This is a genomic window from Mesorhizobium sp. USDA 3734 (assembly GCF_056279665.1).
The window spans coordinates 4,684,772-4,741,464 of record NZ_JBWCCW010000001.1; the positions used below are offsets into that span (position 1 = coordinate 4,684,772).

Here is a 56,693-nt window from a genome sequence, read left to right on the forward strand (position 1 = left end):
ACGCGGGACGTATTGTTGAAGACGGGCGATCCTCGTCGCTGCTTGCAAGTCCCAAGCATCCCTATACCCGAGCTCTTTTGGCGGCTCTCCCGCGGATGGACGAAAGAGTTCTCCCTGAGGTCATAGAGGGGCAGGCGCCTAGCACGAACGAGAGGATCTCTGGTTGCGCATTCGCAGAGCGCTGTGTGAGGGTAACCGCCGAGTGTCGCAACGCCGAGCCGGCACAAGCGACGTTCCTCGAAGGGTCGCTTCTTTGCCATCACCCTTGGGGGCGGCACCTTCAGAAACCGAAATCCGCGGCGCGAGCAGGGCAGAGAGTTGAGATCCCATGCTCTCCGCTCCTGACGATCTCACAGGTCTGCGTCGACATTCGGTCTGGCCGGCCAATTGGCGATCGCGCTTATCGAGCGAGCAAGCGAGGATCTAAGCGGCTGCTGGATTCGGTCGATCTGTCGGTCAATCGCGGCGAGACCTTGGGCATTGTTGGAGAGTCGGGTTCAGGAAAATCCACGCTCCTCAAAGTTATGGCCGGTGTGATTGCGCCTTCGGTAGGCGAACTTCGGATCGATGACAGGCTTTGCCCTGACCGCGCACTCGAACTCCGCCGCCGGGTGCAGCTCGTGTGGCAGAACGCGGCAGCAGCATTGAACCCCCGCCAGACTGTGCTGCAGGCGATCAGCGCGCCGCTGAGACTATACTTTCGAATGAATGGCGAGCAGTGCCGGCGAAAGTCCATCGAACTTCTCGAGCTCGTTCGTTTGCCGTCGGATTATCTAGATCGGCTGCCGCTACATCTATCCGGCGGCGAAGCCCAACGAGTCGCCATTGCGCGAGCATGCGCTGCAGGCCCCGACCTACTACTTTGCGACGAAATCACGTCCGCGCTCGATGTCTCAGTTCAAGCAGCTGTCCTCAAGCTAATTGATGATGTCCGCTCTGAAACCGGTTGTGCCATCGTCTTCGTGTCGCACGATATGGCCGTTATACGCTCGATTGCGGATCGGGTTGCCGTCATCAAAGATGGTGTTATTTGCGAGATCGGTCGTTCGGAAGATTTGTTCGAGCGACCGCAGCATCCATACAGCAGAACGCTCATCCCAGTCGCCCGTCTGATGCCGTGGTCCGAAACCACCGACAATGGACGTGAGCGGTTATCTGCATCGTGAAAGAAGTCTTATGGCGAAAAAGAATAAAGTCATATTTGTACTTATCGATGCCCTCGGCGCGAACTATTTTTTGGAACATAGAGAACGCATGCCCTATCTGGCGGCTCTTGCGGATAGCAATCTTTTTGCGGAGCGGGTTCAGCCCGCCACCCCCGGGACGTCCAGGCCAGGAAGAGCGACGATTCTTACCGGGGTGGATACTTCCATCCATGGAGTTTATGGCAACTCTATTCTGGATGGTGACGTTTTTCGTCCAGCAACCGAAAACGATGTTCAGGCTACGACCGTCGCTCAAGCGGCGCTCGAAGCCGGCCTTGATGTTGTGGGCCTCGGCTTCGGTCTGCTGAGACCTGAGGATACCACTGTACAGATCGACCCTTGGTGGGAACATCTGCAATACAAGGGGCTGTCGAACATCAAAATCCCGTCCCGCCGCGAAAATGCAAATGTGGCACCGGTGCGCCGAGACCCAAAACGGCGGCTTTCCCCATTCCTGAATGCTCCGCTCACCGCTGGGTCGAGCCAATCGGCGGATGTCAGGCTACATCCTCACATGATCGGCCTAGCGAGCGATCAGTTGATGCTTCGGCTCGCCGGCGACTTGGCCTGCGGTGATCAACCGCCAGATCTCATCCTAACCGAATTCTCAATCACAGACGTAATCCAACATCATCACGGCTTCGATTCTGCTGCGACAAACTGGGCATATCAGACCGCTGACATGGCGGTGGGACTCTTAATACACCGCTTGTCGAAGGCTGGTCGATTGAATGACTACGTCGTGATTATTGCGAGCGATCACGGGCAGACTCCGATTCACACGGCGATTTATCCCGAGCTTGTCGTGCCACACGATAGTTGGACGAGCGAGGGCGCTTCTCTCAATGTTGTTGTGAAAGATGTCAACGAGGCGCTGATCATAGCCGATCGGCTGTCTCGCCTGGGTGTGGCTCCTCTCGATGGGATGCATTTGCCCGCCGCCGTCCGCGCCAAGGGGCTTATAACGTTCGTAGCCCCCACGGGCTACGCGTTCGAACGGCGTCCCGACAAATCGGCGATGACGGAGACGACCGGTTCGCCTTCGATTGTCTCCACACATGGTCTCAGTCCCGGACATCCGGGTGATGATGCAATCGCAATCGTGGCCGGCGCCGGAGCTCGCGGATGCATCGCCTCGGGAGACCTGACGCAGGTTGCTCCGACTATCGCACAGGCCCTCGGCCTCGATTTGCCCAGCGCGCACGGCCTGGCCTGGATATAAAAACAGAGAAAAGGTGATGTTTCCCATGCGTATGGAGAGGGTGCAACCAGCAGCAAGTCAGTCGAACCATTTGTACAATGCCCGAATCGTCACGAACGGAGAAGTACTTACTGGATCGTGCTATGTCGAAAATGGTATTATTGCCGCAGTAACAAACGACAATCAATCGTCTATCGGCGGTGTCGATCTTGGCGGCGATTACTTGCTGCCCGGATTCGTCGACCTTCATACGGACAATCTCGAGAATCATTTCTATCCACGGCCCAATGTACGATGGCCATCTGCGGTCGGAGCTGCGATGGCGCATGATTGGCAAATGATCGGCGCCGGGGTTACAACGGTCCTCGACGCGCTTTCTCTTGGTGACTATGACAGCGGTGGCTCGCGCAGCTCCATGCTGCGGTCGGCGATCGAAGCTTTGTCTGAAGCCAAGCAACGCGGGATATTGCGGGCCGACCATTTCTTCCATTTTCGGTGTGAAGTCTCAGACCGGACGTTGATGGAGATCGTGGAGCCTTATCTCGGTCATGAGAGTCTAAAGCTACTCAGCGTAATGGATCACACGCCCGGCCAGAGACAATGGCGCGATCTCGCTATTTATCGAGACTTCCGCCGGAAGAAGAAGGGGCTGGTCTGGACGGACGCCGAGTTCGAACTCCACATTTCTGAGAGCCGCCAGGCGCAGGTGACATATGTTCCGTCGTTCCGCAGGCAGATCGCATCTGTCAGCGGCGAGCGGAAGATCCCGCTGGCGAGCCACGACGATACGACCACCGCGGATGTCGACGAGTCGTATGCTGAAGGGGTCACACTCTGTGAGTTCCCGACGACCGTCGCGGCGGCGCGACGAGCGCGCGGCCTCGGGATGCAGATCGTGATGGGATCTCCGAATATTGTGCTCGGCGGATCCCATTCCGGCAACGTCAGCGCGAAAGCCCTGCTCGCCGAAGGTTTGCTCGATATTCTAACTTCGGACTACGTACCCTCGAGCCTACTCCAATCGGTTTTCGCGCTGGCCGATCAAGGAGTGGCTTTATCGGACGCGGTTGCGATGGTCACGAACAACCCCGCTCGGGCGATCGGTCTAACCGATCGAGGACGCATCGAGCCGGGTCTACGTGCAGACCTCCTTCAAGTCGCGATTTTTGATGGAACAGCGGCAATCCGGGGCATTTGGGTCGAAGGGATTCGGGTTCTATGAATACTGATCGAGCTTTTCCTGAGCGGAAAGAGCACATAGTCGAAACGTCTTCGCGGGAGCGCCAACGCTGGATGGGAATCCTCGCATGCGCTTCGCGTGAGGCTCTTGAAGAGGCCGCCGAAAATATTGGCAATCGTCCGCCCATCGAATGGCTCCGAAGGCCGCACATAGGTCTTGTACTGGTCCGGGGGCGGTTAGGCGGCACTGGAAATCCGTTTAATCTGGGCGAAATGACTGTGACCCGGTGTGCACTTCGGCTTGCATGCGGCACAGTAGGACTCGCCTACGTGCAAGGCCGTGACCGCCGGCACGCCGAGCTGGCCGCGATCATGGATGCGCTGCTCCAAAAGCCAGAAAAGTACGACGCGGTTATGTTGAGCGTTATTCAGCCGCTGCTGGCGAAGCAAATCGAGCGGCGCACGCTGGCTAGCCGCAAAGCGGCTTCCACCAGAGTGGACTTTTTCACCATGGTTCGCGGGGAGAATCCGGCATGATTATCACTCCAACGATGGTCGCCTTGCAACCCGGTTTTGATGATCCTGTCTTCGATAGTCAGGGAGTGTTTCGCAGTGTCATGTTTGCGACTGCCTACCCCGGGCGGATCCAAACCTTGGAGTCCCCATCCACAGCGCCAACGCCGCTTTCTCGCGCGGCGGCCGCACTGTGCTTGACCCTGGCGGATATCGACACACCGCTGTGGCTCGATGAGGCGACGGCCTCGAGTGAGGTGATCGCATACCTCCACTTCCATTGTGGCGCACGCATTCTTCGAGAACCGGGAGTTGCGGTCCGCTTCGCCGTTCTTTCGGATCTTGGAGCCATGCCTCCCCTATCCTTCTTTCATCCTGGTGACGACGCATATCCGGATCGCTCGACCACGTTGGTGGTCGAGGTGCAATCGCTCACCGAAGGACCGAAACGTCGCTGGACGGGGCCGGGAATTAGGGGAACGCTTGAAATAGGAATAGCCGGGATGCCGGAGAGCTTTTGGTCCGATTGGGATCTCAATCGAGAACTCTACCCCCGTGGTGTCGACGTCGTTTTCACATGTGACCGTTCGGTTCTCGGTCTCCCGCGCACGATCAAGGTGGAGAGCTGAATGACATATGTCGCTGTGAAAGGTGGCGAATCTGCCATCGTCAATTCGCACAAACTGATTGCCGAGGCGCGGCGCGGCGATCTGAAATTTGGCGAGCTCAGCCTGGGCCAAATTCGGGAGCAATTTGGCCTGGCAGTCGACCGAGTAATGGTGGAGGGATCCGTCTACGATCCTGACCTTGCGTCACTGGCGTTGAAGCAAGCCCAAGGCGACGCGCTTGAAGCAATTTTCCTTCTTCGAGCGTATCGCACGACATTGCCACGTATTGCGATCTCCGAGCCCTTGGAGACGGCAAATATCAGCTTGAGGCGACGGATTTCAGCAGCTTTCAAGGACCTCCCTGGCGGCCAAGTGCTAGGACCGACTTATGACTATACGCATCGCCTGCTGGACTTCAGACTTGCGGCCGATGGGGATGTCGAACGGCAACAAGCGGAGGTCGCAGACGTACCACTGGATACGGCAATGCCGCGGGTCCTCGATATTCTCGGCGACGAGGGTTTGATTGAGCCTGAATTGGCGAATCGCAATCCGACCGAGCCGGTGTTCGACCTCACCCGAGAGCCGACCGTCTTCCCGGCAGGACGTGATCAGCGCATGCAGAACCTCGCACGCGGCGACGAGGGTTTCCTTTTAGGCCTCGCGTACTCCACGACGCGAGGATACGGCGGCGCCCATCCGTTTGTGGGCGAGATCCGGATGGGTGAGGTCGCAGTTGAGATTGTTCCAGATGAGTTGGGCTTCGCGATTGAGATCGGAGAAATTACCGTTACGGAGTGCCAAATGATCAATCAGTTTCGGGGGTCCGAAACAGCGCCTCCGCAGTTTACACGTGGATACGGCGTTTCCTTTGGGGAATGCGAACGCAAGACCTTGGCGATGGCGCTCGTTGACCGCGCCTTGCGCAGCAGGGAGCTAGGCGAACCGGTCCTATATCCGGCCCAGGACGAGGAGTTCGTCCTTTCGCATTCTGATAGTATCGAAGCTGTTGGGCTCGTCTCTCACTACAAGTTGCCGCACTACGTCGATTTTCAAGCCGAACTTCAACTTGTGCGGCAGCTGCGCGCTGAATACGAGGCCAGCCAACCAAATGAGGCGGCGGAATGACCGATCGTATCGAGTTATATCCGGATGAGAACGCCTACAACTTCGCGTATCTCGATGAGCAGACAAAACGCATGATCCGGCGCAGCCTACTCAAGGCTCTTTCGATCCCGGGGTATCAAGTGCCCTTCGGTGGACGCGAGATGCCACTTGCCTATGGGTGGGGAACTGGGGGAATTCAAGTTACCGCAAGCGTCATCGGGCCCGACGACCAGCTTAAGGTGATCGATCAAGGTGCGGACGACACCACCAATGCCGTCTCGATAAGGCGATTCTTCGAGATCGTTGGCGACATCCGAACGACGGAACGAACTGCAGATGCCACAGTGATTCAAACTCGCCATCGGATTCCCGAGGCGCCCCTCAAAGAGGGCCAAGTTCTTGTTTATCAGGTTCCGCAACCGGAGCCATTAAGAAACCTGGAACCCCGCGAGACCGAGACGCGAAAGATGCATGCATATGCCGAATACGGTCCCACGCAGGTAACACTCTACGAAGACATAGCGCGCTTCGGCCACATTGCGAAGACCTATGACTACCCCGTCATCGTTAATGGTCGACACCTAATGTCACCCAGCCCGATCCCGAAATTTGACAACCCGAAGATGCAGGACTGCCCGGCAATCCAACTTTTTGGAGCTGGTCGAGAGAAGCGCATATACGCAATCCCACCTTATACCTCGGTGCGCAGCCTGGATTTCGATGATCATCCGTTCGAAGTGCAGACCTGGAAAGGTTGCTGCGCGCTCTGCGGCTCAACCGCTAGCTATCTGGACGAGGTGATCACTGACGACAAGGGTAGCCGCATGTTCGTCTGCTCGGACACCGACTTCTGCAAAACCCGCCAGGCATCTGACCCCAGGGCTCCGGGCAACGGCGATAGGGAATGACGATGGGCGCGATCAGCAAGCTTCTCCCGAAACCGCCTCTGCTGCAGGTCTGCGGTCTTTCGAAATCCTATGGCGGTCAAGTCGGCTGCCTCGACATCTCCTTCGCGATCCGACCCGGCGAGGTGCTCGGCATCGTCGGTGAAAGCGGCTCAGGCAAATCGACGTTGCTGGCGTGTTTGTCGGGAAGGCTGGAACCGGATGCGGGCGCTATAGTCTACGACGTGCACAACCGCGGACCGATGGACATTCTTGCGTTCTCTGAGCCGGAGCGGCGCCGGCTCGCGCGCACGGATTGGGGCATTGTCCACCAGAACCCACGCGACGGCTTGCGAATGGACGTTAGCGCAGGTGGTAACGTAGGCGAGCGGCCGATGGCTATCGGAGCGCGGCACTACGGCAATATTCGAGCCGAAGCACAGGACTGGCTGAGGAAAGTTGAGATCGACATCGAGCGAACCGACGGTACGCCTAATACCTTCTCCGGTGGCATGCAGCAGCGCCTACAGATCGCTCGCAACCTTGTCACCAAGCCCCGCCTCGTCTTCATGGATGAACCGACCGGCGGGCTCGACGTTTCTGTGCAGGCCCGACTGCTCGATCTCCTGCGCGGCCTCGTACGTGAACTTGGCGTGGCCGTCATCATCGTCACCCACGACCTTGCCGTAGTGCGGCTCCTCGCCGACCGGTTGATGGTCATGCAGCGCGGCCGCGTCATCGAGGAAGGCCTGACCGACCAGGTCCTCGACGATCCCCATCATCCCTATACTCAACTGCTAGTCTCCTCCGTCCTGCAGGTTTGAGGCGGCAAGGATATCATCATGACCATTCGCCTGCATGCAAAGGGTCTTACCAAGACCTTCACACTCCACACCCAGGGAGGCATTGTCCTCCCGGTCTTCAAAGACATCGACCTCGCGGTGAAAGCCCGCGAATGCGTGTGCCTGCACGGCCCGTCCGGCGCCGGCAAGTCGACGCTTCTGCGCTCGCTCTATGCCAATTACAAACCAGATGCCGGACAAATTCTCGTCGAACATCTCGGTGAGACAGTCAATCTGCTTTCTGCGGAACCCTGGGAAGTCGTGGAAATCCGCCGCCGCACGGTCGGTTACGTTAGTCAGTTCCTGCGTGTTATCCCTCGCGTAACCGCCCTCAATGTCGTTGCGGAGCCCGCGATCGCCAACGGTATGCCGGCAGACGAGGCCAAAGCGCTCGCAATGACCCTGCTCACTCGCCTGCGCATCCCCGAACGGCTGTGGTCGCTCGCACCTGCCACCTTCTCCGGCGGCGAACAGCAGCGCGTCAACATCGCCCGCGGTTTCATCGTCGACTACCCAATCCTGCTCCTAGATGAGCCGACTGCGTCGCTCGATGCCGCCAATCGCGCAACCGTGGTAGACCTCATCAACGAAGCCAAGGCTCGCGGCGCCGCCATCGTCGGCATCTTCCACGACGGAGAGGTTCGAGATTTCGTCGCGGACCGCCTGTTTGAGGTCCGTGCGATAACGGCCGCGCGAAAGACTATCTCGAACATTGAGGGAGAGCCGGTCGGTCTCAGCATGCGTTCGCCAGAGTCTATTCCGGTACAATGACATCTGGTGTTTTCTAGGCAAGGTGCTGTCCGCCGTCCAGGGCTATCATCTGACCCGTCATTGACGGTGTTTCCAGCAGCCACGGCGGGTGCGGTCTGTGTTAAGCTGCAGCGATGGAGATCGACACCGACAAGATCGATGATGCGGTCCTGGCACTGCTTTGGCTGACCCTGCACAATGAACGGTGCGCCTGGAAGAGCTTTGACTGGGACGTGACGGATCGACTTCACCGGAAGGGATTGATCGCCGACCCGGACAACAAGGCAAAATCCTTGGTGTTGCCGGACGAGGGTCTTCGGCGCTGGGAGGAACTGTTCCGCGCGCTGTTTACGCGGCCGACGCCATGACCGCCCGAGCGGGCTGCCAGTTCCATGGCAGCAGGTCCTCGAGCCGTGTGATCGACGTGTCGGCGACGCGGGCGAGGACATCGGCCAGCCAGGCCTGCGGATCGACGTCGTTGAGCTTGGCGGTGTTGATCAGCGGGTTCTGTCGCAAACGGAATGGCAACCCATATCTGGCACGAAGGCCTTTCTTTTTTCGGGGAGCTCGCTTGCTATGTTCAAAGGCCGTCATTTCGACCGATCAGTGATCTTGCTGTGCGTGCGCTTGGTATCTGGCCTACAATCTCAGCCTGCGCGATCTGGAAGAGATGATGGCCGAACGCGGCCTGAACGTCGACCATTCGACTGTGCACCGCTGGGTCGTTCACTTCTCGCCCCAACTTCTGGAGGCAAGCGCGCCGTCACCGGCAAGTGGCACATGGATGAGGCATACATCAAGATACGCGGCCAATGGATGTATCTCTATCGTGCCGTCGACGGCGTCGGCGACACGATCGAGTTCTTCTTCAGCGAACACCGCGACCTGCCGGCAGCCAGCGCTTCTTCCGGAAGGCCCTGGAGCGCCACGGCAGACCGGATCGCATCGTCATCGACGGCAGCCCGACCAATATGAGGCGATCATTTCCTGCGACGCCGAACACCGTCTGCGGAATCGATCGCGACGAGCGCTGAAGCCGATCCGCATCTGCAAGAGCAAGTACCTCAACAATTGGATCGAGCAGGACCATCGGCGCATCAAGCGCCGCACTCGGTCAATGCTCGGCTTCAAGTCGATGGCCAGTGCCGATGCCGTCCTTTCCGGCATCGAGATGGTTCACATGATGCGCAAACGGCAGGAGAGGTTCGCCTATAATCCACGTCCCTCGATCGCCGAGCAGTTCGAAATCCTTGCAGCATGATCATCGGCGCGAAAGCGTGCCGTTGTAACAAAGCACGATTTGCGACAGAACCCTCCGCCACGGGCATACGAAAAGTCACCGAGGACGCCCTGCGATCGGCAGGCTTGATGCACTAACGTCGCCGAAACAACACAACTTTCAGGACCACCTTATGGTCAGCAAAAATTCGATATCGGGCCATTCCTGTAGGTCTGGCATGGATTTCGTCCCGGTTCGGCAGGTGCCAGCAAGACATTTGTTGCCTTTTCCAGAATGTCTCGCCACGGATTCGGGCAGGCCAGGCTTGGTCGGACCATCCGGACGATTTCTTTCAAGACCGTTGGTGAACTGAGGGAAGCTCTTGGCGGGCGATTTGGACACGAAGCGTTGGAAGAGCTATGTCCGTGTGGAGCTGGGCGGGCGCGTTCCCTTCGACCCGAGCGGCGGCCGAGTGTCTTCTCCGCAGCTGGCCGACGGAATGGGGTCCGCGCCACAAGCGGGCCCGCGAGGCGTGTTCTGAAGGGCGAGCAGCCGCCCGAATTTGCGCGACAGGCTTTCGTCGAGGCGCCCGCGAGGCCGGAATACTGGCCGGCTGATGCGTCTAAGGAAGCGTTCGCGAGGCAAACCGCCCGTCGATAGCGAGGGCCAAACGTCTCGGAACGCGCGCAAGGGTAGTGGCTGAGCTTGAAATATGCGAACTCGGTATAGGCGTTGCCGCATATCGGCCCGAGCTCCTATGGCTCGAAGAGCAGCATTGAAGGCCTCGACGCTATCTGCGGACGAATTTCGTGACCGAGATGTGAGGCGCTCGCCGCGCCGGGCTGCATTTTGCGGACGATGGCGACGACCAATGGCTGCACGCCTTTCAGGCATAGTGCGATGCCGCCATTGGCCCCTTGAACGGTCAAGTCGGACACGCGTACCATCGCGCCATCTGAATTGAGTCTGCTTCATTGGTCCGGGCTAATGTCCGGAGTGGTCTGGATATTTTCCTTGCGTACGGATGCAACCAGCGGCGCGGCGAAGCGCGGTAAATCGTTTGTCCATGTGGCGGAAGCCTCCTGGGGCAAAGGCCTCAGCACCCTGCTGCGTATCGTGCGAATGACGCTGCGCCATCCCTGGCAAGTCGCCATCACCATCGTTTCGACCTTCATTGCCGCGACGCTGCAGCTTTTCATTCCACGCTTGCTGGGACGCGCCATCGACCAGGCGCAGGGCGTCATGACTGCTGGTGCTGGTCCTGCGGCAGAGCACGCGCTATGGAACACGGCGCTCACGCTGCTCGTCGTCAGCATCCTGCGCGGCCTCTTCACTATGGCGCAGAACTACTATGGCGAGGCCGTCGGCCACCGGACCGGCTATGAACTGCGGCTGGCCTTCTATGAGAAGATCCAGCGCCTGAGCTTCTCCTTCCACGACCGGGTCCATACCGGCGATCTCATCACGCTCGGCATGCTCGATCTCGACGGCGTGCGCATGTTCTTCTCCACCGGCATCGTGCGCGTCGTGCTGCTCGGCGTGCTGATCGGCGTCGGCGCTTATCTGCTGATCAGCACCGATCTCGTGCTCGGGCTGCTCAGCCTGAGCTTTGTGCCGTTCGTCGCCTGGCGATCCTCGGTCACGCAGCTGGCGCTGCGCAGCACTTGGCTGACGTTGCAAGAGCGGCTGTCGGTGCTGAGCCGGGTGATGGATGAGAACCTCGGTGGCATCCGTGTCGTGCGTGCTTTTGCGGCGCAGCGGCATGAGCTGGAAAAGTTCGACCGCGCCAAGCAGGATGCGCTGGACCTCGCCAACCAGCGCGTCGGCATCCGCGTTAGCAACACCAGCGCCATGAACTTCTCGTTCCTCGCCGCCATGGGCTTGGTGCTCTGGTTCGGCGGCCAGAAGGTGATTGCGGGCCAGATCAGCGTCGGCACGCTGGCCCAGTTCCTCACCTTCATGACCATCTTGCAGATGCCAGTGCGCCAGCTCGGCCTGATGGTCAATTCATTCGCCCGCGCTTCGACCTGCGGCACGCGACTGTTCGAACTGCTGGACACCGAACTCGATATCGAGGACGCACCCGACGCCAGGGACCTTGTCGTCACTGACGGTGTGCTGCGCTTCGACAATGTCGGCTTCCGCTACGCGGGCGCTGGTCGCCCGACGCTATCCGGGATCTCCTTCGAGGCAAGGTCGGGCCAAACCATCGGCATTGTCGGTCCGCCCGGCAGCGGCAAGTCGACCATCGCGCACCTGATCCCGCGCTTCTACGATGTGACGTCAGGTGCCATCACCATCGATGGCCAGGACATCAGCAAAGTCACGCTGGAATCGCTGCGCAAGGCGGTCGGCGTGGTGCAGCAGGACGCATTCCTGTTCACCACCTCGATCGAGAACAACATCGCCTACGGCAATCCATGGGCGCGCGAGACCCGCATCGGGCAAGCCGCCGAGTTTGCCCAATTGCACAACTACATCATCGGGCTTCCGGCGGGCTACACCACAGTCGTTGGCGAACGCGGCGCGTCACTTTCCGGCGGTCAGCGCCAGCGCCTGACCATCGCCCGCAGCCTGATGCTGCGGCCATCGGTGCTGGTCTTCGACGATTCCACCGCGGCCATCGACGCCGGCACCGAGCAGCGGATCCGGGCAGCGATGAAACGCTTCGCAAAGGATCGCGTCACGCTCATCATCTCGCACCGGCTGAGTTCACTGATGCATGCCGACCAGATCCTGTTCGTGGAGGGCGGCCGGGTCATCGAGCGCGGCACGCATGAGGAACTGCTGGCGCTCGGCGGCCGGTACCGCGCCCTCTACGACCTGCAGCTGCGGCCGGACGACGACCGACCCGTTGAAACGGGAGCCGGGTGATGTCGACGCATAGCGACGACGAGCAGGAAGACACCAGCGGGCGGCCGACAAAGGCGGTCGTCGGCTCGCACCGCGACGAGGAAGAAGTCTTCGGCAAGGCCTATGATCCGCGCATCGTGCGGCGCATCTGGAGCTTCGTGAAACCGTATCGGGGCCGGATTTTCATCTCGGTCGCCGCGGTCCTGGTGTTCACGCTGACGCAGCTGGCGATCCCGCTGGTCATCCGCTACGCCATCGACCAAGGCATGGCGGCGGGCACGCTCGACCGGTCGGTGATGATCTGGGCGACGGGCGCCTTCGCGACGATCATCCTCATCAACTACGGCGCCAGCTATATGCAGGAGAGCGTCGTCGGCAAGGTGGCCGAAAACGTGCTCTCCGACCTGCGTCGCGCCATGTTCAGCCACCTGCAGCGGGTCTCGCTGAGCTTCATGGACAAGACCGAGGCCGGCCGGCTGATGTCGCGCCTGCAGGGCGACGTGAATTCGATGCAGGAATTCCTTGAAACGTCGGTGATGTCGGTGGGCGACATCGTGCTGTTGTTCGGCATCGTCAGCGTCCTGCTCTGGCTCGATTTCCGGCTCGGGCTGCTGACGCTGTCGACCATGCCGGTGCTGTTCATCGTGCGCCTTTTCTGGCTGCCGCGCGCCAAGGTCGCCTTCATGGCGGCGCATGAAACCAACTCGATCGCCAACGGTGCGCTGGCCGAAGGCATCCATGGCGTGCGCACGGTACAGAGCCTGGAACGCCAGCATGTCAATTTCGATCTTTATGACGAGAAGGTGCTGGCCAATCTCAATGCTCATCTGAGGTCGGCCAAGTATGCGCAGGTGATGGTGCCGATCGTCGACACGCTGACCGGGTTCGCCATGGCGACAGTCATCGTCGTGGGCGGCTCGATGGTGCTGTCGCACAGCCTCGACGTCGGCGTCATGGTGGCATTCCTGTTCTACATCCAGCGCTTCTTCGACCCGATCCGCTCGCTCACCATGCAGTACAGCGTGATGCAGCGCGCCATGGCTTCGGGCCAGCGCATCTCCGAAGTGCTCGACGTGCCGGTGGACGTCAGCGATAAGGACAATGCTGTTAAGCTGTCGCGCGACATGGACGGCTCGGTCGAGTTCAGGAACGTCACCTTCGGCTACCGGCAGAACCTGCCGGTGCTGAAGAACGTCTCCTTCCGCGTCAATCCGGGCGAGACCGTAGCACTTGTCGGCCCGACCGGATCGGGCAAGTCCAGTTCGATGGCGCTGGTGCATCGTTTCTACGATGTCTGGTCGGGTCAGGTCCTGGTCGGCGGGCACGATGTGCGCGACCTGACACAGGATTCGCTCGGAGAGCAGGTGGCAATGGTGCTGCAGGAGCCGTTCCTGTTCTCAGGAACGGTGCTGGAGAACATCCGCTATCATAAAACCGGCGCCAGCCGCGAGGAGGTGGTCCGCGCCGCACTGGCCGTCGGCGCGCACGAGTTCATCGAGAACTTGACCGATGGCTACGACACCGAACTCGAGCAGCGTGGCGGCAACCTCTCGCTCGGCCAGCGTCAGCTGATCAGCTTCGCGCGGGCGCTGGTGGCCGACGCCAAGATCCTTGTGCTCGACGAAGCCACGGCCAGCATCGATTCCTACACAGAGATGCTGATCCAGAAGGCGCTGATAAAACTGCTGGAAGGCCGTACAGGGCTGGTTATTGCCCATCGCCTGGCCACCATCCGCGGCGCCGACCGAATCATCGTGCTGCAGAACGGCGAGATCGTCGAAAGCGGCAACCACGAACAGCTGATGGCAAAAAAAGGCCACTACGCCCGTCTCTACAACATGAACTACGTTTCGTTCGACGACATTTCCGAGGAAGAGATGGGAATGGACGCGGCCGTCGGCAAAGCGACGTGAGCAGGACTCGCGGAGCCGGACAGATAGCCTCTGCCGCCTTCTGCTAAGTGGAAATAACGGCCGTGCACAGAGATTCTGACTGTCTAGCGTTGGCTTTGGGAGGCGACGTATTGGTGATAGAAACCCCACCGCCGTAAATCGCCGTCCTGCACTTCGCCAGCATGAGCGGCGACGCCGAGCAGGATGCTCCGGACTTCCAAGCCTTTTTTGCCCTGCCCGCATTCGACAAACACTTTCTGGCCCTCCACCAGCACACTGAGTCCTGAGCGGTTCAACGCGGTAGCATGAACGAAAACGTCCTTCTCACCGTTATCGGGTGCAATGAAGCCGAAGCCTTTTTCGGGATTGTACCATTTGATCGTGCCCTGGCTCTTCAGCTGCGCACCCGTATCAGCGGTGGACTCTCCAGCGCGGCGCGTATCTGCCGGCGTTTTCGCGATCTGATCGCTGATCTCCAGCACTTGCACCACCTGATGACCTCTTGGACTTTCTTCAACCGCGACGTTGAGAGAACAGCCTTCCTATCAGCTTGATGAACATCGTAACAGCATCGTCGGTGAGCCCTAGCTGAGTTAGATGACCTGCGCCACGATCAGAGCGTGTCGACGACTGGCATTGAAGTCGTTGGCCAGCCAGGCCGGCGTAGCATTGCCTTCACGGATCATCTGGTCCCAGCGACCCGATGATATGCGGACCTGCAGTTTCGGATCGACTTCAGCGTCCGCAGATAGGCGATACGGTCGGCAAGCCCGACCCAGTTCGATGCACCAGGTGCTTCTGGCGATGATCGCAGCCAATGAAAGCGCGTCTGCCCGATGGTTTGGTCAACCTCCAGAAGACGGTCGAGGGCTTGCAGCCTATCAGACGAAAGGCCTTCGATCAGCGTCTTTTCCGCACGCAGACGAGCGATAGCGCGACCCGCGATCCCCATCCGCTCGATAATGTTGGCCGCAGGGAGCAGCGAATTTCGATTGTGGAACTCCGCCACAATGGCGCCAGCTATCGAAGCACCGGCGTCTGTTGTTGAGCCCATCTCGATAGCCGTCAGCAATGCCGCACGCCGATCTTCGGCAGTTGCGTTTCGCTTCCGTGGATAACCTGGGAGATGAGCAATGTGATTGCTGCGGGTCTCCTCACGACGGGCATACAACCTGAATGCGGTCGAGCTTGCACCTACTTGCCCGCAACATAGTCAAGCATAGCTTTCGGCGGAACCCTCGTTGGCGAACAGTGGCCGGCCGGGATAGCGCATCAAGCAGAGTTGGATCGCGAAGCCGAGCTGATTGTGTTCGCGCCGCCGTAGCTGGATTTCCAGCAAATCGGCCGGCGCAAGAGAATAGTGCCGGATCAGACTGTCTTCGTCGATCGGAATGGCGAGTAGCGTCTTTCGTTCGTGTTCTTTGAGAAGCGCACGTCGGGCCACTTTCCACTCCACTCTAGAACGGTAGTGGCCAAGCCTCTGTCCAAAGCAGCCTAGCGGTACAGGAGGCACCACAGCGAACATCCGGGTGTTCACTTTTCGTCCGGCCTTAGCGCAAGACTCTGAACAGCTCTTGTTCCGGCCCCATTCCGTCGGACCTGATCGCGGCCGCACGGGTGATCCTCGATCGACCAGAGTAAATCGGCATCGGGGGATCAGCGCCGATCTGCAATCGGCGCCGCTTCGACTTGGAACATTGCGATCTGGATTGGCAGGTCAAGGCCAGCCTTGACGATCGATGGCACAGCGCCGAGATTGTCCGAAGCACCACTACCCCGAACGATCCCGTTGTAAAGGCAGATGGCGTCGCCGACGAGAATGGCTGGACAATCGTTGTGATGTCTCCTCGCCGAGCTACGAGCGCATTCCGGGTCTGGCGATGCAGGCTACACAGCCATTGCGCGCGAGGCGCTCCGCGGGATTCGCCAACCTCCCCATTTTTTCATGCAGTCGGGCGTCGGCGGCGTGGCCGCTGCCTGGGCGGCCGCCTACGGCCCCTTTGCGCGACGGTCGCGAATATCGAGGCGACCTATGCCTGGCTGGAGATTTCGTTGGATAGCGAGGAGCCGTTCCACGTCGGTCACATCGCTTTGGCGACGGCTCTCTTGGATAGAGTTTCGCCGCTCCCAGCGGGTCCTAGTGGCTTGAGTGGCTGTCCTCGCTGCGCTATATGATGCGTGATGATTGATGCGCACCGGGAGGTCGATATGAGAACGACACTAGCGATAGATGACGACGTCCTGCTCGCGGCCAAGGCCATGGCCCGGCAGCAGGATCGCAGCGTCGGTGAGATCATCACCGATCTCGCCCGGCGCTCACTGCGCCGCCCGCAGGCCGGCGGCGAGCGCAACGGGATTCCTCTGCTGTCGCCTCGGTCGGATACACCTCCTGTCACGCTTGAGACGGTCAATGCCTTGCGTGACGAGCTGCCGTGACCTTCCTGCTCGACGTCAATGTACTGATCGCGCTGATCGATCCTGGCCATGTCGCCCATGACGACGCGCATGGCTGGTTCGAAGCGATCGGTCACGCCGCATGGGCCACTTGTCCCATCACCGAAAACGGCGTCATCCGCATCATCGGCAATCCGAAATATCCCAATTCTCCCGGTTCGCCTGCTGTCGTCGCGCAGATCGTTACTAAGTTACGCGCCCTGCCCGGCCACAGCTTCTGGCCCGACGATGTGAGCCTCGTCGGCTCAGGCGACATTGATGCGGCAAAAGTCCTGACTTCAGCACAGGTTACCGACATCTATCTTCTTGCGCTCGCTAAGGCGCATAGTGGCCATCTGGCGAGCTTCGACCGCAAGCTGTCGACGGCGGCCGTGAGAGGCGGGAAATCCGCACTGCATCTGATCCCCGCAAGATAGATCGCCGGAGTGTCCTTACAAACTGGGCCCAAGGCAAGATGTCACCGAGTTGCGCCTCCGCCGTCTCCGGAGGGCATTGCCGCGATGTCCAACGTCGCAGCGTCATTTACGACGCCACAGCCCAGCAGACGGCGGCTCCACGACAGCAGGCGCCGGCCGGCGGCTCGGTCGCCCTATTGATCAAGGAAGCCATCAGGGTTCATGCCTTCGAACACGCCTATGCGAAGGCCAACCTCGATCATCGAGCGACCAAGCCAAAGCACCCATGGACATCTCGTCTAGTCCTCCAGCAGATAACCCTTTCGATGCGGCAGAGGCTTGTTACCCGCGACCTTTGGCAATGATCTGCTTGGCGGCCGGAGGCGATGGAGTCCGGCGATCGAAGGGCGCCGATCAGTCGCGGCTTTCGCGGCTGCCGAGCGCGACAGCTAGCAATCGACCTGAATCTATTCAAAGCCTTGCGTCCTCCCCGCCAACGCAAAAAGCAGTTCACGGCGATGGCCATTTATCTGCTGGAGGCGGAAGGCAAACCGAGCCTGGACGACCACCCTGGTGCTCTTCTTCTGTCCGGCGCAGACGGCGCCGATCACTTTGCGCGCCATGTTGCGGACATCCCGGCCGACGGCGGCGACGTCGCCAGCAACGCGGCGGCCGTGCGTCGCCTTCTTGGGGATTCGGCTCTTGCGGAGGCCTGGCGCCAGGGCAGATTGTCCCATCAACGAGCGCCTCCTGCTTTGCTCGAGCAGGCGCAGGCCAGGGCGACGACGGCGCTGCTGCACAATCCACTGCGACCGGAGGGCGCGGACCGGCTCCGAGTCCTCGCGCTGGTCGGCAGGGAGATCGGGCCTAGCTGACATTGGGCGTGAAGATATTGGCCAAGCATAAAGGACAACTATCCAAAGCATCTCCGTACCGCTGGGATTGAGATCGGCCGCGATGGCAGGCAAGGCAAGATGAACAATTTTCAGATCGATGGAGACTACGAACGTCGGCAACGCCAGCACGGCGAGAGCCAACTCCACCATGTAGAACCACGCTTCTCAATGCCAGGGGTCAAAGTCACAGGACTAGGCGACCATGGTGTAGGTGAAGTAGCCAAAGCCCACGGCGACCACCACGTTTGCTAAAGGTCGCATTCATTCCGACATTGCCTTGCCATGTAAGAGACGCAACATCCGTGGGCCCATCAGAGGCCAGGCTTTGAAGCGTTGCGTCAACGAGCACTGAGCCGATCCCTCTGCTTCGGTGATCCGCAGACACCAGCACAAGGTCGATACTGGAGCTGTCTTCCGTTTCCCCTCGCTGCGTGGTGTGGATGAGCCCGATAGGATCCCCGCTCTGGTCGATATAGAAGAAAGAGGCCCCCAACAGAGTGTCTATATCCTGTAGCTCTCCCAGAATAAACTCAGATGGAATCTCGCCGACTTTGAAAGCGTTAGGCACATCCGCATAGGAACGGCGGTACAGGCGCCTGCCATGGGTGCTCCGCCATAACCGAGCTGCGCGGTAGGTCAACTGCGCCAGGATTGAACCACGGGTGCCCAGAGCGGCCACAATATCCCGAGCGGTAGCTGAGCCCCTCCGGTGTGTGCTCAAAAGCACCCAGCACCGCCGCAGGTACCCCGGCGGGGCCCTCAAATATGGGCCAACCCGTCCAGCCGAAGATTCGCAGGCCCAGTTCCCGCACAAAGCAGGCGAGACTAGACGCCCCTCCTGTTACCCCAGAGCATAACGTGCAACTGCGGCAGCACGCGCGCTTCGAACCACTTGTCGCGTGTCACCTTTTCAACGAGCCACTCCATGCGTTTCATTATTCCTTCCAGATCGACAGGCGCGCCTTCATCGCCAGGGCGCGGTGGCGTGTGATTGCCGGGTTGCAGATAGACCGGAAGGCGTGGAAATCGCGCGGCGGTGCCTTTGGCGTAGTCGTAGTCACGCTCGTCGAAAACAACGAGCTTGAGCACGACCTGCGGCTTCTCCTGCGCCGCTTCTATGCACGCCTCGAATGCAGCCCAATCGGTGCTCATTTCGCTTGATGGCGGCTTTGGGCTGAGGACCAGCACGTCAAGATCCGCAAACCAGTCCCTGACCACCGAACCTTGGGTTTCCAGCGCAAATCGGTAACCTTCACCATGGCCCCGCTCGATGAGCGCATCGAGCGGCTGAATGGCCGGATTGCCGCCTGACAGCGACACCATCACTGGCCGGCCACCGGAAAGCGCAACGACGCTTTGCCACACCGCATCGATTGTCATCATCTTCCATTGGTAGCGGAATTGATTGTCCACCGCATGGAGGCTGTCGCACCAGGAACAGCGGTAGTCACACCCGCCGGTCCTTATGAAGACTGTAGGCAAACCGATTAGCACTCCCTCGCCCTGGACGGTGGGCCCAAATATCTCGCTCACACGGATTGCGGGGTGCATGTCCGTCACGGCCGGTATTCCGCCCAGGTTTTCGGGGTTTCGCTCACCCGCACGGCCGCGGTTTCCGGCAGACGTGCCTTGCACCATTCATAAAGATGTCTGGCCAGGTATTCCGCCGTGACTTGCTCATGTCCCAGCACGTCGTTGAGGTGCTGATGGTCGAGGCTCTCATCGATATAGCGTTTGAGCGGCGCCAAATCGTGATAGTCGCGCACGAAGCCGTGTGCGTCCAGTTCTTTGGCCGAAAGCTCCACTTCGACAATGTAGTTATGCCCGTGCAGGCGCGCACACTGATGGTCCGAAGGCAAAGAGGTGAGCTGATGCGAGGCCGAGAAGTGGAATTCCTTGGTGATGCGGAACATCAGGCGCTCCTCCTCCGCAGCGCCTCGAGCCAGAAGTCGGCGTCTTCGTAGTAGGTTGGATCAGCGTGCCCCGCGAGATGAAACGCCTCGCGCCGCTCGACGCAGGTCCCACACCGTCCGCAGTGACGCTCGCCGCCCTTGTAACATGACCAGGTCTCCGCAAATGGCGTTCCGTGTCTTGCTCCATCCCCGACGATGTCCGCCTTCGTGAGGTTCACGAAAGGCGTATAAAGGCGAATCTCTGCGTAGCCGTCCAGCGCGCGGTCTTGCATCATCTGGAAAGCTTCGATGAAGGCCGGACGGCAATCTGGATAGATGAAATGGTCGCCGCCATGTACGGCCATCGCCACCGCTTCGGCCTTGTGTGCGGCGGCGAGACCGAAGGCGATTGCCAACATGATGGCGTTCCGGTTCGGCACCACCGTGATCTTCATAGTGTCTTCGGCATAGTGGCCGTCCGGCACGTCAACATTATCGGTCAGGGCTGAGCCGAAAAGGCCGCGGCCGACCTCGGAGATGTCGATGATCTGGTGCATAGTGTTCAGTCGCTCCGCGCAGAGAGCCGCGAAGCCCAATTCTTTCCTGTGCCGTTGGCCGTAATCGAAAGACAGGAGGCCGGCGAGCTCGTGCTCCGCTGCCACTCTGTGAGCAAGGGAAACGGAGTCCAATCCGCCGGAGCAGATGACGAGAGTCTTCATCGTGGTATCCTTGTTTTGACCGGGTAAGGCTGCGACCGGAGATTTCTCTGCGCTCCCCCTACCCCAGCGAGTCAACTTTGTGAACCCCGTGGAGTCTGCTGCGCTGACGTGCCGTGGTGCAGCAGGTCCCGACAGCGGGGCTAAGCCTCTTCAGTGGACGTTAGACTCAAGCGTATGCTCAGCAGGACAAATGCGAAGCGACCTCACGACATGGCGACGAAATCTGCGTTCGAGTAGCGGATGCTCGCAGAGGCCAAGGTAGATTGGCGAAGCGAGGAAGGAATGGCGTCCACGGTCGTAGCGCAGAAGGCCAAGTTCAAGGACAGTGCGCGCGCCTCGCTTCAGGATCAGTCCTAACCGGAACTCGCAATCCATCGGTGGCCGAGCGGCAGCCCAACAAGGGATTGGTCGTGCGCCGACATCTGTGAACAAGCCGTGTGCGGCGTTGCAATCACCACTGTATTGCGCGCAATTGCCTAAATGGCGTTGGATGAACTGGATTTGGCGATTTTCCAAATGGCGGTCGAAAGCGTCCGCTCACTCTCCCTAAGCTTCAACCAAAAAGCCGCGGAGATCGCCGCGAGGAGCCACGGTATCCTGGTTTTCGACGTGCGGGTCGACGGTGACTCGGAGGTCCAGAGGGTCGCAGCCATCCGATATCGAGGCGACCAGACTGGCGTGGTCGCGTTGGACAGACAGGGCCTTGTTATCCGCTATTGCATGGTCAATGGTACCTTCTCACATTTCATTGCGCCGTTGGAGAACTGGACTAGCATGCCCCTGTCAATGCAGGCCAAGATCGATGTCACCGTCGATGCCGGTCTCTTCCTAAGCGCCTTGCGAAAGGCCGGTCATATGCTTGGCAGCTAGCATATGACCGGAATGCATCTGTGGATTTTTGCATCCTGGGCATTCGAGCGGCTGCCCACCGTGGTTCTGTAGCGCGCGGATGTGTCAGGGCCCGGGGAGAGCGCGACGATCTGTTGCTCGCGTTCGGGACATCCTCACGACATGAGCATTGCCTTCTCCTTCACGTTACAGGATAAATACCGCCGGTGCTCCCTGTTCGCCGTCAGGTCGCGCTTCTATAGTTCATCGAGCAGGAAAAGCGCGCGATCGGCGCTTGCCCGAACGCTGCACCGAGACACGCCTCGCTAGTGTGCCGACGCGTTGAAGCGCCGCGTTGATTATGGGTCTTAGAGATCGAGCGCTCGGGCTGCTTCTCGAGATCACACCGCCACCCCTTTCTGTGACTTTGCGCTGGAGCTGATTCGGGTACAGAAGCGCGACATATGTGGAACGGCTCCGTTGGCTGGCGGAAAACAGCGTGACTGCGGACGACGCATGGTTCCAAGTTGGACCGCGGCAGCCGGTCTGACGCAATTCGGCCGGGCGCTCTATGAGCTCAACATTGACATCATCTGCGCCAACTCCCCCAGGCGAAGGGACGCGTTGAGCGCGCCAACCAGACGCTGCAGGGTAAGACCGTATGTCCGCCTCTGCCGATGAGGTGGCTCGCCCTACACTGCGCGTCCGAGGGTTTCTCGGACGGGCCGAGCCGATCCTCACCACAGGAGGACGAGCCGTGGCGGATCGTCTCCGAACGGCTCGATGTCACCCCGGCGAAGTTCCGGGTGATCGTCACGCGTCGACCCAAATATGCCTACAAGGGCTGGGACGGCGTTATCCAGGCAGCCGCTCCAGCCCGCATCATCGAAAGCGGCATTCCGACCGAAGCGCTGCTGGCGCAGATCGCCGTGTCGAAATACGCCGATGGCCTGCCGCTTTACCGCCAGGAAGCGATCTATGCCCGCGATCAGGTCGAGATCGACCGGTCACAGATGGCGCAGTGGATGGGCAAGGTCGGCTTCGAGCTCGAGCCGCTCGCCGATTACGCACTGACCCGCATCAAGCAGGGTGAGCGGGTCTTTGCCGATGAGACCACCCTCCCAACGCTGGCCCCAGGATCGGGCAAGGCCAAGACGGCCTACCTCTGGACCTATCTCCGCGATGATCGGCCGTTCGGTGGCAGCGGACCGCCCATCGTCGCCTACCGCTTCGAAGACAGCCGTGCCGGCGAATGCGTCGCCCGCCATCTGGACGGCTATCGCGGCATCCTGCAGGTCGACGGATACGCCGCCTATAACCGGCTGGCCCGATCGGATCGGGGCAATGACGGCGTGACGCCCGGCGCCACGGATAGCCGTGACGGCTCCTCCCCCGCAAAGTTATCTTGTGCGTTCAGGGAGCCACGGCGCCTGGGTTGGTTGATGAACACCGTCCGTTCGCGCAGGTGGGGTCGAACTAGTTCGTGGCGAAGAGGAGGCAAACTCCTCACCCAGCAGTTGCCGGAGTTCCCCTGGCTCGAATGCCATCATTGGTGGGGAGGCAGGTTCATCGTCCAACAGCTGCCGGGGCTCCTGCTCGTGCGGCAAGCGCCGCCTCAGCCGCTCTTGCAGCGCCTGCCGGTCGGCGATGAGGTCGTCGAGGGGCAGCGGTCCGTGGTCCGGCCGCTGCCCGGCCATCAATTGTCCAACCAGCGCCCACGTGCCGTCCAACACAAACACGCCGCAGTCGTAATCATTCGGCTGTCGGGTCATGGGGGCTGGCTCCCAGGTGGCGTTCAGCACCCTGGCGAGCTGTGTTGCAGGCTCGTCGTTGTAGCCCCGTCGCTGGAGGGAGTCGTAATGATAGGCGACCCGCATTTCCGGGTTGCGGCGATCAACCAGCAGCAGCGACCAATGAGTGCCCGGGTTAGTCGGAGTGCCATTGTTCACTGGCACGAACAGGAAGTCGGCTGGGGCGACATTTTGATTATAGATGGCCTGCAATGTCGCTTGCGCGTCTTGCGGCGTCGCGTGACGCAGCAGATGGGATACCGACGGATCCACCAGCCGCGTCCGGGCGGCGAGCGTTGGATCGATCCCCCGCAGCTCCTCCGCCAGCAAATCGTAATCCCTCTGGATATGGGCGTCGCTCAGCCACTCGGTGGCGCCGAGCACCGATCCGTTGGGGACATTGGACAGGGCTCTCGGACCCGACGGCCCGATCTGAGCATCGGAGGAGGTGGGCGTGGACGCAGTCAAATCAACCACTGGAAGACCGCGGTACGTGTCTGGCGCCCTGGCGGTTACTGGCGAGGCAGGTTCGGAAGCCTTTGTCGGTTGTGCTGGCGCAGCTTCAGTCATCGGCGGAAGTCGACGGCGATTGACGAGATGAAAGTCACCGGGCCCTCCCGCCCCCGGGACGGCGGCGGACCCTGGCTCTTGCATCATGGGCTGCCACTCCGTCTCGCGGAGCATCCGCCGCACCAACTCCTCGCTTAGCCACGCCAAAGCCTCATCGTCCGATGACGCCGGCACGGGAGAAAGCTCCTGCAGCGAGCCGGGCTGTCGAACGCCCTGGTGATGAGCCGGTACTGGCCCGGTAAACAGCGGCTGAAAGTCAGGCGCTGCAACCCAAGCATTGAGCTCGAATGGTGTGGGCGGATTCTCATGGACCATTGCTTCCACCCCGCCGTCCTGCCGGCTCGGCAGGACGTTGCTCCCGGGCAACTCGTCCGCGGCCGACTGGTGGTCGTGGCGCCAGTTCAAAGGATGAACGGCTCCCGCGGAATCCGGCGGCTGATGATGGCTCGCGCTCGACCCGAGCGATGGCAGTGGGCCGGCCTTATCCACCTCCCCCCAAAGTAGATCCTGATCGTAATCTTCTATAGCAACGACGGATGGCAAAGCGATAGCTTCATGCGGGGCACTTTGCTGCGCAGTGGCGCCTCCGACGCCGCTAGTCTCCGCTTGCAGTGCGCCCATCTGGTAGGTGGAGGGCTGCATCGGGATGCGACCGCCTGAATTGCCGCTCTCGCCCAGTTGCTGCTGAATAGCGACGGTTGGCGGGGTATTCAGGGTCCTCTGCCGCTTCGCTGGCCTCAACAGCGTTGTGGAATGTTCTTTGTTGATGATGACCCACTCGGGCGAAACGGCGGGAATATGGCGCTCGCGCTCCATCGCTTTAACGCCGGCGTGGGATTTTCGGAGACTAGCCAGTGCGTAACCGATGGCCTGATAACCATCGGCGTTCTTCTTATAGCCCGTGACATCTCCATCCAACGCCTTACCGGAAAGCCGATCAGCAATGCCCTTCTTGTTGTTTTGACGCAGGTAGTCACTGAAGCTCCTAAGAACAGTTGCATTTCTGCTGCCGGTTTTTGTCGGTGCTTCCTTTCTGTAGCGTTCGATGAGAACCGCGTCCTGGGGACAAGGCTTCAACTCAGCGCGGCCCGCGATCGGCACGATTCCGCCCGTCGACTGCGAGGTCCGGAGATGGCCTATTGCCGCAAGCAGCCTCGAGGGATCACCCTCTCCGATGAACTCGCGCGCATCCTCGTTCAGCGACCCGTGGTCGAGCCGATCCTTGATGGGATCTTTGTTGTTTGCGAGGAGCCAGCGGCCAAAGCTGAGAAGAGTACTCAGGTGGTGCTTGGCGGTGCTCTCAGTGGCCCCGCCTTTGATGAGGGCGCCCTTAAGCCCCAAAATCAGCGGAGCATCCTCGCGATAAAGAGGCTGGTTCCGAAGCCGAACTGACTGACCCGGCCGCTGCGGCGAAGACGAAGGGCCGGCTTCGTCCATCAGCTCCAAACGTACATCCTGATCGTGGGCTGCCGCAGAAAGCTCCTTTGGCCAGCTGCCAGGTTCCTGCGACGGGCTGTGCTGCGCGATTGCCTCGCCGACCCGCCCCGGCTCCATCAGTGCTGCGCCTGCGGGATCACGAACGGGAGGAATATTTCGCTCGCGCTCCATCGCTTTAACGCCGGCGTGCGATTTTCGGAGATGAGCCAGTGCAGCACCGATGTTCCGCTGACCACCGGCGTCATTCTTATAGGCCTTGACATCTTCAGCCAACGCCTTCTCGGAAAGCCGACCAGCAATGCCCTTCTTGTTGTTTTGGCGCAGGTAGTCACTGAAGCTCCTAAGAGCAACTGCATTCGTACTGCCGGTATCTGTCGTTGCTTCCTTTCTGTACTCTTTGATCAGTGCCGCGTCCTCCGGATGCGGAGTCAACTCAGCGCGGCCCGCGATCAGCACGACGCCGCCCGTCGATTGCTCGGTCCGGAAATGACCTATTGCCGTAATCAGTCTCGTGGGATTGCCCTTTCCGACGAACTCGCGCGCATCCTCGATCAGTGACTCGGAGTCGAGCCGATTACTAATGGGATCTTTGTTGTTTGCGAGGAGCCAGCGGCCAAAGCGGCGAAGAATACGGACGTTATTCTTGACGGTGTCCTCGGCGGCATTACCCTTGTTGAGAGCCTTCTCAAGGCCTAAAATAAGGGAAGCATCCTGGGGATAGGAAAGCTGCTGGTTTCGAGGCTGCTGCTTCCTGCGAAACGGAGCTGACTGAGCCGGCCGCGGCGCCGAAGACGACGGGCCGGGTTCGTCCATCAGCTCCAAACGATCAGGAACGGGAGGAATATGGCGCTCGAGCTCCACCACTTTAAGGCCGGCTTGCGATTTTCGGAGACAAGCCAATGCGTGACCGATGTTCCGATGACCACCGGCGTCCTTATAGCCCTTGACATCTCCATCCAACGCCTTACCGGAAAGCCGATCAGCAATGCCCTTCTTGTTGCTTTGACGCAGGTAGTCACTGAAGCTCCTAAGAACAGTTGCATTCGTACTGCCGGTATTTGTCGCTGCTTCGTTTCTATACTCATCGATTAGAGTCGCGTCCTGAAGATACGGAGTCAACTTAGAGCGGCCTGCGATCGGCACGATTCCGCCCGTCGACCGCGAGGTCCGGAGATGACCTATTGCCGCAAACAGCCTCGAGGGATCACCGTTTCCGATAAACTTGCGCGCATCATCGGTCAGCGACTGCTTGTCGAGCCGACCCTCCATGGGATCCTTGTTGTTTGCAAAGAGCCAATGGCCAAAGTTCAGAAGAGTACTTACATTGTTCTCGGCGGTGGACTCCGCGGCGTTGCCCTTGACGAGGGCCTCCTCAAGGCTGAGGATAAAGTCTTCATCCCTGAAATGAACAGGGTGCTTGCTGAGCCTTCTCAAAAATTTAGTTGCCCGAGCCGGCTGCAGCGCCGAGCCGGCCGGCATTGCTCCACCACCTCCACCTGAATTGGCGAGCTCGCTCAGTTGCCGCTCAAACGCCGCCGCACCTGCGGACGGAGCCGCACGTGAGCTATTTTGCAGGCCGGCCCTGTTCGATTGTCCGCACACCCGCTTGGTCGACGTGAAATCCATCCGTTCTCCCTTTCAGCAATATAAGCCCGCTTGAAGCTGGGCTTGGATCTGACATAGGCAAGCTGTCGATAACCTGACACGACAACGTGTGGCGGACGGCCCATTCGGTGAACCGAAGCTGTTCAGCGCCGCATCGCCGTCCAGCCCATGCAGTGCCAGCACGACAGCCCCGCCTCCAGCGCCCACAGTAAATGGGTCGAAACCGAGGTCTTGCCGATGTTCAGTGGCTCTGCCACCTCGCGCGGGAGTGCACCCCTGGAAAGAGACGGAGAAAATGAGCAGCTTCGGCCCCCAGACGTGCCAAACAAAAATCTCGCAGATCATTGACGCCGAATGGGTCGGGTGAAAGACCGTGGCCGTCGGTAACAGAGACCTGCATAGCCTTGGCGTGACCTGCACCTTGCCAGCCACTCACGCGCTCCGCGACAGTCGGTTGTCCTGTAAAATAACACAGCAGGGCGGCATCAGTCCTACGGGGCACCGCCTCCAAAGCTGAAATGCTCACGGGATCCACATCACCAGCCGCAACCCGGCTATCCGCTGGAACCGCGATCTGCTCAGGGCGGTGTTAGCGCTCGCGCCAGCTGCGGCCGAACCCTTGAAACGGCGTCAGCTCCCTGAAATCCTCATCGTCCATGACGAGGAAGTACTAGATCCGCGACAGGCCTCCATTGCAACCAAACACGGTGGCATTTTCTCGACAACCGCAGCACCTCAGCACGCCGGAGATTTTTGTTGAAGATCGGATTCCTTTCAGCCCACCAGGCGGCCCGTCCGACCAGCCGCCGAGCGTGCCACGGTCGAGATGGATGCCATACCCGAGAAGATCTGCAACTGACGATAGAGAGGAAGATGCCAGGCGAACTTGGAGACGACCACATGCGCCACCAGCGCCGTCGTTGCCATGCCCCCGTCCATCACTCGCGCTCGCGCCGACGCCTGGACGACATGGGCCTCGCAGGCCCGGCAGGCGTATTTGGGCCGGATCGTGCGGATCACGCGAAGCAGTGCCGGAACGATATCGAGGGCCTCACTGACATCCTCGCCGATGAGATGGAGGCAGTCCGCAACAGGAGCAGACTGTGCTCTCCGGCTCGATCATTTCCTCCCAGCGCGGCAGATGCTTCGGCAGGGCACCCATCGTGCGCGATGCCGACCGGTGCTTGCGCCGCGGACGATCCTTGTCTTCGGCGGCATCGTCATTGGTCGCGACCGGCACCTCGCAGAGGTCGCCGAGATCGAGCGCGATCTGCGTCGGATCGAGGCGGCCAGCTTCTCGGATTTTGCCCCGAAGATCATCTGCCGAAGCAGATCGGCACAGATGCGCAGCTCCGCGTTCTCGGCTTCAAGAGCCAGAGCGATTCTCTGCAGCTCGGCAGGATCCGATGGCCGGGCCTTGGTGAACAGCCTGCGTCGAAACTTCCGCTTCGGCAACCAGAATGGACGTGCATGGCCACTAAGTGGCCAACAAGGACTTGCAGAACGCAGGGGTGAGCTTGCCGCGGTGGATTACGACGTTGTCGTAACCCTCCCTAGCCCGGGCGTCCTGCCACTGCCGATTATGGCCGCGCTGTTCACCGGATTTGACGTGGCAAGCGGCGAACTCGGTGGTGTCCAGCGTTGCCAACTGCTGCGCATATACCGGTCGTGTAGTATGGATGTGCACCCACATTGGACTCGGCATCGTACGGTTGCGCAGCGCGTTGGGCTGCAGCCTGATCTCGAACAGATTGCTCGGATCTCCTGGCAACGCGCGCGGCTGACCCAGTGCTGTCAACTCCCCGGCCGCCCGCAACTGCTCAAGGTAGTTCTGCGAGGGAAATGAATAGCTCTTCATGCAATCTATAGTCATAGCTGGCTTTTGTTCGTCCCAAGCTTTTGCCAATCCCCGCACTTCGGACAACCTGACCTTGAGCTGAACTGTTTGTCGGTGCACTTCGGCCGTTTTTCCCTCGTGCAGCTTGGAGCGAAGAGAGGCCTCCAACGCTGAGAGGCAGGCCTCCATCCCTTCAGCCTGCGTTTGCAGGCGCTGGACCGCGGCGCCGACGGTGTATTCGGCGTCCTCGGGTTTCATGTGGTGCGCCCGCGAGACCAAACTTTGCTGAGCAGGCAGATCGAACTTCAAAAGTTCCTTCGACCGTGCGATTAGTGACTTGGTGTCCTCCCCCGTCGTTATTTGCAAGACCGCCAAGCGTGCTGCCGCGGACGACGCACTGTTCTGCGCCTCTTCTGCGCTCACGAGCTTCTTCGTGCCTAGCTCCGAGCGCACGAGAACCTTGCCTTTTGGCGCAGGGTCGCTGACGGCCGCAGCGACTTGCGGTTCCGGCCGCCGCACGCCCGAACTACTGGCGCCAGCGGCGCGCTTGCCTTTTGCTTTTCCCTTTTTTCTGGGCGCTGTAGTGCTTTCGGGCACTGTAGTCTTGCCGGCATTTTCGGCTGGTATCGCAGCGCCAGCGACGGCCGGCAGTGCAGTGGCTGGCGGCTTCGGCTGCAGTCCCAGGAAGTCCATGACCTCGTGCGCAATGATCCACGCGTCGTCCACGATCTCGCTCAACAGTTCCAATGGGAGGTCGGCACCTTTTTGGTTATCGTTTAGCTTGGTGTGGATGACCTGCAACGCCGACGCAAATTCCGAAAGCCGCTCCAAGACACCTTGCAAAACAGCGCAGTGATCTGTGTCGAGTGGGCGCCCAGCGCTGCGCAGAACAGCGTCGCCCGTCGAGAGGAATGCCGGAAAAACGTCGCCGATAAACTTACCCATCAGACGCGTTTGCCCGTTCTCACCGAAGAGGATTTCCCTGATGGGTGCTTCGAACGTGCTCGCCTGCGGCTCAATCATAACCCCCGCGAGATGGATCCGAGATTGCAGCTGCAAGAGCTTGGTATTCAGTATCCAGCCGGTGGACAGCCGCAGTGCGGACTCTTCTTCCTGCCGCAACTCGGCCGTTGCACTTGGTAAGCCGGAAGTGGCGACCCAGGCGGATCGCTCCCGTTCGTGGTGCTCTACCTTCTTTCCCCACCAGTCCACGAAGGCCACATGCGCGTTCACCACACCAGGATTCGATCGGCTCGCCTGATCCGGGGTAAGGTTTTTCATAAGTCCTATTAGTCGAAACAATTTTTCGCCAGTCGGTGCGGCGAGACTGCTATATCGCTTCACCATTTCAGACACGATGGAGCGGCAGGTACGCACGTGGTCGTCGTCCACAATGGTCCGCGCTACAGACCGGGGCAGGCTCGCGTAGCATTCCAGAGCTCTTGCGCCCGCATTGACGACCCGATCGACCAGCTCTTGAGCCTCGTCCTGCATGGCCGCATTATAGTAATTGGTCATTTCGGTAAGCAGACTGCCCATTTCTCGCGTTCTTGAGTTGATTTCTTCGCGTGACAAGGAAATGGGGACTGCCACATCCGAAGTTGGCGGCTGGCTGGCGACTGGCGCCAGGGTTTCACCCTCATACATTGAGGGAACACTGCGCCGCCGCGGAGCAATTGCTCGTGGCGCGCTGGCTGCATGCCACGCAGTGTCCAGGGTCCGGTCCAGGCCAACGGAGGGGCCGGACGGCCTCTCGCGCAGGGCATCATCGGCACCGCGTTGCCTTGGAGCGGCAGGAGTGCTTCTGTCTATCGCCGTAGAGCGCATGTTCCACGACGGCATGGAACGAATCGCCGCCTGCCCCCAGGCGCAAGACTTGATTGCGAGCGCGAACTGCTCGCCTCCCCTGCCCTTCCGGCTCTCTTTTCAGTCTGCGATCGTCCAGATCGGCCAATGCCCGTCATATAGCGTCTCCCGTATTTGGCGAGAATGTGTGGTCTATGCTGTTGGGGGCTGATGTCGCTGGGCGTTATCAAGGCTTCGATGAGCGCAGCCGCCCAGATCGCACGTGGCATGACGTCTCAGGACCCAAAGCTTCCTTTCGTCAACCGTCGCGGTCAGCTGGGAGCCACGACGGCCAAAGCGCCTCACTAGCGGCCCAAGATCAGCAGCTTCGTACGCGATCGCAACGCATGGTGGTTGTTTGGCACGCTCGCGTTTTGCCGGCACTGCTCTTCGTCCACTTGCGCCGAACATCGGCTGCCGCCTTGAAACCCCTTCGGCGAGGTTCATCGGGAACGCCCCACAATCTTGGCTTCCTGATTTTTTGCCGCTGCCTCCAACTGATTTGCCTCGCCAGCTTCGCCATGGGCATGTAGTCAGCATCGGACGCGCCAATTCGCTATGCTAGAATTTGTACTGCTATCTTTCCGTTGGCTTCAGGTCGGCTAGCACGACAGGTGTAGATATACCGCTCGGCTGACGACTAGCTGACGGAAGGTTTCGTCCGACACACGACATCCGACATGGCTAAACATTTAACCATTGCTCAAAGCAGGGTTAGGCCTACACCGCCCAGGAAGGCGCGGGTCAAGTCGTCTGGCTTGCGGAGGCGCTGTCACTTCATTCAGGATTACCCGAAGTGACAAAACGCGTGATGCTCGTTTCCATCTTGAGACGGCGCGAGGTGAGGCGACGTATGTGGCATGCAGAGCTTTGGCGCGGACAGACGTCGCCCGTGCTGAGAGGGCTGCCTCTGCTGCCCTCCAAGCTCTGATCAGTTGAATTCACGCGCAATCCGCCAGCGGAACGGCGCCCTTGGATCGCGCCGGATTCGGCGGCGAGGCCGAGTTCTTATGTGGGACGAGAAGGAGGAGCGCCGCCTTGAGCCGACAGGTCGTTCCCGTTCGTCGTCGGAAAAGCGCGAATTTGGTAGTGTGACCTGGGGTGCGGTGATGCGCTCCCGCGTCCAGCTGCTAATGCAAAGTCACCGAGTGGTGTATGCTGACCAGATCATCACTGGCTTCAGCAGCATTTGCGTAAGCGCCAAGCTGACCCCATCTGGCGCGGTTTGAGGTGATGAGCGAGAGATAGTGACACTGAAGGAGCTGAGGAGCTTGCAGTGTCAATTTCTATGTCTGCGCCTATGCCTGATGATAGGAGCTTCCATGTCCTTGAGGCGGTTGCGAACCGGCTGGACGCAAGTCGCAGCGTCCGCGGCGGCGCTGGTCGGCGGAAACGAAGGCACGGCTGGTTGAAGAGTCTCTGAAGCCAGGGGCGAACGTGTCGGCGATCGCGCGCCAGGCTGGACTGGCGAGCTCGCAGCTGTTCGGCTGGCGGCGCAAGGCGATCAAGAGCGGTGCGGTCAGGCGGCAGCGAGATGCGGCTCGGCTTTGTCGAGGTCACGCCGACAGCGTCTGCGTCGGTGGAGATCGAGCTGGGTGGCGTGGTCATTCGCGCCGGTGCCGATATCAATGAGGAGCAGCTGGTGCGGATCATCCGGGCGGTTCGCCAGGCATGATCCCGGCCGGCGTGAAGGTGTTGGTCGCCAGTCATCCCGTCGATTTTAGAAAAGGTCCCGACGGCCTTCTGGCACTGGTGCGCGATGCCGGCTCGGATCCGTTCTTATGCGTCGGGCGAGATTATGTGGCGGAGCCGCCCTGACCCCTTTCGGGCCGGCCAAACCCAGCTTGCCTCCGCCACATAACATCAGATGGAGTTCAGCAGTTGCAGAACGGAGTCATTTGGCCGGAAACGCACGCCGTGATCGCCGGTGACGCCCGCCTTCTCGAGTCCATTGCGCATCATCTCGACATCCGCTGCGGCATAGCGGTGGGTCGTGGCGACCTGTGCGTGCCCGAGCCAGGCTTGGATCGTCAAAAGATCCACGCCGGACTGGAGAAGCTTCATGGCGAGGGAGTGCCTCCTATGTCTTGATCGATATAGGAGACACTATCTACCCCGCCCGACTATGTCGAGTAGCTTTGACCGCAACAGTAAGTGTCTGAAGAATAGAGATATTTCCTGCAGAAACGCACGGGCCACCCGACATAGTCAGCTCAATCTACAGGCTGTTCAAGAAGCCCAACAAATTGTCGCCGGGCCGGAAGCGGGATGATTTGCCGGAATATTGGGACGTCTTTGCCAACGCCGCCTCCTTCATCGCCAACGTCGCCTCGAGATAGATCTGTGTGGTCGCGACCGATTCATGGCCGAGCCACAGAGCGATGACGGCGCGATCGACGCCCGCCTGCAGGAGGTCCATGGCCATCGTGTGCCTCAAACGATGAACAGTGACGCGCTTTCGATTCAGCGACGCGCAAATGGCAGAAGCGGTCTGGCGGTGTTTGTTCAGCATATACTGAACGCCATGAACGCTCAGCCGCTCACCTCTGGCGCTGGGAAACAAGATACTCTCTTCTCCGCGCTGAGGCTCTTTCAGCCAGCTTCTCAAGACTGCGGTCGTAGACTTGGCGAACGGGGTGCAGCGTTCCTTGCGCCCTTTGCCAATGACGCGCAGGTGGGCGCCCGTGCCGAAGAACAGATCGTCGCGCTTGAGGCCCGTGATCTCCGATAGCCGCAATCCGGTCTGCACGGCGACCAGCAGGAACGCATGATCGCGTCGCCCGGACCAGGTCGATCGATCCGGTGCGGCCAGCAAGGCATCGACCTCAGGGCGGGTCAGGAAATTAACGAGGGTTCGAGTGAAGCGCTTACTGGGGATTGCAAGCACGCGTTGGATTTGGGCGGAATGCTCCGGTACCTCGAATGCCGCGTAGCGAAAGAAAGAATGAATTGCCGTGAGGCGCAAGTTGCGGCTGCGGATGCTGATACCCTGATGGTTCTCCAGGTCATCAAGGAAGGCAACGATCAACGGCGCATCGACTTCCGCGAAGTTCAGGCGAGACGGCGGCTTATGCAATGTTCGTTCCGCGAACTTCAGCAACTGCCGAAATGTATCACGATAGGAACTGATCGTATGAGGGCTTGCCTGCCGCTGTTGCATCAGGCGTTGGGTGAAAAAGCGCTCCAAAAGCGGCGCCAGGCTGGCATGCTTGATCATGTCCGATCCTCCCAGCGGCACTCAAGGTGGCGCATTGCCTCTTTCATCAGCTCGGGCGAACCGGTGAGGTACCATTGGGTGTCGGCCACGTGGACATGACCGAGATAGGTGGACAAAATGGGCAGCAGCCGCTCGGGATCCTGCTCGGCTTCGTACCAACGCACCAGCGTGTTCGTCGCGAACACATGCCGCATGTCATGCAGGCGCGGGCCGTAGCTGTCGATTGCGCCTCGCAGGCCGATCTGGCGAGACAGAGCATAGAATGTTCGATGAATGTCTCCCACATCAAGGCGGTTGCCCAACTGGGACGTGAACAAATAAGGAGACGCCGCCTGGGCTGCACAATGCTGTCGGCGGCGTTTGAGATAATCCTGGAGCACTGTGCTGGTTGATGCGTGCATCGGCACAAGACGGGATTTGCCGAACTTCGTGCCGCGGATCGTCAGCACCTCGGCATCGAAATCGATGTCCGAGAGCTTGAGGTTGCGGGCTTCGCCGAGGCGCAGGCCGGAAACGCTCAGCAATCCGAACAGGCAATAGTATGTCCATGGCCTGAGCTTACAGCGGGTATATCGGCACGGCATCTCAAGCGCCGCGGACAGGAGGCGCTGGATATCTTCCTTGGAGTAGAGATACGGCCGTGCCCGCTTCGGGCGAAAGGGCAGCAAACCATCCGGAGGAACCTGGGTCCGCGGATCAGCGGCAGCCCGATGACGGGCAAATACGCGGACGTACCCCAGCCGTGTCGCCCAATGCGAAGGCTGCGCATGGGATGGTCGCTGAGCCCAGGCAAGGGCCAGTTCCGTCGTGACATATGGCGTGGCATTAGCCTCCAGGAAGGTGACGAAATCGATCAATCCCCTTTCGGTCTCTCGCAGCTTGAACCCCAGCCCTCGCCGCATCTCGATGTAGTCCTGAACAGCCTGTCGGAGTGTGCTCATTGGGCTTCTCCCGGCCACGGCAACGCCAATGTTCGCAACGCGCTAAGGTTGACCTTGGCGTAAATCGCCGTTGTCTGAACATGACGGTGGCCCAGAACTTCACCGATCTCACCGAGCGAGGCGCCGCCACGCAACATCTCTGAGGCAAGCCCATGTCGGAACTGGTGCGTTCCCTTTGTGGGAGCGTCGATCCCGGCCCTTTTGAGTGAGCGTCGGATGACGGAACCGAGTCCACACTGGCCGGTGAAACCCCGGATCGGGGCCTTGTCGCGCAAAAAGACGCGACGACTGGCATTGCGTGAACGCGACTTCTGCAAGTAGTCGGCAATCGCCTCGCCAACATCCGCCGGCAACGGAAGATCGTTGCGCTGCCCGTTCTTGCCAACCACATGGATCTCTCCGGCTACCCAATCGATATCATCGAGTTCGAGCGTCACCACCTCGCTCGACCGCAATCCCAACCGCGCCAATGCGAGGATCATCGCATAATCGCGGCATCCGATAGGCGTTTGCCGATCGATGCTGGCGAGCAAATGGGTGACCTCATCGCGGCCAATCGCACGAGGAATGGACGACAGTGACCAATTGGCCACGATCGGAACCGCTGCTGCCAAGTCTGACGTGATGTCCCCACGATAACGCACATAGGAGAGAAACGACCGCAGTGCGGTGGTCATGATCTTCGCGCGTCGCATGTTGAGGCGCGAAACCTTCTTTCGTACGAAATCGGTCACGTCGACGGCACGCAATTGTGCGAGCGAGACCTCGCCATCACTGAAGCGGAAGTTGAGAAAATCCCGGACAACTGGCCGGTAATTTATGATCGTTTGACGAGACAGCGCCCGCGCGTGATGCAAATACCGCTCATATGCCTGCACATGTTGTTCTACCGGCGATGGGTTGTGGTCGGCCTTAATCTCTTCGGCGATTGCGTTCTGGCTTCGCAGAAAAGCCAGTAGATGTCGAAGAGCGGCGGTATCTCCAAGCTTTGGCCGCTGCGCTCGATCCAGCAAATAACGCCCAGGATGGTCTCCACTTATGTCGCTTAGCTCAATCCCCTTTTGCCCGAGCCACTTGCTGAAGCCTGCGGCCAGCAGCACCTGGTTCCTCATGGAAACAAGACCGTAGCCTCGATCACCGAGCCATTCGGCAAACGGAACGATATAACTCGCCACCGGGCCCTCTGGCGACCGCGACAACGCAAAATCATCATTGATGAAATACTTCATTGTTTGCTCCCTCTCCAGGCTGGATTGCTGGAAGGGCTACAAACTATCTCTACATGCTATCCTATAAACCCTTGGAATCGTGGGGCATCATCCTGCCTACTCGACATAGTCGGGCGGGGTAGATAGTGCCGGAAGATGTGCGGCGATATGGGCTTGTCGGCCAAGGCCGGCCTGGTAGGCACGGCCTCAGTGGCACGCCGCACGATATGGGTCGCTCCGAAACGAGTCAGGCGCTCGTTGCGGGCGCCGACGAATATCGGTCGCGGCTCGTGATGGGCGATCCCGCGCTCGCTCAACAAGGATGTCAGCGCCCGCGCTAGGTCCTTAGCAATAGGGACGACGCGGTCTCTACGCCCTTTTCCGCGCAGCAGCACTTGTGGGTGCGGCCGCTCCAACTGAAGGTCGTTTGCGTTGACGCCGGTGGCTTCGGAGACCCGGGCGCCGGTCTGTGCCAGGAAGAGCAGAAAAGCTCGGTCGCGCCGACCACGGGGCGTCTTCGGATCGGGCGCCGCAATGAGGGTGTCCACTTCGGCCTTGGTGAGGTGGTGCGTTACCTCGATGTGCGCCCGTTTAATGGGAATCGACAGCACACGTTGGGCCACACCGAAGGACGCCGGGTCGGAGGCAGCGACGTGGTGGAAAAAAGATCGGATCGCGGCCAAGCGGGCGTTGCGCGTGGCGACGCAGTTGTTCCGCTTCTCCTCGAGTTCATCGAGAAAAGCGAGGACGAGGTCTCGATCGAGATCTTCGAGCGCCAACGCCGCCGGCTTCTTCCGCAATCGGGCAGCGGCAAAGAGGATCAGCATGCGCAAGGCGTCCCGATAGCTGGCCACGGTCGCGGGAGTCGCGTTCCGCTGCTTGGTCAGGCGCCGGCGGAAATAGGACTCCAGGAGCGGCGCAAGGAGCAGGTGTTCGCTCATGCTGCGCCTCCATCGAGGGCGGCACGCTCAGCCGCGATGGCCAGGAGCTCCGCCGAGCCCGTGAGGTAGTAGGCCGTGTCGGTGTAACTGGCGTGGCCGAGATATGTGGCCAGCAAAGGCAATAGCGCCTGAACGTCTGCGCGCTGTTGGTGCCAGAGGCTGAGGCGGGTCACGGCAAACCGGTGCCTGAGATCGTGCGGCCTTAACGGCTTACCGCGATTAAAGCCGGCGAGTTTACGGACCTCGGCAAAGCCGTTTTGCAGGCCGGTCGCCGAGAGGCGGTTGCCCCGGGAACTGAGGAAGAAGCCCTGATCCTTGGGTATGGGGAAAGCGGCGTCGCGCTCACGGGCATAGCAACCAAGGGCAGCCTGGGTTGTCGTGTGAACTGGAACGAGACGATCCTTGCGGAACTTTGTCTTCCGAACGAGGAGAACCCCGTTGGTGAGATCAACGTCGGAACGATCAAGCCCGACTACTTCGCCCGATCGCAGCCCTGAACTTGCCAACAATCCGATCAGCGTCGCCATCATCCGCCCTCGCAGAGGGATGCTAGGCGAAATGCGGGCGCATGCGTCAATGAGTGACGTCAACTCAGCCTCGTTGAGAATACGCGGAGGCGGAATCGCTCTGGATCTGGGGAAGGCTCTGCGCTCCAAGCGCTCGGTCCGGGCGTCGTAGACGGCGAGATACTCGTAAAACCGGCGGAGCACGCCATGGCGAATGGCGCGGCTGTTGGCGGCGCCGCTGAACGACAGGACGAAGTCCAGCGCCATCGTCCGGGTTGCGGGCGCATCGAGCTGAGCGCGCCCAACGTACCTCACGAAAGCCCGCAACGTGCCGGCTTGCTTGCTGAAGGCATAGCCGAGGGAGTGGCGTAGCTCGATGTAACACTCGGCCTTCTCGCCGAGGAATCGGGCAAAGGCGGTCATGCCACGCCTCCCGGAAAGGGGAGTGCGACCTCGGCAAGTTGCGAGGTCGCGACCTTTACGTACAGCGCCGTTGTGTTGATGCTGCGGTGTCCTAGGAGATCGGCGACCTCGTTGATCGGCCTTCGCTGCTTGACGAGCTGGGTGGCAAGGCTGTGGCGCAGGAGATGCGCGCCTGCTACCCGCCCGAGCTCAACCCCGCTATGTCGCAACCGCTTCCGCACGATCCTCGAAACAGGCGACGCGCATTTGAACGGTGCCACGGGCGGCGTGAAGGACAGGAACAGATACGGACTATCCACCTTCGGTCGAGCGCGCAGGACGTAGTCGGCGAGTGCGGCGCCAGTCTCCTCGAGCAGCGGCGCCACCCGATCCCGCTTGCCCTTGGTGCGCCGGACAGAAACCTCGCCAGCACGCCAGTCGATATCCTGCAGCTGAATGGCGCGTAGCTCACCGTTGCGAATGCCCGTGGTGGCCAGTAGCAGCAGGACGGCTCGATCGGGGATGTCGACCGGCGTCGTTGCGCCGATCGCATCGATCGCACGCCGAACGTCATCCCATGCAAGGCGCGGCGGCAAATGCGCCAAACGCCAATGAGGCGTCCTTGGGACGACGCGGTCGAGATCCTGGTCATGGTGGCCAGCCCAACATAAAAACTGAAGAAATGTTCGGATGTGAGAAGTCGCTGCCGTGCGGGTGCCGGTGGTCGCCGATAGCGACAGCCGATGCTCGACAGCAGCGAGGACGTGCTCAGCCGTCAACGCCTCCAGGTTTTGACCGGGATGGTGGTGGCGGAACCAATCCAGAAAGCGGCGGCCGCCCAGTAGAACGCCTTCGCGGGTCTTCGGCTCAAGTCCTCGCACCTTGCGCAAATAGTCGGAAAATGAGGTCAGAAGCGGAGCATCCGGATCATCATCTACCCTGGGAGCGGAAGCAATGAAGCGCTCCGGAGCCACTCGCCGTGCATGTCCCAGCGCCGATGCGGCGCCAATGCGCGGAGAATCCGTAGTAAACGTGCATAAATAGCTGTCGACGACATCTTGATGGATCGGCATCCGACCACAGCGCGTTGCGGCAAACTGGCTAAAGCGCGCGATCCGGCTCAGGTAAATCTTGGCGGACGCTCGCTGGTAACCAAGGGCGAAAAAATGCTCCGCGAGGCGATCCATCTCGCCACCGAGTGCACCGCTACGCAGGCGCTTGAGCACCCCACAATAGGAAAAATAGAACTCTAGCATTCTGCCCCTCCGGCGTTGTGGCACCAGGGAAATCCCGCGCCATGAGAGAGGCATGAAATATTATGTGGCGGAGGCAAGCTGGGTTTGGCCGGCCCGAAAGGGGTCAGGGCGGCTCCGCCACATAATCTCGCCCGACGCATAAGAACGGATCGGCGCCCATCGTCTCGCGCACAAGCGCCGCGAGGCCCTCCGCACCCTTGCGGAAGTCCACCGGCTTCGTCGCCACCATGACCTTGACCGCACCCGTCGGCCCGATCACGTCGTCGCCTTTAGCGCTCGGATTACAGCGGCCACCGTCCTGGTGTCGGCGCCACGGCCGACCCGCATAGCGACGCCGCCTATCTCCAGCTCGATCACACCGTCTCGGGCGGCTTTCTGCTTCCGCCGCCGCCTTGCCGCCGGTTCAGGCCTCGGCGCTGCAATCACCGCCGGAACAAACAACGATTCCGGTGCCGGCGCTTCCGCCAACGGCTGACGAGCGGCCCGACGCCAGGCGAACAGCTGCTGCGGGGACAAAGCGTATCGCCGCGCCGCGCTCACGGTCGCGCCGGCTTCGTAGCTTTCCGCCACGATCCGCGCCTTCTCCTCCGGCAGCCATTCGCGCCGCCGACCGGAGCCCGTGAACACCTCGAACCGGCGCGCGGGCTCGTGATCGCTGGATTTAAGCGTAAGCTCTGAAATCGTCATGTGTCGAAGCCCTCAAAGGCTCCGAACATCGTCCTTCACGCCAATCACCGAAAGGTGCCGTCGGGACATCGCTTACGCTGCAGGACCGGCTTGTGAAGGAGATGCGCGCTGCGGCATCAGCACGATGAGGCGGCCATGCCTATGCGGCTGAGTTCATGGCGGACTTCAAGGCGTGCCAAGAAGCGACGCAACCCGAAGGACATGCACCTTCCCTTCGCCGCTCACGACAACCTGGACGGGGCCTGTGCCGCAAAGCAGGTCCGAGTTATATTTTGCGTTGAGGGAACCACGGCGCCTGGGTTGGCTGATGAACACCGTCCGTTCGCGCATGTCGGGTCGAATTAATTCGTGGCGAAGAGGAGGCGGGCTCGTCCTCCAACAGCTGCCGCAGTTCCCCTGGCTCGAATGCCATCATTGGTGGGGAGGCGGGTTCATCATCCAACAGCTGCCGGGGCTCTTCCTCGTGCGGCAAGCGCCCCCTCAGCCGGTCTTGCAGCGCCTGCCGATCGGCGACGAGGTTGTCGAGGGGCAGCGGCTCGCGGTCTGGCCGCTGCCCTTCCACCAATCGTCCAACCAGCGCCCACGTGCCGTCCAGCACAAAGACGCCGCAATCATAATGGTTCGGCTGTCGGGCCATGGGGGCTGGCGCCAAGGTGGCGTTCAGCAGTCCTGCGAGCTGTGTTGCAGGCACGTCGTTGTAACCCTCTCGCTGGCGGGAGTCGTAGTGATAGGCGACCGGTCTTTCCGGCTCGCGGCGATCAACGAGCAGCAGCGACCAATGGGTGCCGAGCCTATCAAGAGTGCCATTGTTCACGGGCAGGAACAGGAAGTCGGCCGGGGCGGTGCTTTGATTATAGATGGACTGCAATGTGTGTTGCGCGGTGTTCGACCCCACATGACGCAGGAGATGGGATACCGACGGATCCACCAGCCGTGTCCGGGCGGCGAGCTCCGGATTGATCCCCTGCAGTTGCCCCTCCAGCAAATGGTAATCCCTCTGGATATGGGCGTCGCTCAGCCACTCGGTGGCGCCGAGCACCGATCCGTTGGCGACCTTGGACGAGGCTGTCGGATCGAACGCCCCGATCTGAGCATCGGAGGAACTGGTCGTTAGCGTCGTCACATCAACCACTGGAAGACCGCGGTAGGTGCCTGGCAGCCTGGCGGTGACTGGCGAGGCGGGTTGGGGAGCTCTTGCCGGTGCCGCTGGCGCAGCTTCACTCATGGGCCCAGGTCGACCGCGATGGATGAGCTGAACCTCATTGGGTTCTCCCGCCCCCGGAACGGCGGCGGACCCTGTCCCTTGCATCATGGACTGCCACTCCGCATCGCGGAGCATCTGCCGCTGCGGACGCACCGGTCCAGAATGAGCATCGTCGCGCAAGTCGGACGGCGTGGGCGCATTCAGATCAACAAAAGACTGAAGACCGCCGTAGGTATCTGAGCGAGCACTGACGGACGGCGCTGGCGCAAAGTGAGCATCGTCGCGTAAGTCGGACGGTGTGGGCGCATTCAGATCAACAAAAGACTGAAGACCGCCGTAGGTATCTGAGCGCGCCCTGACGGACGGCGCTGGCGCAAAGTGAGCATCGTCGCGTAAGTCGGACGGTGTGGGCGCATTCAGATCAACAAAAGACTGAAGACCGCCATAGGTGTCTGAGCGCACTCTGGCAGGCTGCGCTGGCACAAACTGAGCATCGTCGCACAAAACAGGGGAAATATGGCCTTCAGATCCCAACTCTCCGGCGCCCGATTTCCGCAGATGTCCCAGCGCGACTTGGATCGTTGGGCAATCACCGGGATAGAGCTTGACATCATCATCCAGCGTCTTGTGGTTAAGCCGAGCGGCAATGCCCATCTTACCATTTTTCTGTAGGTAATCACTAAAACTTCTAAGAGCAGTTGTGTACCTCAGTGCCTTACCTTTGGCGTCTTTCACATACGGAGTTGCATTGTACAGTATGATGAGGGCTTCGTCCTGGGGATAGGGATTGCGGACAGGGCGACCTGCGATTGGCAGGGGGCCGCCGGCCGCCGCAATCTTGAGATGACGCATGGGCAAATCGAGGGAGGGACCACCCGATCCCAGATACTTCTTCAAATCCTGGTTCAGCGACGGCTCGTCCAGGCGAGTAGCAAAGCCCTGCTTTCCGTTGGCAACGAGCCAACGAGCGAAGTTCAAAAGTGGATTTACATTGAGCTTGATGGTGGTCTCCGGGACCTTACCCTTGCGGAGCGCTTCCTCGAGCACCCCGATAAGGGACGCATCTTTGGAATAAAGAGCATTCTTGTCGCCACCCACGGTAACCAGTGTTGCAGACGGCGTTGCATTGTTCAGTTTGACGAGGGGTTCGTCCCGGGAACGGGGATTCCGGACAGAGCGACCTAAAATTGGCACGCCGCCGGCCTCCGCAGTCTTGAGATGGAGCATCAGCGCTTCGAGGGACGGACCACCCGTTCGCGCGTACTTCTTCAAATCCTCGTTCAGCGACTTCTCGTCAAGGCGAGTAGCAAAGCACTGCTTTCCGTTGGCAACGAGCCAACGAGCGAAGCGCAAAAGAGGATTTACATTGGCGTTGAAGGTGATCTCCGTGACCTTGCCCTTGCGGAGCGCTTTCTCCAGCACCTCGATAAGGGACGCATCTTTGGAATAAAGAGCATTCTTGTCGCCACCCACGGTAACCAGTGTTGAATTTTGGGTCACATTGGTAGGACGCTTGAAGCCGTCAAGATCTGTCTTCGGCGCATCAGGGTTGTTGAGTCGACCCCGCCCGATCTGCGCTTCGTTGCTAGCGGGCCGCAGCCAGGTGGCGGCCTGCATCAGCACGCGAGCGCCTGAATTACCGCTTTCGCTCAGCCCCTGAACGGCGACCTCTTGCGGATTGTTTAGCGTCCTCTGCCTCTTGGCCGGTGCGCCATACTCATCGCCCCGATCCGCGGCACTATCGAAAGGCCGCTCCTCACCGAAACTTTGCACGGGCAAGTAGGCCGTCGGCTCTAACGGTGACCGCGAATTGCCGTTCCTTGTGCGCGAAGTTCTCACACCCATGCGCTCGCCTTGAGAGACATCAACGATCCGCCTAGGGCGGGCACCTGCGGCATTGACAAGTGGCACGTCGCGCAAGTGCTGCTCAAATGCTGCTTGCTCTTGCTTTGGCGGCTGTTGCTGCACGGAGGCGTTGTACGTAGCAGAATATCGCCTGGATGGGTCGACGTTGTTAAAACGGTCCATATGCCCCCCTGGTTGCAGCCGCTTCGCAACTCTGAGCAGGCAGCATTGTTCTCATCCTACTGGGGTTACCTTTCGAGAGGCTGACGCGGCTTGTAACTTTGCAGTGGGCGCGTTGAGCGGCAGTCTGGAGTGCTCTGCGCCAGAAGACGATGCAATGACGGGGGCGAGTCCGCTTTCGAACAAGTCTGAAATGCGGGGATTTCCTGATCGACCAACGGATTTTTGCCGTCGAGCGCCGTTTTCTGCTTTGGGAGGTGGCGGATCAGTGTGATGTCGTATTGCGCCGGCATTGCGAAGGCGAGCATCGCCAAGTCAAGATTTGCGGAGGTTGGTGTGACGAGGCGATCAGGCGGCATGGTTCTCCGATGTGTGGCGATGGATGATCGAGCGAACCATGCCTGTTAATCGCAAATCACCGCCCGGAGAGCACGGCGACGCGAAGCTTAACGTTGACGACACATCCATACCGTGGATGGCATCATTCAAAAAATCACTTCGGCCAGCCGCTACCGAATGCGCTAACGGGCAGGTGCATGAGTTGCACAGACTTCCCGAAGGCGAGGATGAAAATTGGCCACGTTCACAGTAATCATCCCATTTTACCAGAAAGAAGCGGGAATTCTGCGTCGGGCGTTACAGAGCGTTTTCGGCCAGACTTACAAGGATTTCGACGTCCTGGTCATTGACGATGGGTCCCCTCTTTGGGCTGATGTCGAGCTGTGAGCGCTCGATAGCGATCAGAGATCGCGGATCACCGTCATAAGGCAGCCTAACGCCGGACCGGGTGGCGCTCGCAACACTGGACTTGAGAACGTTTCTTCTTCGACGCGTTTTGTCGCTTTTCTCGATTCAGACGCTGGCCGCCTGGATAGGAACAGTTTCGACACGCCGTCGCCCGAACAGCGCTCCAGCAAATCTCCTGATGGGATGCTCCGGTCCGAAGCGAGCACGATACACACACTCCTCCCCGGGTTCCGGTGGAAAGGGGGAAGCCAGGCCGAAAGACGGCCACCGGCGCGGAAATCATTAGGCTACTGAAGGGCAGCCCGATGGGACTTCAAGCCCCGCGGCGGCACGATCGCCTCGACGTATAGTCCCAAGGGGCGGAGAACGGAGGCACCGGAAACGGCAATCTTCAGGCTACCGGCAATCCTCCTCACAGCCCCATACGCGCTCGGGCGCCTCTGCGTCAGGTTGTTGTCAGCTAGGCTGCATACCGTCATCGGCAGGGCACGAGCCCAGCCTGCATTCTGCTGATAGGGAGCGCGAATTCTGATGTATAGCCGAATCACTAGCTCATCCAGTCCGTCCATGAACGCTAATTATGCTGATGAATCGGGACAGCCAGAAGACAGCCCCCGCTTCGCGGAAACGCTTGCAGGCATGGAGCCGGGTAGCTCCTCGTCGGCGACAACGACGCCATACTCTCTCGTTTCCCAGCCGCCGATCATGGAAATCGATAGATCTGATTTCATGGAGGAGGTGAGGCGATTTTTGGGTAATGACATCAGGAGTATTGCGACTAATCCAGAAGAATACTCAGATTTCGTCTCCGTTAAAGCTGAGCGCTCAGCCACGGTTGCTGGAGGCTATGCCAACAGTTACGATGATCCGGATAAGCCTGCGCGATTTTTCAGCTATCAGTTGGGGAACGATACTGTTGGGCTTCTAAGAATGGGAGGCCCAGCTCGGATTAAAGGAGAAGGGTTTCAGCAACAGTTTGGGCGCAACGATATCACGTCTGTGGTAGATCTTCGTGTTACTCACCCATTGGTTGAGAACGCGGGCGACATTCTGCTGGAACATCAACTGCGTATGGACGGCGATCATCCGTTGGTTTTGTCACGTCCTGCCTCGAGCGGCATGGAACCTCGTCTAGCGGAAATGGGTTTTGTTCATGTGGGTCGCAATTACTGGGTGCTTGATCCTAACCAGCATCCCGAAGTGTGGACGAAGAACGCGGACAACCAGTGGCAGCGAGCAGACAAACCTACGCAATATCTTTCGAAAATTGACGATAGTGATTCCGATAGTGAAGCAAGCATCGAGACGGATTCTTCCGATGATGATCCTTCTTTTTACTTGGAGCGCGCCCTTAGAGGATTGGCTGTGGGGTAAAGACAGTCGCAATGCCAAGCCGAACTAGTGGCTCTGCACAGAGATTATGACTTTTTGGCCGTTGGCTTTGGATAGGCTTTGGCCAATTTGCGGCGGGCCTATTCGCTGAGAAGATCCAGTTGATGCGGGCGCCTTTCGCTGATGTTCCTAGGCTGCGACCTCGGTTTGGGCGCGCGGCTTTCGATGCGGGCGGTCAAGGTAATGACTGCGCAGGACGCCGATTTTGATCTCGATCCCGTTGAGCCAGCTGGCGTGCTTTGGGGGTAATGGAATTGCAGCCGCCTTAGGATTCGCCGCGCCACTGAGACCGGCAGCGTCTGGCAGAGCGCGGCGGGCGTGTAGGTCGACAGATTGTCTAGCACCACGCCGTGCGCTCGGCTTGGGGACAATGGACATCGACACGACCCCGCATGCAGTTGGCAAAGTGTTCCGCACGCGCCGCTCTGCAACCTTGACCTTGCGCCAGGAGCGGTTGGCGGCGAGGTAGACGGACAGATTGGCGGTGCTGTTGCGTTTGTAATCGCAGTCAAAGCGCTCCAGCCTTCCTGGCGCGGCCGGGATGGGTTGGCGCACTTCGCCGATGCTGGGTCGAGCTTTCCAAGCACAGCACCGGGAGGCGTCGGGCCGCGAGTCTCGGCATAGAGGTCGAGCACATCCTCCATTCGCGCGACATACTCGGTCTCGACCTTCGGAATGCACCAACATGTCCGTCCGCCACGGCTTGAGATCGTTCTCGGCCGGGCGCTGACTCGCGCGACAGCTGGTCGCTCATATGGCTTGACGAACGGTCCGCCAACAGCTCGTGCGGCGCGTCCCCGAAAAAGCAGGCTCCACCACGTCCCAGCGCAAGCACGGCGGGGCAATCGATCGCAACGACCGTAAGCTTCGTGACGGAGCCAGTCCGGCCAGCCTGTGCGACCGTCTGTGGCGCCCATTGGAACGCGAGCATTGGTCACGGCTGAGCTTCGTATGGCGCTATGCTGACAGGCCGAGAACCGGTCGCCACAATACCGGCCCGTTCAGACGTCCCCTCCAGCGGACACGCAAGAGGCTCGGGTGAGAAATCTCGAGAAAGCCGGCCACCGCCTCCGTTTTCCCGACGGGTCTTGGCTGTCCGATGCGCGACAATGGCCATGTTGCGAGGCGCAGGATCCGTTCCATGCGCGTATCAGTCACCGTCACGATCTCAGTAAGATTGTTGGCCAAGCCGAACTCGATCATGCCGGCGAAGAGCTCGTAGGTTGCTTGGGCCAGCCCGCCCGCCGCCTTCGGCGCTGATGGAGGGAGATCGAGTGCGAAACGACTGCTCTCCCAGATGCCGGCACTCGCGGGAGCCACAGTGTCATCCAGCAGCATCGGAAAGGTATCGCGCAACATTGTCGGTCCGGTACTCGGCAAAAGACGGACGCAGCCGCAAATTCGCCAATCGGATCCCTTCAGAAGCAGATAAACGGGGTTCAGTCTGTCAAATGCGTCTGTTTCCATTTCGCCTTCGGTCTGAACTTCCCAATTCAGCCTTTCCTTGAAGACCCGATGCCTGAGCGCGTGCATTTCTTTGAGTTCGCCTGGAAACTCGCCGTAGAGTTCAGGTGTTACCAGCTGCATCATTTGTCGCCTCCGTTCAGGACGTGTTCCCGCCATGGAAGAGCAAAGCCGACATTGATGCAGCCTGTAGACCTTTACAGCTATCCGACGACAGGAGTCAGGATCTCGACTGACGGGAAGCAGCCAGTCGTGCTACGGCTTGGCTGATGGTTCGCACGCCAAGCTTTGCCTTGGCGTTTTCAAGATGGAAGGTCACGGTGCGTTTCGAGATGCCGAGAATTTGGCTGATATCCCAGGCCGACTTACCGCCGGCCGCCCACTTCAGGCATTCGAACTCCCGCGGGGTCACCGCTATGCCATCCACCACGCAATCTTCGGCGAGCCTGCGCCGGGCATGTATATGAAAGTTGATCGCGACCAGCTGCAAAGCTTTTTCGTAACGTGTCAGTGACCGCAAAAGAGGCGGATGGGACTGGCCGGAAGCGAAGGTCAGCGCCGCAAACCGGCCGCGACGGTCATGCATGGACATGGTCAATCCGGCGCGAATGCCAAACTGAGCTGCTTTCTCCAGAATTTGTTGCTGCGAGGCCGGCAGATACTGCCGAGGTCGATCCACGCCCCAATCAAAAGTATCCCAGCCTTGCAGCCCGCGCAGGATCACCGGGTCATGGCTGTGGTAGCGCAATTGCAGATAGTGCGATGTCCAGGATGAAGGATAATTTGAAATCAATCGCGGCGTCTGGCGGGAGACCGACGGGTAACTGAAATAGGCGAAGAGCGGGAAGTCGAAGCCGGCTGCGGCGGACGCCATTGCCTGATGGAGATCGACAGCATCGACGCTTGCAGAGAGTTGCTCGATGAAGTTTTCAAATACGCGATACATCTGCCCTTTTGCGCAACCTCCCCCAATGTTGCTCGATGCCAGGCGGAGACCTGGGTCAAACGATCGCGCATCGATACGACGCGTACGACTTGGTCGCCATCATCGCCGCTTTTGCTTTGCTGCTTCCGGTTGAAGGGAACGCCGCGAATCTGGCCACTTACCAACTGGGGATGTTGCGACGTTGTCGATGAGCCGAGTGTCGCCGAGCCAAGCCGCGACAAGCAAGCGTGCCGGTCGATCGAGCCTTGCTAAAGGCTGCAGGTCTGTTTCCCCGCGAAGTTCCAGGTACTCGACCTCGCGATAGCCTGCCGCCAGAATTGTTGCACGCGCTTCATCAAGCATGGGCAGGACAGGAGAGCCCCGTGCAAGCTGCTCAGCCGTGTCGAGCAAGACCGAAGCGAGCTTTGGGGCAATGGCGCGTTCTGCTGGAGAAAGCCGGATATTGCGCGACGACAGCGCAAGACCATCGGTTTCGCGGACTGTCGGACATGCGACCACGGTGATCGAAATATCCAGGTCCAGGACCATGCGCCTGACAAGCTGAAGCTGCTGGAAATCCTTTTCACCAAAAAAGGCGAAGTCAGCGCCGGTCTGCAGGAAGAGCTTGGCCACGACCGTCGCCACGCCATTGAAATGGCCGGGCCGGAAGGCGCCGCAGAGGCCCTCGCTGAGAGTGGACACCGAAACAGCGCTGGCAAAGCCCGCTGGATACATCTCCTCTGCATCCGGCACATAGAGCAGATGCGCGCCTGTCCGCACGAGCTTGGCAGCATCTTCGTTTTCCGTCCGGGGATACGCGGCAAGGTCGGCGGCACTGTTGAACTGCTTGGGGTTGACGAACAGCGTCACGATTACGCGCTCGGCCTTCTGAAGCGCGGCACGCACGAGGCTCAGATGACCTTCATGCAGTGCCCCCATCGTCGGCACAACGGCAATACTGGCGCCTAAGCGACGCCATCCCGTGGCAACGCCGCGGAGCTCGGCAACGGTTCGAACGATCGGCAAGCTCATGTGACGTTTCCGGCCTTCGTCTCGTTGGCGTAGAAATGCTCGGCCGCCGGAAAGCGCCGTTCCCTCACATCGGCGGCGTAAGCGGCAATCGCCGCATCGGCCTGGTTGCCTAGTTCGGCGTAGCGTTTGACGAATTTCGGCCGGAAAGAGCCGAAAAGCCCGAGCATATCGTCGCTGACCAAAATCTGGCCGTCGCAGGCGGGCGAGGCGCCGATGCAGATTGTGGGGACGGCGATCTCCGCAGTGATGCGCCGTGCGAGCGGCTCGGGCACTTTCTCCAGCACCACCGAGAAAGCGCCAGCTTCCGTGACGGCACCGGCGTCGCGCCTGATGCGCTCGGCATCGTCTCCCCGCCCCTGGACCCGGTAGCCGCCGAAAGTATTGACCGCCTGCGGCGTCAAGCCGACATGGGCCATGACAGGTACGCCGCGCGCCGCGAGGAAGCGGATCGTCTCGGCCATGGTCTGGCCGCCCTCGAGCTTCACCGCTGCACAACCGGTCTCCGCCATCAGGCGCGCAGCGTTGCGGAAGGCCTGCTCGGGGCTTTCTTCATAGGAACCGAATGGCATGTCTACGACCATCAACGCTCGCACCAGACCGCGGCGCACCGCCTGGCCGTGCATGATCATCATGTCGAGGCTGGCGCCCAGCGTCGACAAGAGGCCGTGCAGCACCATGCCGACGCTGTCGCCGACGAGAACGATGTCGCGGTGTCGATCGGCCAAACTGGCGATCGGCGTGGTATATGCCGTCAGGCAGACGAGTGGCGTCTGGCCTTTCCGCATCCGAATATCGGGTGGTGCAATTCCCTTTGGGTGACCAGCTGCGCTCAATCGACCCCTCCTTCCCTAGCGTTACTCGCCGCAGGTGTCGCGTTTGGCACATTTTTGTGCAAGTGCGAAGAGCTAAAAAATGGGGATGCAGCTGTGCGGTGTTGACGTGCGGGCAGCTACCCTTACACTAAATCGATTAAGCGTCCGAGCTCAGGTCAACCACTTTCAACGAACATGGACGATCAGGGAACAGGAACCAGTAAAGACAGAGCCGGCAAGGCAGACGAAGTCAAAGTGGACCTGATCGCCGTTGTCGTGGCAGTGAACGAAAGTGAACCCTGTCTCCTCACCATCGGCCAGGCTGACACCCTGCCCTCCGGACCATTTGCGCTTGAGCACCGATCGCCGCAATCCGGTTTGAGGGGGTGGGTCGAGCAGCAGACCGGCCAGCCCCTGGGGTACATCGAGCAGCTCTACACTTTCGCCGATCGGGACCGAATCGGCGTCGAACGCCAGCAGCGCGTCATCTCCATCAGCTATCTCGCATTGACCAGCAAAGAAAAGGCAACGGGCTCATCCAAGTGCGGCTGGCGAAGCTGGTACGACTATTTTCCATGGGAGGACCACCGCTCCGGCCCCCCGCCGGTGGTGCTGGATGTTGTGCGACCGCGCCTGATCGTTTGGGCAGACGGAGCCCGCGACGCGGCCACGCGACGCGAACGCCGGCAGCGGGCGGCGATCGCGTTTGGCTTCGACGACCGCTATTGGAACGAGGAGCTCGTGCTTCAACGCTATGAGTTACTTTATGAAGCAGGCCTGGTCCAAGAGGCCGGAAGCGGACGGGAGGCGACTTCGCCTCCCCTGTTGCCTAGCAAATCCATGGTCGCCGATCATCGCCGTATCGTGGCAACCGGCATTGCGCGGCTGCGCTCAAAGATCAAATACCGGCCCGTCGTTTTCGAGCTTATGCGCCCGACTTTCACGCTACTCCAGCTGCAGCGAACCGTGGAGGCGCTCGCCGGCAGGCTCATCCACAAGCCGAACTTTCGCCGCCTGATCGAGCAACAGGAACTGGTCGAGGAGACCGGCGAGACCACTGCGGAGACCGGCGGTCGGCCGGCGAAGCTCTACCGCTTCCGCCACGCCGTTCTCGACGAAAGGGCTATCGCCGGCACAAAATTGCCGCTGGCGCGGGGTTGACATCCCTTATACTCACGGCAAGTATATGCCGGTTATTTTCAGCTTGAGTATAAGTGGGGGGGGGCATCAATGAGCGCCGTGCTGCCAACGGCCGCGTTCCTTTACGAGCGCGTCCGGCGCGTGATCCCGCCGATTGAATGGCCGGCTTTCGTAGAGGATATCGAAGCCATCCTCGCGCTCAAGCGCGAGCGCAACGCCATCATCCTGGCGCACAACTATCAGACGCCCGAGATCTACCATTGCGTCGCAGACATTGTCGGCGACAGCTTGGCGCTGGCCCGCAAGGCAGTGACAGTCGAGGCGCAAGTCATCGTCCTTGCCGGCGTACATTTCATGGCCGAGACCGCCAAGCTGCTTAATCCGAACAAGACCGTGCTCATCCCGGACATGGGCGCCGGCTGCTCGCTTGCCGACTCGATCACGGCACAAGACGTGCGGCTGATGCGTGAGAGTTATCCCGGCGTGCCCATCGTCACCTATGTCAACACCTCCGCCGCCGTGAAGGCCGAGTCTGACATCTGCTGCACCTCGGGCAATGCAAAGGCGGTGGTGGAATCGCTCGGCGCGCCGCGTGTGATCATGCTGCCCGATGAATATCTCGCTAAGAACGTCGCCGCCGAAACGAAGGTCGGGATCATCGCCTGGAAGGGTCGTTGCGAGGTGCATGAGCGCTTCACCCCGGCCGACATTCGCGAACTGCGCGCTGCACATCCAGGCGTCATCGTGCTGGCCCATCCCGAATGCCACCCGGAAGTTGTCACAGAGGCGGATTTTTCGGGTTCCACCGCCGCCATGTCGGATTATGTCGAGCGGGAGAAACCACCCCGCATAGTGTTGATGACGGAATGTTCGATGAGCGACAATGTCGCGGTCGCACATCCGGACGTCGAGTTCGTCCGCCCCTGCAATCTTTGCCCGCACATGAAGCGCATTACGCTTGCCAATATTCGCGCCGCGCTCGAGGAGAACCGGCACGAGATCCGGATCGATCCAGGGATAGCCGGCCCCGCCCGCCGCGCGGTCGAGCGTATGCTTTCAATATGAGTCTCGACGTTCACGACATCGCCGGGGCGCCAGTCATCATCGGCTCCGGTATCGCCGGTATGATGACGGCGCTTCGTCTGGCGCCCGAACCGGTTGTGCTTCTGTCCAATGCGAAGCTCGGAACCGGGTCCTGCAGCGAGCTCGCTCAGGGCGGTCTTGCGGCGAGTCTCGGCCGCGACGACGGCCCAGAACTTCATGTCGGCGACACACTCGCGGCCGGTGACGGGCTCTGCGAGGAGACGACTGTGCGGCGAACGGTCCGAGCTGCACCGGAAGCGATCAAGACTCTTGAGCGCTTCGGTGTCGCATTCGACCGCCGCGCTGACGGCGCGTTGCGGCTCGGGCTTGAGGCGGCGCACTCGCAACGGCGGATCGTGCATGCGGCGGGCGACGCCACGGGGCGCGAGCTGGTCAGCGCGCTCATCGCCGCGGTGCGGCGCACACCCTCGATCACTATCCTCGAAAATGTGGAGGCCCGGCGGCTGATCGTGGAAGGCGGGTCGATTATCGCCGTCGTCGCGGCCGGGCACACGGGCGCGGTTGCTTTGCCCACGCGCCGCGCGGTGCTGGCGACGGGGGGCATCGGCGGCCTGTTTTGCTATTCGACAAACCCGCCTAGATCATGGGGACACGGGCTGGCGCTCGCCGCCTGGGCCGGGGCGGAGCTCGCCGACTTGGAATTCGTGCAGTTCCACCCGACTGCCCTCGACGGTCCGCGCCGGCCGATGCCGCTGGTGAGCGAAGCGGTGCGCGGCGAAGGCGCGGTGCTCATCGACGAGCGAGGAGAGCGTTTTCTCGCTGAAACGCCTGGCGGCGAGCTTGCACCTCGTGACGTGGTTGCGCGTGCGGTTTGGCGCCAGCTTGCAGCCGGACGCCGCGTGTTCCTGGACGCGCGGCAATGCCTGGGCCCGAGATTTGGCGAACGCTTTCCGGCCATAGCCGATTTGTGCCGCAAGGCAGGCGTCGATCCCGCGACCGACCCGATCCCCGTGCGCCCGGCCGCACACTACCACATGGGCGGCGTTGCTGTAGACGCAATTGGCCGCAGCTCCGTCGAGGGATTGTGGGCCTGCGGCGAGGTCGCACGCACCGGACTGCACGGCGCCAACCGCCTCGCCAGCAATTCGCTCACTGAGCTGGTGGTCACAGCGAGTTGGGTTGCTGAGAGCGTCGCCGGTGCATCGCAGACCCGGCGGCGGCACATTTGCTCCACGTTCGTCCCTCCAAGGCCAGATCCTTCTGCCATCCGGGCGGTCGTCTCCGGCGCGCTCGGCATCATCCGCCACGGCGAGACGATGCACGAGGCGGTAGCGACCCTGCTGCCGGGCGCAGCTCACGACAGCGCTGGCTCCGGGCCGGCCTTGGTCGCGCTGATGATCGCCATAGCGGCCCTGCGGCGCGAAGAGAGCCGCGGTTCGCACTGTCGGTCGGATTTCCCCTCGCGCGATGCAGACGCGCGCAGTTCGCGGCTGACACTGAGCAGCGCAATACAGGCCGCCGCCGCACTTGGTTGCCGGGCGTCGGTTCGGAGCACCTGACATGAATTCATTCTCACCCCTTCCCTCGGCCCTAATTGAACCGATCGTGCGCGGTGCCCTTCTGGAAGATCTGGGCAGATGCGGCGACCTGACCAGCGATGCGGTGATCCCGCATGATTGCACGGCCACGTTGGTGCTCAAGTCGCGACAGTCAGGAATCGTTGCCGGGCTCGATATGGCCGCCTTCGCCTTCATGCTCGTAGAGCCTGCGATCGACATGCACATCTGGCGAGCTGACGGCAGCGATGTCGCGGCGGGCGAGACGATCGCCAAACTGTGCGGACCGGCGCGAGGCCTGCTGACGGCCGAGCGCACGGCACTCAATTTTCTGTGCCGCCTGAGCGGCATTGCCACAGCCACAGCGACGATGGTCGAGGCCGTGCGTGGCCATAAGGCGAGGATCGTGTGCACGCGAAAGACCACGCCCGGCCTGCGCGCGTTGGAGAAATACGCTGTGCGCGTCGGCGGCGGCGCCAATCACCGCTTTGGGCTCGACGACGCCGTGCTGATCAAGGACAACCACATCGCAATCGCCGGCGACATTCGCACGGCAATAAAGCGGGCACGGGCCGCCGCAAGCCATGTGGTGAAGATCGAGGTCGAGATTGACACGCTGGAGCAGCTCGATGCAGCACTCGAGCTGGGGGTCGACGCAGTGCTGCTCGACAATATGTCGGTTAACGATCTTGCCCGCGCCGTCGCACTGGTCGGTGGCCGCGCCATCACCGAGGCTTCCGGTCGGGTTACACCGAAAACGGCTCCGTCGATTGCTGCGACGGGGGTCGACCTCATCTCAGTCGGGTGGCTGACACACAGCGCGCCTATTCTCGACATCGGCTTGGATATGCCGGCGCATCGGCGCGCGCTTGAACTGATGGAGATGGAATGAATAGCATTCCCACCTCCGCTGGTGCGCGCCGACGCAGGAGCTGCTCCATGCGAGCCTGCATCGTTGTGCGGCGCACCCTCCAACTAGTTCAGGCTCATCGGTCTGATCGACGGATCATCAGCGAACCCGAGGAGGTTTGACAGACGCCTGCACACGCTGTCGGACCAGCGACAAAAAGCTTTTGACGATGACGATTGGAATGAAGGGGATCAGATGTGAACCAGGAGATGAAACCGATCGAGGGGACACTATCCCGATGGAACCGCAAAGAGGCCGAGGCTATCCACGGCATGCCGTTCAATGACCTGCTCTTCCTGGCTCAGACAATCCACCGCCAGAACTTCGATCGCAACCGGGTGCAGCTATCGCGGCTGCTCAGCATCAAGACCGGGGGATGCCCCGAGGATTGCGGCTATTGCAGCCAGTCTACACATTACAAAACCGGCCTGAAGGCGTCCAAGCTGATGGAGGTGGAGCGTGTCATTGCCGAAGCGATCAAGGCGCGGGACGCCGGCGCCACTCGCTATTGCATGGGCGCCGCATGGCGCAGCCCGAAGGGACGCGACATCGACTCCGTGGTCGCCATGATCGAGGGAGTGAAGGCGCTCGGCATGGAGACCTGCATGACGCTCGGAATGCTGGACCTCAGTCAGGCGCAGCGGCTGAAGGCGGCCGGTCTCGACTACTACAACCATAACATTGACACGTCCGAGCGCTACTACGGCCAGGTTGTTTCAACCAGGACCTTTGCCGACCGGCTGGAAACACTTGGGCACGTGCGCGAGGTTGGCATGAAGGTCTGCTGCGGCGGCATCGTCGGGATGGGAGAGGAAAAGGCCGATCGCATCGACATGCTGGTCACGCTCGCGAACCTGCCCGAGCCGCCGGAAAGCGTGCCGATCAACATGCTGATCCCTATCGAAGGCACGCCACTTGCCGAGGCCGACCCCATCGATCCCATCGATTTCGTCCGCACAATTGCGCTCGCCCGCATCATGATGCCGAAGTCCTATGTAAGGCTCTCCGCCGGACGGACGGCGATGAGCGACGAAACCCAGGCGCTGTGCTTCTTTGCCGGCGCCAATTCCATTTTTGTCGGCGACACGCTGCTGACCGCGGACAATCCCGGCGAGGACAAGGATACTCGTCTATTTAGACGTCTCGGCATCGAGCCGATGCAATGCGAGGCACAATGAACGAGCCACCGCTTGCCCGCTATGAAGCAACCTTGCAGGGACTGGCACGAAAGGGCCGGCTGCGGACACTGGCGCCGCGCATCGGGTTCGACTTCTCGTCCAACGACTATCTCGGGCTTGCCGCCTCGAAGAGACTTGGCGATGCAGTCGCGGCGGCAATCGCGCGTGGGACCCCGGTCGGCGCCACCGGATCGCGGCTTCTGCGAGGCAACGCGCCGGAGCATGAGGCGTTGGAGTCGGATGCGGCGGCGTTCTTCGGGGCCGAACGGGCGCTGTTCTTCGGCAGCGGCTATATCGCCAACTTCGCCCTGCTGACCGCCCTGCCGCAGAAGGGCGACCTGCTGATCCTCGACGAACTCGCCCATGCCAGCATGCATGAAGGGGCGCGGGCCGGCCGCGCCGAGTTCAGGCTGGCCACGCACAATGACATTGATGCTTTTGAGGATGCGATCAGACGCTGGCGCGCCGAAGGTGGCATGGGGCGTGTCTGGATCGCAGTCGAAAGCCTGTATGGCATGGATGGCGACTGCGCGCCGATGGAGAGCCTGGTCGCCCTTGCCGATCGGCACGACGCATTCATAGTGGTCGACGAGGCACATGCCACCGGCGTCTGGGGATCGGACGGCCGCGGCCTCGCCTCTGCTTTCGAGGGCCACGACAACATCATGGCTCTCCATACATGCGGCAAGGCGCTCGGTGCATCCGGCGCGCTCGTTACCGGGCCGAGTGTGCTGTGCGACTATATTGTCAACCGCTGCCGGCCCTTTATCTACGCCACCGCGCCATCGCCGCTCATGGCAGTGGCGGCGCGCGAAGCGCTCGCAATATTGGTCGACGAGCCGATGCGCCGCGTTAAGCTGCATGAGCACGTTGCCTTCGCAAGCCGGCAACTGGCCGAGCGTTGCGGAGCAAAGCCCAACGGCTCGCAGATCCAGCCAATTGTGATCGGCGAGGTGACGCGCACCATGGCGGTAGCGGCGGATCTGCAGGCCCGCGGCTTCGACATACGCGGCATTCGTCCGCCGACCGTGCCGGAGGGCACGTCGCGGCTGCGTATTTCGCTGACGCTGAATGTCAGCAAGGCTGACATTTCGGCCATGGTCGAGACACTCGTCGAGGTGTTGGCCACGGCATGAGCAAGCGTATCGTCGTCACCGGAACAGATACCGGAATTGGCAAAACGGTGTTTTCGGCGGGGCTCGCGGGCCTGCTCGACGGCTTTTACTGGAAGCCGGTGCAATCGGGTCTGTATGAGGAGACCGACAGTGAGGTGGTTGAACGGCTCGCCGGCCTGCCGTCGGGGCGCGTGCTGCCGGAAGCCCACCGCTTGAACAACCCTCTGTCGCCTCATCGTTCAGCCGAAATCGACGGCGTCTCGATCGAGGCAGCCGATCTTTCATTTCCTGTCCTGCCAACACCGCTCGTCATTGAAGGCGCTGGCGGACTAATGGTGCCGATCAACCGACAGACAAGTTTCATCGACATCTTCGCTGAATGGCGGCTGCCGGTCATTTTGTGCGCCCGCACCGAGCTCGGCACGATCAACCACACTCTGCTGTCGATCGAAGCCCTGCGGGCTCGCTCC

Annotated in this window: 47 protein-coding genes and 11 pseudogenes (2 of these 58 running past the window's edge); 31 read left to right on the forward strand and 27 right to left on the reverse strand. The window is 60.6% G+C overall.

The genetic code is table 11. The annotated features are described in order from the left end of the window. From ACZ89F_RS22695 to ACZ89F_RS22740, 10 genes are all read left to right on the forward strand, one after another. Positions 1 to 1,166, forward strand: partial view of an ABC transporter ATP-binding protein gene (locus ACZ89F_RS22695; RefSeq protein ID WP_476094335.1) — the 3' portion only. The gene continues 709 nt to the left of window position 1, outside the view; the window shows 1,166 of its 1,875 coding nt (coding positions 710-1,875); its start codon lies off the left edge, out of view; it ends in the stop codon at positions 1,164 to 1,166. Further along, the gene (locus ACZ89F_RS22700; RefSeq protein ID WP_476094336.1) at positions 1,144 to 2,427 is read left to right on the forward strand and encodes an alkaline phosphatase family protein; all 1,284 of its coding nucleotides are present in this window, start codon (positions 1,144 to 1,146) and stop codon (positions 2,425 to 2,427) included. Before ACZ89F_RS22695 ends, ACZ89F_RS22700 begins: the two co-directional genes overlap by 23 nt. Positions 2,428 to 2,452: 25 nt before the next feature. Continuing rightward, entirely contained in the window at positions 2,453 to 3,628 is a 1,176-nt protein-coding gene (locus ACZ89F_RS22705; protein WP_476094337.1) for an alpha-D-ribose 1-methylphosphonate 5-triphosphate diphosphatase, read from the forward strand. After that, positions 3,625 to 4,122, forward strand: a complete 498-nt coding sequence (gene phnG / locus ACZ89F_RS22710) for a phosphonate C-P lyase system protein PhnG (RefSeq protein WP_476094338.1) — start codon at positions 3,625 to 3,627, stop codon at positions 4,120 to 4,122. The genes ACZ89F_RS22705 and phnG overlap by 4 nt, the downstream gene beginning before the upstream one ends. Then, a complete protein-coding gene (phnH, locus tag ACZ89F_RS22715; RefSeq protein WP_258119864.1) occupies positions 4,119 to 4,727 on the forward strand; it encodes a phosphonate C-P lyase system protein PhnH in 609 nt (202 codons plus the stop codon). The genes phnG and phnH overlap by 4 nt, the downstream gene beginning before the upstream one ends. Next, complete coding sequence (locus tag ACZ89F_RS22720; RefSeq protein ID WP_476094339.1) at positions 4,728 to 5,834, forward strand: carbon-phosphorus lyase complex subunit; 1,107 nt, start codon at positions 4,728 to 4,730, stop codon at positions 5,832 to 5,834. It abuts the gene before it with no gap. Continuing rightward, positions 5,831 to 6,721 (forward strand): alpha-D-ribose 1-methylphosphonate 5-phosphate C-P-lyase PhnJ, encoded by an 891-nt coding sequence (locus ACZ89F_RS22725; RefSeq protein WP_476094340.1) that lies wholly within the window; start codon positions 5,831 to 5,833, stop codon positions 6,719 to 6,721. Before ACZ89F_RS22720 ends, ACZ89F_RS22725 begins: the two co-directional genes overlap by 4 nt. Positions 6,722 to 6,723: 2 nt before the next feature. After that, entirely contained in the window at positions 6,724 to 7,521 is a 798-nt protein-coding gene (gene phnK, locus ACZ89F_RS22730; protein ID WP_476094341.1) for a phosphonate C-P lyase system protein PhnK, read from the forward strand. An 18-nt stretch (positions 7,522 to 7,539) separates the two neighbouring features. Then, positions 7,540 to 8,310, forward strand: coding sequence for a phosphonate C-P lyase system protein PhnL (gene phnL, locus ACZ89F_RS22735; protein WP_476094342.1), 771 nt, complete (start codon positions 7,540 to 7,542; stop codon positions 8,308 to 8,310). Positions 8,311 to 8,423: 113 nt separating this feature from the next. After that, entirely contained in the window at positions 8,424 to 8,657 is a 234-nt protein-coding gene (locus tag ACZ89F_RS22740; protein ID WP_476094343.1) for a DUF6429 family protein, read from the forward strand. Here the strand turns inward: ACZ89F_RS22740 and ACZ89F_RS22745 are convergent. Continuing rightward, positions 8,638 to 8,790, reverse strand: a pseudogene (locus ACZ89F_RS22745) (transposase domain-containing protein); the annotation flags it as partial. The gene ACZ89F_RS22740 and the pseudogene ACZ89F_RS22745 overlap by 20 nt on opposite strands. A 75-nt stretch (positions 8,791 to 8,865) precedes the next feature. On the opposite strand from ACZ89F_RS22745, the pseudogene ACZ89F_RS22750 reads away from it, so the two are divergent. From ACZ89F_RS22750 to ACZ89F_RS22765, 4 genes and pseudogenes are all read left to right on the forward strand, one after another. Next, a pseudogene (locus ACZ89F_RS22750) lies at positions 8,866 to 9,550 on the forward strand (IS6 family transposase). A gap of 377 nt (positions 9,551 to 9,927) precedes the next feature. After that, positions 9,928 to 10,125: a DUF982 domain-containing protein gene (locus tag ACZ89F_RS22755; protein WP_476094344.1), complete on the forward strand. Its 198-nt coding sequence runs from the start codon at positions 9,928 to 9,930 to the stop codon at positions 10,123 to 10,125. A 370-nt stretch (positions 10,126 to 10,495) separates the two neighbouring features. Then, entirely contained in the window at positions 10,496 to 12,382 is a 1,887-nt protein-coding gene (locus ACZ89F_RS22760; RefSeq protein WP_476094345.1) for an ABC transporter ATP-binding protein, read from the forward strand. Then, entirely contained in the window at positions 12,382 to 14,274 is a 1,893-nt protein-coding gene (locus ACZ89F_RS22765) for an ABC transporter ATP-binding protein (protein ID WP_476094346.1), read from the forward strand. Before ACZ89F_RS22760 ends, ACZ89F_RS22765 begins: the two co-directional genes overlap by 1 nt. A gap of 83 nt (positions 14,275 to 14,357) precedes the next feature. Here ACZ89F_RS22765 and ACZ89F_RS22770 read toward each other — a convergent pair whose 3' ends face one another. Continuing rightward, positions 14,358 to 14,735 (reverse strand): cold-shock protein, encoded by a 378-nt coding sequence (locus ACZ89F_RS22770; RefSeq protein WP_476094347.1) that lies wholly within the window; start codon positions 14,733 to 14,735, stop codon positions 14,358 to 14,360. A 111-nt stretch (positions 14,736 to 14,846) separates the two neighbouring features. Then, on the reverse strand, positions 14,847 to 15,071 hold the full coding sequence (locus ACZ89F_RS22775; protein WP_476097476.1) for a hypothetical protein: 225 nt from the start codon (positions 15,069 to 15,071) through the stop codon (positions 14,847 to 14,849). On the opposite strand from ACZ89F_RS22775, the gene ACZ89F_RS22780 reads away from it, so the two are divergent. Beyond that, on the forward strand, positions 15,071 to 15,301 hold the full coding sequence (locus ACZ89F_RS22780; protein ID WP_476097477.1) for a hypothetical protein: 231 nt from the start codon (positions 15,071 to 15,073) through the stop codon (positions 15,299 to 15,301). The genes ACZ89F_RS22775 and ACZ89F_RS22780 overlap by 1 nt on opposite strands. Here ACZ89F_RS22780 and ACZ89F_RS22785 read toward each other — a convergent pair. Further along, positions 15,260 to 15,778, reverse strand: a pseudogene (locus ACZ89F_RS22785) (DUF4158 domain-containing protein); the annotation flags it as partial. The gene ACZ89F_RS22780 and the pseudogene ACZ89F_RS22785 sit on opposite strands and share 42 nt — an antisense overlap. Before the next feature lie 683 nt (positions 15,779 to 16,461). On the opposite strand from ACZ89F_RS22785, the gene ACZ89F_RS22790 reads away from it, so the two are divergent. Together ACZ89F_RS22790 and ACZ89F_RS22795 are read left to right on the forward strand one after the other, a co-directional pair. Beyond that, the gene (locus ACZ89F_RS22790; RefSeq protein WP_476094348.1) at positions 16,462 to 16,689 is read left to right on the forward strand and encodes a CopG family transcriptional regulator; all 228 of its coding nucleotides are present in this window, start codon (positions 16,462 to 16,464) and stop codon (positions 16,687 to 16,689) included. Further along, a complete protein-coding gene (locus ACZ89F_RS22795; RefSeq protein ID WP_476094349.1) occupies positions 16,686 to 17,123 on the forward strand; it encodes a TA system VapC family ribonuclease toxin in 438 nt (145 codons plus the stop codon). Before ACZ89F_RS22790 ends, ACZ89F_RS22795 begins: the two co-directional genes overlap by 4 nt. Positions 17,124 to 17,569: 446 nt before the next feature. On the opposite strand, the gene ACZ89F_RS22800 is transcribed toward ACZ89F_RS22795, so the two are convergent. From ACZ89F_RS22800 to queC, 5 genes are all read right to left on the reverse strand, one after another. Next, the gene (locus ACZ89F_RS22800; RefSeq protein ID WP_476094350.1) at positions 17,570 to 18,148 is read right to left on the reverse strand and encodes a hypothetical protein; all 579 of its coding nucleotides are present in this window, start codon (positions 18,146 to 18,148) and stop codon (positions 17,570 to 17,572) included. A 34-nt stretch (positions 18,149 to 18,182) separates the two neighbouring features. Continuing rightward, positions 18,183 to 18,725 (reverse strand): GNAT family N-acetyltransferase, encoded by a 543-nt coding sequence (locus ACZ89F_RS22805; RefSeq protein WP_476094351.1) that lies wholly within the window; start codon positions 18,723 to 18,725, stop codon positions 18,183 to 18,185. 98 nt (positions 18,726 to 18,823) lie between these two features. Beyond that, positions 18,824 to 19,549 (reverse strand): 7-carboxy-7-deazaguanine synthase QueE, encoded by a 726-nt coding sequence (gene queE / locus ACZ89F_RS22810; RefSeq protein WP_258124006.1) that lies wholly within the window; start codon positions 19,547 to 19,549, stop codon positions 18,824 to 18,826. Between the two features lie 5 nt (positions 19,550 to 19,554). Further along, positions 19,555 to 19,911, reverse strand: a complete 357-nt coding sequence (gene queD / locus ACZ89F_RS22815) for a 6-carboxytetrahydropterin synthase QueD (RefSeq protein WP_258119877.1) — start codon at positions 19,909 to 19,911, stop codon at positions 19,555 to 19,557. Further along, complete coding sequence (gene queC, locus ACZ89F_RS22820) at positions 19,911 to 20,609, reverse strand: 7-cyano-7-deazaguanine synthase QueC (RefSeq protein ID WP_258119878.1); 699 nt, start codon at positions 20,607 to 20,609, stop codon at positions 19,911 to 19,913. Before queC ends, queD begins: the two co-directional genes overlap by 1 nt. 480 nt (positions 20,610 to 21,089) lie before the next feature. Between queC and ACZ89F_RS22825 the strand changes: the two genes are divergently transcribed. Together ACZ89F_RS22825 and tnpC are read left to right on the forward strand one after the other, a co-directional pair. Beyond that, positions 21,090 to 21,479 carry a hypothetical protein gene (locus ACZ89F_RS22825; RefSeq protein WP_476094352.1) on the forward strand — a complete coding sequence of 130 codons (390 nt, stop codon included), beginning with the start codon at positions 21,090 to 21,092 and terminating at the stop codon, positions 21,477 to 21,479. 725 nt (positions 21,480 to 22,204) lie between these two features. Continuing rightward, a pseudogene (gene tnpC, locus ACZ89F_RS22830) lies at positions 22,205 to 22,792 on the forward strand (IS66 family transposase); the annotation flags it as partial. Between the two features lie 45 nt (positions 22,793 to 22,837). Here tnpC and ACZ89F_RS22835 read toward each other — a convergent pair. The 3 genes and pseudogenes from ACZ89F_RS22835 to ACZ89F_RS22845 form a co-directional block, all read right to left on the reverse strand. Beyond that, positions 22,838 to 26,860: a Ulp1 family isopeptidase gene (locus tag ACZ89F_RS22835; protein ID WP_476094353.1), complete on the reverse strand. Its 4,023-nt coding sequence runs from the start codon at positions 26,858 to 26,860 to the stop codon at positions 22,838 to 22,840. Positions 26,861 to 27,612: 752 nt separating this feature from the next. Then, positions 27,613 to 28,267: pseudogene (locus tag ACZ89F_RS22840) on the reverse strand (transposase domain-containing protein); the annotation flags it as partial. Positions 28,268 to 28,316: 49 nt separating this feature from the next. Then, positions 28,317 to 30,215, reverse strand: a complete 1,899-nt coding sequence (locus ACZ89F_RS22845) for a hypothetical protein (protein ID WP_476094354.1) — start codon at positions 30,213 to 30,215, stop codon at positions 28,317 to 28,319. Between the two features lie 1,725 nt (positions 30,216 to 31,940). Here ACZ89F_RS22845 and ACZ89F_RS22850 point away from each other — a divergent pair. Both ACZ89F_RS22850 and ACZ89F_RS22855 read left to right on the forward strand, forming a co-directional pair. Then, positions 31,941 to 31,994: pseudogene (locus ACZ89F_RS22850) on the forward strand (hypothetical protein); the annotation flags it as partial. A gap of 40 nt (positions 31,995 to 32,034) precedes the next feature. Beyond that, positions 32,035 to 32,196: a hypothetical protein gene (locus ACZ89F_RS22855; RefSeq protein ID WP_476094355.1), complete on the forward strand. Its 162-nt coding sequence runs from the start codon at positions 32,035 to 32,037 to the stop codon at positions 32,194 to 32,196. A gap of 188 nt (positions 32,197 to 32,384) precedes the next feature. On the opposite strand, the pseudogene ACZ89F_RS22860 reads toward ACZ89F_RS22855, so the two are convergent. From ACZ89F_RS22860 to tnpA, 9 genes and pseudogenes are all read right to left on the reverse strand, one after another. Next, positions 32,385 to 32,588 (reverse strand): annotated as a pseudogene (locus ACZ89F_RS22860) (tyrosine-type recombinase/integrase); the annotation flags it as partial. 151 nt (positions 32,589 to 32,739) lie between these two features. Next, entirely contained in the window at positions 32,740 to 33,738 is a 999-nt protein-coding gene (locus ACZ89F_RS22865) for a site-specific integrase (RefSeq protein ID WP_476094356.1), read from the reverse strand. Continuing rightward, complete coding sequence (locus tag ACZ89F_RS22870) at positions 33,735 to 34,679, reverse strand: tyrosine-type recombinase/integrase (RefSeq protein WP_476094357.1); 945 nt, start codon at positions 34,677 to 34,679, stop codon at positions 33,735 to 33,737. The genes ACZ89F_RS22865 and ACZ89F_RS22870 overlap by 4 nt, the downstream gene beginning before the upstream one ends. Beyond that, complete coding sequence (locus tag ACZ89F_RS22875) at positions 34,676 to 35,908, reverse strand: site-specific integrase (protein WP_476094358.1); 1,233 nt, start codon at positions 35,906 to 35,908, stop codon at positions 34,676 to 34,678. Before ACZ89F_RS22875 ends, ACZ89F_RS22870 begins: the two co-directional genes overlap by 4 nt. A gap of 56 nt (positions 35,909 to 35,964) precedes the next feature. Continuing rightward, the gene (locus tag ACZ89F_RS22880) at positions 35,965 to 36,828 is read right to left on the reverse strand and encodes a tyrosine-type recombinase/integrase (protein WP_476094359.1); all 864 of its coding nucleotides are present in this window, start codon (positions 36,826 to 36,828) and stop codon (positions 35,965 to 35,967) included. Further along, positions 36,825 to 37,757: a tyrosine-type recombinase/integrase gene (locus ACZ89F_RS22885; RefSeq protein WP_476094360.1), complete on the reverse strand. Its 933-nt coding sequence runs from the start codon at positions 37,755 to 37,757 to the stop codon at positions 36,825 to 36,827. Before ACZ89F_RS22885 ends, ACZ89F_RS22880 begins: the two co-directional genes overlap by 4 nt. Beyond that, the gene (locus tag ACZ89F_RS22890; protein WP_476094361.1) at positions 37,754 to 38,992 is read right to left on the reverse strand and encodes a site-specific integrase; all 1,239 of its coding nucleotides are present in this window, start codon (positions 38,990 to 38,992) and stop codon (positions 37,754 to 37,756) included. The genes ACZ89F_RS22885 and ACZ89F_RS22890 overlap by 4 nt, the downstream gene beginning before the upstream one ends. 142 nt (positions 38,993 to 39,134) lie before the next feature. Continuing rightward, positions 39,135 to 39,251 (reverse strand): annotated as a pseudogene (gene tnpB, locus ACZ89F_RS22895) (IS66 family insertion sequence element accessory protein TnpB); the annotation flags it as partial. Then, positions 39,248 to 39,679 (reverse strand): IS66-like element accessory protein TnpA, encoded by a 432-nt coding sequence (gene tnpA, locus ACZ89F_RS22900; RefSeq protein WP_476094362.1) that lies wholly within the window; start codon positions 39,677 to 39,679, stop codon positions 39,248 to 39,250. The gene tnpA and the pseudogene tnpB, both read right to left, overlap by 4 nt. 74 nt (positions 39,680 to 39,753) lie before the next feature. Here tnpA and ACZ89F_RS22905 point away from each other — a divergent pair. Beyond that, positions 39,754 to 39,949: pseudogene (locus tag ACZ89F_RS22905) on the forward strand (ISNCY family transposase); the annotation flags it as partial. Here ACZ89F_RS22905 and ACZ89F_RS22910 read toward each other — a convergent pair. Next, a complete protein-coding gene (locus tag ACZ89F_RS22910) occupies positions 39,945 to 42,911 on the reverse strand; it encodes a Ulp1 family isopeptidase (RefSeq protein WP_476094363.1) in 2,967 nt (988 codons plus the stop codon). The pseudogene ACZ89F_RS22905 and the gene ACZ89F_RS22910 sit on opposite strands and share 5 nt — an antisense overlap. A gap of 570 nt (positions 42,912 to 43,481) precedes the next feature. Here ACZ89F_RS22910 and ACZ89F_RS22915 point away from each other — a divergent pair. Then, positions 43,482 to 43,766: pseudogene (locus ACZ89F_RS22915) on the forward strand (glycosyltransferase family 2 protein); the annotation flags it as partial. Between the two features lie 456 nt (positions 43,767 to 44,222). Beyond that, complete coding sequence (locus ACZ89F_RS22920; protein WP_476094364.1) at positions 44,223 to 45,029, forward strand: host specificity protein; 807 nt, start codon at positions 44,223 to 44,225, stop codon at positions 45,027 to 45,029. 44 nt (positions 45,030 to 45,073) lie between these two features. Here ACZ89F_RS22920 and ACZ89F_RS22925 read toward each other — a convergent pair. From ACZ89F_RS22925 to panB, 5 genes and pseudogenes are all read right to left on the reverse strand, one after another. After that, positions 45,074 to 45,776: pseudogene (locus tag ACZ89F_RS22925) on the reverse strand (transposase); the annotation flags it as partial. A 228-nt stretch (positions 45,777 to 46,004) separates the two neighbouring features. Continuing rightward, the gene (locus tag ACZ89F_RS22930; protein WP_258119896.1) at positions 46,005 to 46,637 is read right to left on the reverse strand and encodes an acyl-homoserine-lactone synthase; all 633 of its coding nucleotides are present in this window, start codon (positions 46,635 to 46,637) and stop codon (positions 46,005 to 46,007) included. A gap of 94 nt (positions 46,638 to 46,731) precedes the next feature. Further along, entirely contained in the window at positions 46,732 to 47,457 is a 726-nt protein-coding gene (locus ACZ89F_RS22935; protein ID WP_258119897.1) for a LuxR family transcriptional regulator, read from the reverse strand. A gap of 99 nt (positions 47,458 to 47,556) precedes the next feature. Then, a complete protein-coding gene (gene panC, locus ACZ89F_RS22940) occupies positions 47,557 to 48,468 on the reverse strand; it encodes a pantoate--beta-alanine ligase (RefSeq protein ID WP_258119898.1) in 912 nt (303 codons plus the stop codon). After that, positions 48,465 to 49,301 carry a 3-methyl-2-oxobutanoate hydroxymethyltransferase gene (gene panB / locus ACZ89F_RS22945; protein WP_476094365.1) on the reverse strand — a complete coding sequence of 279 codons (837 nt, stop codon included), beginning with the start codon at positions 49,299 to 49,301 and terminating at the stop codon, positions 48,465 to 48,467. The genes panC and panB overlap by 4 nt, the downstream gene beginning before the upstream one ends. Before the next feature lie 174 nt (positions 49,302 to 49,475). On the opposite strand from panB, the gene ACZ89F_RS22950 reads away from it, so the two are divergent. The 7 genes from ACZ89F_RS22950 to bioD form a co-directional block, all read left to right on the forward strand. Continuing rightward, positions 49,476 to 50,441, forward strand: a complete 966-nt coding sequence (locus tag ACZ89F_RS22950) for an NUDIX hydrolase (RefSeq protein WP_476094366.1) — start codon at positions 49,476 to 49,478, stop codon at positions 50,439 to 50,441. Positions 50,442 to 50,510: 69 nt separating this feature from the next. Beyond that, positions 50,511 to 51,485, forward strand: coding sequence for a quinolinate synthase NadA (gene nadA / locus ACZ89F_RS22955; RefSeq protein ID WP_258119902.1), 975 nt, complete (start codon positions 50,511 to 50,513; stop codon positions 51,483 to 51,485). Further along, the gene (locus ACZ89F_RS22960; protein WP_476094367.1) at positions 51,482 to 53,023 is read left to right on the forward strand and encodes an L-aspartate oxidase; all 1,542 of its coding nucleotides are present in this window, start codon (positions 51,482 to 51,484) and stop codon (positions 53,021 to 53,023) included. Before nadA ends, ACZ89F_RS22960 begins: the two co-directional genes overlap by 4 nt. A 1-nt stretch (position 53,024) precedes the next feature. After that, positions 53,025 to 53,912 carry a carboxylating nicotinate-nucleotide diphosphorylase gene (gene nadC / locus ACZ89F_RS22965; RefSeq protein ID WP_476094368.1) on the forward strand — a complete coding sequence of 296 codons (888 nt, stop codon included), beginning with the start codon at positions 53,025 to 53,027 and terminating at the stop codon, positions 53,910 to 53,912. 227 nt (positions 53,913 to 54,139) lie between these two features. Further along, positions 54,140 to 55,108, forward strand: a complete 969-nt coding sequence (bioB, locus tag ACZ89F_RS22970; protein WP_476097341.1) for a biotin synthase BioB — start codon at positions 54,140 to 54,142, stop codon at positions 55,106 to 55,108. Continuing rightward, positions 55,105 to 56,244 (forward strand): 8-amino-7-oxononanoate synthase, encoded by a 1,140-nt coding sequence (locus ACZ89F_RS22975; RefSeq protein ID WP_476094369.1) that lies wholly within the window; start codon positions 55,105 to 55,107, stop codon positions 56,242 to 56,244. The genes bioB and ACZ89F_RS22975 overlap by 4 nt, the downstream gene beginning before the upstream one ends. After that, on the forward strand, positions 56,241 to 56,693 hold the 5' portion of the coding sequence (gene bioD, locus ACZ89F_RS22980) for a dethiobiotin synthase (RefSeq protein WP_476094370.1). 183 nt of this gene lie beyond the right edge of the window; only the first 453 of its 636 coding nucleotides appear in the window; it begins with the start codon at positions 56,241 to 56,243; its stop codon lies beyond the right edge, outside the window. The genes ACZ89F_RS22975 and bioD overlap by 4 nt, the downstream gene beginning before the upstream one ends.

Coding starts and splice junctions, on each gene's coding strand:
- queD (WP_258119877.1), bottom strand. CDS start 19,911: ATGTTCCGCATCACCAAGGAATTCCACTTCTCGGCCTCGCATCAGCTC.
- ACZ89F_RS22705 (WP_476094337.1), top strand. CDS start 2,453: ATGCGTATGGAGAGGGTGCAACCAGCAGCAAGTCAGTCGAACCATTTG.
- phnG (WP_476094338.1), top strand. CDS start 3,625: ATGAATACTGATCGAGCTTTTCCTGAGCGGAAAGAGCACATAGTCGAA.
- ACZ89F_RS22865 (WP_476094356.1), bottom strand. CDS start 33,738: ATGATCAAGCATGCCAGCCTGGCGCCGCTTTTGGAGCGCTTTTTCACC.
- phnK (WP_476094341.1), top strand. CDS start 6,724: ATGGGCGCGATCAGCAAGCTTCTCCCGAAACCGCCTCTGCTGCAGGTC.
- ACZ89F_RS22975 (WP_476094369.1), top strand. CDS start 55,105: ATGAACGAGCCACCGCTTGCCCGCTATGAAGCAACCTTGCAGGGACTG.
- ACZ89F_RS22740 (WP_476094343.1), top strand. CDS start 8,424: ATGGAGATCGACACCGACAAGATCGATGATGCGGTCCTGGCACTGCTT.
- ACZ89F_RS22910 (WP_476094363.1), bottom strand. CDS start 42,911: ATGGACCGTTTTAACAACGTCGACCCATCCAGGCGATATTCTGCTACG.
- ACZ89F_RS22720 (WP_476094339.1), top strand. CDS start 4,728: ATGACATATGTCGCTGTGAAAGGTGGCGAATCTGCCATCGTCAATTCG.
- ACZ89F_RS22870 (WP_476094357.1), bottom strand. CDS start 34,679: ATGAGCACACTCCGACAGGCTGTTCAGGACTACATCGAGATGCGGCGA.
- phnL (WP_476094342.1), top strand. CDS start 7,540: ATGACCATTCGCCTGCATGCAAAGGGTCTTACCAAGACCTTCACACTC.
- ACZ89F_RS22780 (WP_476097477.1), top strand. CDS start 15,071: ATGAAAGCGCGTCTGCCCGATGGTTTGGTCAACCTCCAGAAGACGGTC.
- nadC (WP_476094368.1), top strand. CDS start 53,025: ATGAATTCATTCTCACCCCTTCCCTCGGCCCTAATTGAACCGATCGTG.
- ACZ89F_RS22950 (WP_476094366.1), top strand. CDS start 49,476: ATGGACGATCAGGGAACAGGAACCAGTAAAGACAGAGCCGGCAAGGCA.
- bioB (WP_476097341.1), top strand. CDS start 54,140: ATGAAACCGATCGAGGGGACACTATCCCGATGGAACCGCAAAGAGGCC.
- ACZ89F_RS22825 (WP_476094352.1), top strand. CDS start 21,090: ATGGCGTTGGATGAACTGGATTTGGCGATTTTCCAAATGGCGGTCGAA.
- ACZ89F_RS22725 (WP_476094340.1), top strand. CDS start 5,831: ATGACCGATCGTATCGAGTTATATCCGGATGAGAACGCCTACAACTTC.
- ACZ89F_RS22880 (WP_476094359.1), bottom strand. CDS start 36,828: ATGAGCGAACACCTGCTCCTTGCGCCGCTCCTGGAGTCCTATTTCCGC.
- ACZ89F_RS22800 (WP_476094350.1), bottom strand. CDS start 18,148: ATGGTGGAGTTGGCTCTCGCCGTGCTGGCGTTGCCGACGTTCGTAGTC.
- ACZ89F_RS22920 (WP_476094364.1), top strand. CDS start 44,223: ATGAACGCTAATTATGCTGATGAATCGGGACAGCCAGAAGACAGCCCC.
- ACZ89F_RS22875 (WP_476094358.1), bottom strand. CDS start 35,908: ATGAAGTATTTCATCAATGATGATTTTGCGTTGTCGCGGTCGCCAGAG.
- queC (WP_258119878.1), bottom strand. CDS start 20,609: ATGAAGACTCTCGTCATCTGCTCCGGCGGATTGGACTCCGTTTCCCTT.
- queE (WP_258124006.1), bottom strand. CDS start 19,549: ATGCACCCCGCAATCCGTGTGAGCGAGATATTTGGGCCCACCGTCCAG.
- ACZ89F_RS22845 (WP_476094354.1), bottom strand. CDS start 30,215: ATGGGCAGTCTGCTTACCGAAATGACCAATTACTATAATGCGGCCATG.
- ACZ89F_RS22760 (WP_476094345.1), top strand. CDS start 10,496: ATGTCCGGAGTGGTCTGGATATTTTCCTTGCGTACGGATGCAACCAGC.
- tnpA (WP_476094362.1), bottom strand. CDS start 39,679: ATGACGATTTCAGAGCTTACGCTTAAATCCAGCGATCACGAGCCCGCG.
- panC (WP_258119898.1), bottom strand. CDS start 48,468: ATGAGCTTGCCGATCGTTCGAACCGTTGCCGAGCTCCGCGGCGTTGCC.
- phnH (WP_258119864.1), top strand. CDS start 4,119: ATGATTATCACTCCAACGATGGTCGCCTTGCAACCCGGTTTTGATGAT.
- ACZ89F_RS22755 (WP_476094344.1), top strand. CDS start 9,928: ATGTCCGTGTGGAGCTGGGCGGGCGCGTTCCCTTCGACCCGAGCGGCG.
- ACZ89F_RS22765 (WP_476094346.1), top strand. CDS start 12,382: ATGTCGACGCATAGCGACGACGAGCAGGAAGACACCAGCGGGCGGCCG.
- ACZ89F_RS22960 (WP_476094367.1), top strand. CDS start 51,482: ATGAGTCTCGACGTTCACGACATCGCCGGGGCGCCAGTCATCATCGGC.
- ACZ89F_RS22930 (WP_258119896.1), bottom strand. CDS start 46,637: ATGATGCAGCTGGTAACACCTGAACTCTACGGCGAGTTTCCAGGCGAA.
- ACZ89F_RS22890 (WP_476094361.1), bottom strand. CDS start 38,992: ATGCTAGAGTTCTATTTTTCCTATTGTGGGGTGCTCAAGCGCCTGCGT.
- ACZ89F_RS22935 (WP_258119897.1), bottom strand. CDS start 47,457: ATGTATCGCGTATTTGAAAACTTCATCGAGCAACTCTCTGCAAGCGTC.
- ACZ89F_RS22835 (WP_476094353.1), bottom strand. CDS start 26,860: ATGGATTTCACGTCGACCAAGCGGGTGTGCGGACAATCGAACAGGGCC.
- nadA (WP_258119902.1), top strand. CDS start 50,511: ATGAGCGCCGTGCTGCCAACGGCCGCGTTCCTTTACGAGCGCGTCCGG.
- ACZ89F_RS22885 (WP_476094360.1), bottom strand. CDS start 37,757: ATGACCGCCTTTGCCCGATTCCTCGGCGAGAAGGCCGAGTGTTACATC.
- ACZ89F_RS22790 (WP_476094348.1), top strand. CDS start 16,462: ATGAGAACGACACTAGCGATAGATGACGACGTCCTGCTCGCGGCCAAG.